Here is a 44,377-nt window from a genome sequence, read left to right on the forward strand (position 1 = left end):
GATTGATTTGAAGTCGTCGGTTGTTGTCACTTTTAGCCCGAGTACATAAATGACGAACTGGACAGCCTTGACAATCTTCACATTCATAGATTTTCAAATCTCGTGTCAATCCATATTTATCTGTTCGATGGCTCTCATATCGATAAGTCGCTTTCTGATGATTCGGGCAGATGAAGTAATCTTGTTCAGAATCATAAAACCAACTCGCTGTTTTAAAGGGATCTTTTCTAAATTTTCGTTTTTGTTCCTTTTCATAGGCATTATAGGTAATCAGAGGTGTGCGTTGATATTTATTTAAAACGGTTTGATAATTCTCTTCCCCACCATAGCCTGCATCCCTGTTATTTCTGTTATGAAAGTTGATCCGATTAAAATCATTCGTTCTAATAATTAATTTTTAGGTAACAAATGACATTGAAATAAGTAATGAAAAGTTATAGAAAATCTCGGTGGAAGCGAGATTTTTTGAGTAGGCAATTTAAATCAATGAAAATAAATAAAACAAAATGGTCGCTTGTTCTTGTCAATATTTATACAGTCTTATTATTAGGGATGTTTTTGTCTTCTAAAGTCCAAAGTAATAGTCAAATTTTTATCCTATTTATTTTATTGGTGAATATGATGATTTTTATCCTTACAATCATATCGGATATCAAGATACTTAGGATTCACTATCTTGTAGGAAAGTCTAGGTGTCGAATGATACGAGAGAATCTGATGCTTGACTTTTCTTCTCAGTTAATCGTTTTTGGCTTATTTTGCCTTGCATCATACTAAGTTTACGGGACATGTGAACGCTAACATTATGATTGGTTTATTTTTAATGGTGATTGGTTTAGGAGTGTTAAAAGCATTAGCTTTTTATTTATTGATATGGAACTTAATATGAAAAGATTGAATATTATTTTATTAAGGAAACGATTTATCTTGTTTGCGCTAGTTTGTATCACGACCTTTATGATGAATCTTTTTCTTTGGAATGAAACAACGCGGCTCATCAGAGCGATACCTGAATTGAATGTATTGCAGGCAAAAAGTACGGAAGAGGTTTATGAAATTGACTACATGCCGAAAACTGCAGTGGACGGTAGAGTTATAGATTATTCAGAAAATGAAAAAAAGATTATTTCTGACTTTTTAATCACTTGTTTTTTTGAGTCAGAAAATCACCCGATGCTTTGTAGTGGTATCCAAGATTATACAGATAGTCAGTCTAAAGCATTAATTCCTGTAAAAAAGGAAGACTTAAAGAATATGATTGAAAGTAGTCAAGTGGATTCAAGTTTTTGGCGAGAGCTTGCAGTGACACATATGACATCTTCACAAGCCACAGTTCTCAGAAAAAATGCCGAAAAATTAAATCTAAAAATAGGTTTTGTTTCTCTGAAAGAACGCTTTAAATCTAGCTTTAATTATTATGTAGGTAACTTTGTTTTTGGGATGATAGTATCAGTGATTTTTCTATCTTTTAGCGTGTTATTGATATATTTGACGATTTCCTCAAGTCTTAAAATATTGAAACAAGATATTAGGCTATTTCGTATCATTGGTGTATCTAATAAAAAAATAATAGCTAATTTTAGTACAATGTTTTTTGTCTTGATTATTGTAACAGCGCTATTGTTTTTGGTATTTATACATACTTTAGGTGTTGGTGTCATACCTGCTGATTATTTATATCTCTTTTTACTCAATTTGACTCTGATTCTTTTTGGCAGAAAGACAATAAAAAAGAAAGTTTGGTGGGCGTTAGATGCTTAAAATGACAAGAATTACCAAGAAATATAAAGATAAGTTGATTTTTAAACAAGCTGATTTTACAGCCCGGAAAGGAGAGATTATCTTACTAATGGGAAAATCAGGAAGTGGTAAATCGACATTACTTGATATGATAGCGGGAGTCAAGCGATATGACGAAGGCAATTATTTTTATAATGACCATGAAATTTTCCCTAAAAATGATGAGGAGATGAGCCGGTTTAGAAATCACTATATTGGCTATATCTTACAAGATTTTGCACTAGTAGATGAGTATACAACACTCGAAAATATTATCTTGCCAACTTTATATAATGATAAAAGAGATAAGGATTTTGCAATAGACAAGGCTAGGAAATTGGCTCAAAAGTTTGAAGTAGCAGATGTTTTAGGCACAAAAGTTAAAAATATCTCTGGTGGTCAAAAACAACGTGTTGCCATTTCTAGGAGTCTTATTTTAGAGCCACCTATTATCTTAGCAGATGAACCAACGACTAACCTAGATGTAGAAAATTTTGAACTTGTTATGGCGGTTTTCCAGAAATTGAAGAAAGAAGATAAAATTTTGATTATCGTTAGTCACGATGAACGCTTAAAAAAGATAGCAGACAAAATTTATAGAATTGAGAATTATAAATTAATAGGACAATGATAAAAAAATCCGCATCTAGCAGGATTTTTTGTGTCTACTAATAAATTTGCTTCATTTTTGTTATAATTGTTACTATACTGAGAAGCAGATGTAGAAAGGGTAGAGCATGATAAAATTCAAGCAAGTCAATTTGACCCATCAAGAAGATAAGATTTTAAATGATATATCGCTTCAAATCCAATCAGGTGCCTTTGTTTATTTGACTGGAAAAAATGGTGCTGGCAAATCTAGCTTGCTGAAGCTATTGCATGGTGAGCTAGCGTTTTCTGGTGAGTTTATTTTTCAAAATCAAAATGTTCAGTTTGATGATCCAGATTATCGCCGACAGTTTCAGCGACAGGTCAAGTATGTATCGCAAAAATTAAGTTTTGATAGTGATAAAACGGTGTTTGAAAATCTAGCAATTTACGATCATTTTAAGGGTTTACCTGAAGGATTAATCGCTGAAAAAGTTGAGAAATTATTGACAGAATTTGCCTTGTTACCTCTTTATCGACATTATCCAGATGAGCTTTCTGGTGGTGAGCGGTCACGGTTGGCATTGGCGATGGCATTGACGACTGAGCCACAGGTCTTACTTTTGGATGAACCAACTGCAAATCTTGATCCCAAAATGAGTGAACAAGTTTTGAGTTTCCTTGAGCTGCTTAATGCGCAAGGCTTAACGATTGTTTTAGTGACACATGATAGGCAGCTATTAGAGAAATTTCCGCATCGGTGTTTAGAATTATGTGAGGGCAACCTGTGTGAACTATCTCTTTAAAATGGCTTTTCGATATATGAGCCGTCATTTTAGGCAACTTCTATCAAATAATTTACCGATGTTCATCACGATGATTTTTTTGAATGGTTTGATGTCGATGATTTTTCTTTTCCCGAAAATTTTTCAACAGCTGACGACTCTTCAAGAAACGGAAATGAAGCGGGAACCTTTTTCGCAAGGTATTAAATCAATTGGGATGTTACATTTTTTTAATGGTGTTCTCCTCATCGTGTGTCTCATTCTTATTTTGTTTGCGCTGTTTTTTCTAATAAGCCATACAGCCATCTCTGTGAAACAATTTGTGGGGCTTGAAAAAGAGACCTTACAAACACGCTATCAGCTTGTTATAGATGAAAAGTATGTCTTTAAAGAATTTTTCCTGAGTCGTTTCTTTATTCTAATACTTGGTGCACCGATAAATTATGTCATATCGATTTTATTGCAACAGATGATTGTAACCAAAGTAATGGCGTTTTATGAGATGGATCATCTGAAACTGATAGAAGTTTGGTTCATTCCGCTTCTAACAGCTGGTGTTTTCGTGCTTTATCTGGATTACTTGATGCGAAAATATGCCAAAAAACTCTATCAGAACACTGTTATATCAAAGGAGTTCTAAGCAAGCTGAAGACGCTTTTTGTGTTAAAATAAAAGTAAGATATAACGAAGATGGAGGTAATATATGCTATACGGCAAAAACGATCAATCCAAGCAATCAGTTTATCTACGACCAATATATGGGTCAAGTGAATCAGAACATGATATTCCTAAGTACAAATTAGGCGCAGATCCGATAGAACCGCGTATTGCTTATCAACTGATTAAAGATGAGCTTTTAGATGAAGGAGCAGCACGACAAAATTTAGCGACTTTTTGTCAGACCTATATGGAACCAGAGGCAAGCCTTCTGATGGGGGAAATGCTAGAGAAAAATGCTATTGACAAGAGTGAATACCCTCGGACAGCAGAGCTTGAAAATCGCTGTGTGAATATGATTGCCAATCTCTGGCATGCACCCAATCAAGAAACCTATATGGGGACATCAACCGTAGGCAGCTCCGAAGCCTGTATGCTAGGTGGTATGGCCATGAAATTCCGTTGGCGAGCGCGGGCAAAAGCAGCAGGTATTGATATCTTAGGGCAGCGACCGAATCTAGTGATTTCATCCGGTTATCAGGTCTGCTGGGAGAAATTCGCCGTTTATTTCGATATTGAGCTGCGAGAAGTGCCAATGACGGCTGACAATATGAGCCTCGATATTTCTGACATTACCAGCTATTTTGATGACTACACGATTGGCATCGTGGGCATTCTGGGCATTACTTATACCGGCTGCTACGACGATATCGCAGGCCTAGATGCCGTACTAAACAACTACAATAAAACCGCAAAAATCAGTATCCCGATTCATGTTGATGCCGCATCTGGTGGTATGTACACGCCGTTTATGGCGCCGGAACTCAAGTGGGATTTCCAGCTTGATAATGTCGTTTCGATCAATACGTCTGGCCACAAGTACGGCCTTGTTTATCCGGGCATCGGTTGGGTACTTTGGCGCGATAAAGCTTATCTGCCAGAGGAATTGATTTTCAGCGTGTCTTACTTGGGAGGCAATATGCCGACTATGGCGATTAACTTTTCTCGGAGTGCCAGTCCGATTATCGGTCAGTTCTATAATTTCATGCGATTTGGCTTCAATGGTTATAAGGAAATTCATCAACGGACGCATGATGTTGCGAGATTTTTAGCTCAGACAGTTGAAGCGACTGGTCGCTTCACCCTTTACAATGCAGGTGAGCAGTTACCGATTGTTTGTTATAAGCTAAAAGATGAGGACAAACAAGAATGGACACTGTATGAATTAGCTGATATCCTGCAAATGAAAGGCTGGCAAGTCCCAGCTTATCCACTGCCGTCTGATTTATCAGATACGGTGATTCAACGCTACGTTGTCCGTGCTGATTTGAGTATGAATATGGCTGAAGAATTTGCGGAAGATTTAAAATGGGCCATTGCTAAATTAGACGACTCACGATTTTTACGAGAAAAAACTAATGATACGGGTGTGCAAGGCTTTACACACTAAAACGAGTCAGGCAACAAAATTTTAAGCAAAATAAAAAGCTACCAAGATTAGCAGACTTTTTATTTTGTGATGATTGGATAAGAAATCTCCATCAGTCTCGGCTCACTAATGATTGAAATCTGATCGTGATCAATAATGGATTGATCCAACCGTTTTTTGAGGAAAAACTTTTGAATATCTTCACGCTCATCAGGTCGAATCGCACGGTGTTTATTCGTTATAATAATTTCATAGTGCCCCGCTGCTCTCGTAAAAATAACAGTCGTGTTACCGGCAGAGTAAACCTCAACTGTCAAGGCATCGGTGTTTCTAAGTTGCTCTCGGACAAGATCTGGGTAGTTATTAGTGACATTGATGATTTTCATAGCTTTCCTCCATATTGTTCTTTAAGTCTATTATAGCACTTTTAGTTTGAAAATTTAAAATCTAGGAATAGAAAAATGTTATAATGGTAACATGAAAAAAGTAATCGGGATAACAGGTGGCATTGCTACCGGTAAGTCTGTTGTCACCTCCTATTTGCGGGCGCAAGGTTATGAGGTCATTGATGCAGATGCTGTTGTAAGAGAGTTACAGGAAGTAGATGGAGCCTTGTATAACGCCATTCGAGATACATTTGGACAAGCTTATTTTCTGGAAAATGGTGCTTTGGATCGGGCGCAGTTTGGTGCTTTGATATTCTCTGATTCAGTCGCACGTGACAAACTATCAGCAGTGCAGGATGGACTTATTCGCACAGAACTTTTCAGACGGTGTGAGCTCAGTCAATCAGAACTCATTTTTATGGACATTCCACTCTTATTTGAACGAAACTATACAGGATTTGATGAAACTTGGCTTATCTATGCCCCCCAAGATATCCAAGTCAAACGTCTTATAAAACGCAACGGTTTATCTCAATCAGAGGCCATGTTACGCATCAAAGCACAAATGCCTATTGATGAGAAACGCAGCTTGGCGACCCGAATTATCGAAAATTGTGATACAATAGAAGTACTAGAAAATCGATTAGCAAGTTTAATAAGCGAGATTTAGCGGGTACTGTCGCATGATGGTGTTCGTTTTTTCGGTGTCTGAGCTCTGAGTAGCTTATTGTTTTAAGGCTGAGCTACTCAGATTATACTTTGATTTGATGTATCAATAGGATTGACATCAATTCTAGAAGGAAGTGATGATTATAAACATCAATTGGAAACGCAATCTATTGATTGCATGGCTAGGAACATTTTTCACAGCAGCTAGTATTTCTCTTGTCATGCCATTTATGGCCTTATATGTTGAAAAATTAGGGGGAAGAGGTAGTGCAGTTGAAATATTTGCAGGTCTTTCAGTAGCAGTAAGTGCTTTGGCGAGTGGCCTCGTTGCACCATTATGGGGACGGTTGGCTGACCAACGTGGTCGCCGAGTGATGATGATACGGGCTTCTGTTGTGATGACTTTTACCATGGGAGCTTTAGCGTTTGTCCCCAATGTTTGGTGGCTCTTGATTATGCGCTTGTTGAATGGCTTATTTGCAGGTTATATTCCAAATTCAACTGCCTTGATTGCCAGTCAAGTTCCCCGAGAAAAGAGCGGCTATGCACTAGGAACTCTATCGACAGGGATGGTTGCGGGCGCTTTAATAGGTCCTTCCATCGGTGGCTTTTTCGCCCAAGCAGTTGGCATGGAAAATGTTTTCTTGATTACAGGTGCTGTATTATTACTAGTGACTTTGCTGACTATCTTTTTTGTCAAGGAAGATTTTACACCTGTTGAAAAACATGAGTTGTTACCGACCAAAGAAGTCTTTGCGCGCGTGAGCAACCGCCAGATTTTACTTGGCCTATTCATCACAAGTTTTATCTTGCAGTTGACGGTGCAATCTATCGCGCCCATTCTAACGCTCTATATTCGAGAACTTAGTGGTCACTCGGGCAACCTGATGACAATTTCAGGTTTCATCGTGTCAGCAGTTGGTCTATCAGCCATGATGTCATCTGGATTTCTAGGTAAAATCGGTGATAAAATCGGAAGTCATCGCTTGATTATCATTGGTTTGGTTTATAGCTTTCTGATTTACCTGCCTATGGCATTTGTTAAAACCCCCTTGCAACTGGGGCTTTTGCGTTTCATGCTAGGATTTGGATCAGGAGCTTTGATGCCATCGGTCAATTCATTGTTGTCAAAAATCACGCCACCAGAAGGTATTTCACGGATTTTTAGTTTTAACCAAATGTTTACAAACTTTGGGCAAGTGGCAGGTCCGCTTTTAGGGAGTGCCATTGCAGGCTATATCAGCTATCGTGCCGTTTTTTTGACGACGAGTTGTTTTGTCTTATTTAACCTCATCTGGTCGCTCTTTAATTTCAGAAAATTTCTAGGGGTGAGAAACATTGCGAATTAAAATCAACCTCAAATGTACCAAGTGTGGTCAGCAGAACTACATCTCATCCAAAAATAAGGCGACACATCCAGATAAAGTACAGGTTTTAAAGTATTGCCCGAAAGATCGTAAAGTAATCATGCACATTGAAACTTGACCGATGCGAAAGAGGAATATCGAAAATGAGCTTGAAAGAGATGTAAACCGAACATTGATAGGAAGTTGTTAGAAAATTTCAACACCTTTCTTTTTTTTATTTTAAAAAATGATATAATGTAACTTAATCACTATAAATAATCGTCTCTCCTATATTTAAGTGTGAGTTGAAAAGAGGAGAGACCTCAGCCAGTAGCGATGACCAAGTGCTGCCTAGCAGTTGTCTATGATGATGACTAACTAGCACCTAATTAAAGGAAAATAGTTGCATCACAACTGCAACGATATGACAATGAAAGAACTCAAAAAAAGACACTTTTTAAATTACTCGATACTTATCCCCTATTTAATTTTATCGGTGCTAGGCTTGATTATGGTCTTCTCAGCCACCGTTCCCCATCAGATAGAGCTTGGTTTACCACCTTATCAACTTTTCCGAAATCAGACCATTTTCTTTGCTTTTTCTTTAATCATGATTGTGATTATTTATCGTATCAAGGTTGATAAGCTGAGGAGCCGTGGTTGGTTTGGAATATTGATTCCAGTCATGCTTGTCTTGTTGTTTATTGCTAGATTTCTAGTGCCAACGGTAAATGGGGCACATGGTTGGATTATTGTACCCGGAATTGGGAGTATTCAACCAGCGGAATATTTGAAGCTAGTTGCTGTCTGGTTTTTATCGGCTACTTTTGCTAGTAAGCAAGACAAGATTCGAACCCATGATGTGAATGCTCTTTTTGACCGAAATCAATTTTGGGTTAATTTCGTCAGTGGTTGGCGATTTTGGATGGTTGCCATGATTGGTGCAGTTGTCATCATGCCTGATATGGGGAATGCCTTGCTGATTATTATTAGTTCGGCGATTGTCCTTGCAGTCAGTGGGATATCTTATCGTTGGGGAACAGGTTTTTTGAAAATCTTTGGCTCTCTGACATTAGCCATTTTAGCCCTCCTTAAACTTACTGGTGGGAATGTCATTCCTAGTTTCTTTGGCTCAATTGCCTATGTCAATAAACGTTTTATCGCCTTTGCCAATCCCTTTCAAGATACGGGGGATTCAGGTCACCAATTGATTAATGGTTATTATGCCATTTCAAATGGTGGTTGGTTCGGGCGTGGCCTAGGAAATTCAATTGAGAAGAAAGGCTACTTACCGGAAGCACATACTGACTTTATCTTTGCGATTGTGATTGAGGAGCTGGGCTTGATTGGTGGGATTATCATACTAGGGATTCTATTCTTTCTGATTATGCGTATTTTTATAGTTGGGATTAAGGCTAAAGACCCCTTTAATAGCATGATGTCAATTGGTGTTGGTGGCATTCTATTTGCACAGGTTTTGGTCAATATTGGTGGCATTTCAGGCTTGATTCCGTCTACTGGTGTGACCTTTCCCTTCCTCAGTCAGGGAGGTAATTCTCTGCTGACCTTATCAGTCGGGATAGGGTTTGTCCTCAACATCTCTGCAGATGAAAAGCGGCGAGAATTAGCGGAAATGACGGCCAAATATGATTTTTCTGAATTATCCCAAACAACATTTTCTGATGTTTGAATCGACAAGCATCAAAATGAGGTATCACTGATGCGACCGCTTTTTTAGACCCCGCAGTCTTTAAAGATAACTTTTATTTCTGTAAAAAATTGAAAGGCTTGATATATGAAAAAACTACTAGTTGCTAACCGTGGCGAAATTGCTATCCGTGTCTTCCGTGCTTGTAGCGAGTTGGGCATCTCAACCGTAGCGATTTATGCCAAAGAAGACGAGTATTCTGTACACCGTTTTAAAGCCGATGAAGCCTACCAAGTCGGCGAGGGTAAGAAACCGATTGATGCCTATCTTGATAGTGATGATATCGTGCGGATTGCACTTGAATCTGGCGCTGAAGCGATTCACCCAGGGTATGGTTTGTTGTCAGAAAACATTGATTTTGCGCGTAAGGTTGAAGCAGCTGGTTTGATTTTTGTTGGGCCAACCTTGCATCATCTGGATATTTTTGGGGATAAAATCAAGGCCAAAGAAGCTTCTATCGCAGCTGGTGTTGGCTCTATTCCGGGGACTGATGGGCCAGTTGACTTGGAAGGTGCCCTTGAGTTTGGCCGTGCTTTTGGCTATCCAGTCATGATTAAAGCTGCCCTTGGTGGTGGCGGTCGTGGGATGCGTGTTGCGCATAGTGAGGCCGAGGCGCGTGACGGTTATGCCCGCGCCGCCTCAGAAGCCAAATCAGCTTTTGGTTCTGATGAAATTTATGTCGAAAAATATATTACTAATCCGAAACATATCGAAGTTCAAATTCTAGGCGATGCCCATGGCAATGTCGTGCATTTATACGAGCGTGACTGTTCTGTTCAACGTCGGAATCAAAAGGTTATCGAAGTCGCACCAAGCGTTGGTATGGCTGATGAATTGCGCCAACGTATTTGTGATGCAGCAGTTAAACTCTGCAAACATGTCGGATATGTCAATGCCGGAACTGTTGAGTTTTTGGTGAAGGACAACGAATTTTATTTCATTGAAGTCAATCCACGTGTTCAGGTTGAGCACACGATTACAGAGGTTGTCACAGGCATCGACATCGTACAAGCTCAGATTTTAATCTCTGAGGGTGCTGACCTTCATCAAGATGTCAAGATTCCTGAGCAGGATGAAATCCCATTATTAGGCTCGGCCATCCAATGTCGAATTACAACAGAAGACCCTGAAAATAATTTCTTACCTGATACAGGTAAAATTGACACTTATCGTTCGCCGGGTGGTTTTGGTGTTCGTCTTGATGTCGGCAATGCTTATTCTGGTTATGAAGTAACGCCTTACTTTGACAGTTTGCTCGTTAAGGTCATCACCAATGCGACTGATTTCACAGAAGCCATCCGTAAGATGGATCGTTGTCTTCGTGAATTCCGTATACGTGGAGTCAAAACCAATATTCCTTTCTTGCGAAATGTCCTTAATCACTCGGAATTTGTGTCGGGAGATGCCAAGACAACCTTTATCGACAGTACACCGGAGCTTTTTAACTTCCCGCGTTTGCGAGATCGTGGTAATAAAACGATGAGATATATTGCCAATATCACAGTCAATGGTTTTCCTGGTATTGACCAAAAGACTAAGCCTTATTTCGATGAAACACGCTATCCTAAAGTGAAAAAAATCGACACGTTGACGACTAAGCATATCCTAGATACGCAAGGTGCTGAAGCAGTTGTGAATTATGTCAAATCTCGTAATGAAGTGCTGTTGACGGATACCACTTTCCGAGATGCCCATCAAAGTCTTTTGGCAACTCGTGTGCGCTTGCAAGATATGAAACAAGTCGCATCAGCAGTGGACCAAGGCTTACCAAATCTCTTTTCTGCTGAGATGTGGGGTGGGGCAACCTTTGACGTGGCTTATCGTTTTCTGAATGAAAGTCCTTGGTATCGCTTGCGTGAATTACGTAAATTAATGCCAAGTACCATGTTCCAAATGCTCTTTCGTGGGTCAAATGCGGTCGGCTACCAAAATTATCCGGATAATGTCATTCAGGAGTTTATCAAGGTTGCTGCGCAAGAAGGGATGGATGTTTTCCGTGTCTTTGATTCGCTTAACTGGCTGCCTCAGATGGAGAAATCAATTCAGGCTGTTCGTGACACTGGTAAAATTGTTGAAGCGACCATGTGTTATACGGGCGATATTTTAGACAATAATCGTCAAAAATATGATATCAAATATTATAAAGATTTAGCTAAAGAACTTGAGGCAACGGGTGCGCATATTTTAGCTATTAAAGATATGGCGGGGATTCTGAAACCGCAAGCGGCTTACCGTTTGATTTCAGAATTGAAAGAAACGGTTGATATGCCGCTCCACTTGCATACGCATGATACTTCTGGCAATGGGATTATTACTTGTTCTGCGGCGGTAACGGCAGGTGTTGATATCGTTGATGTGGCGACTTCTGCTATGTCATCAGGAACCAGTCAACCAAGTATGTCATCGCTTTATTACGCTTTGGAAAATGGTAAGCGGGCGCCTGAATTGGATATTGATAATGCGACACAAATCAATCATTATTGGGAAGATGTTCGTAAATTCTATGCGCCATTTGAAAAAGGTCTGACAAGCCCACAAACTGAAGTTTACTCGCATGAAATGCCGGGCGGGCAATACACCAATCTCCAATCACAAGCAACGGCTGTTGGTTTGGGTATGCGCTTTGATGAAGTGAAAGCCATGTATCACACAGTGAATATGATGTTTGGGGACATCATCAAAGTGACACCATCTTCTAAAGTTGTCGGTGATATGGCACTCTTCATGGTGCAAAATGACCTCACGGAAGAAGATATCTATGAAAAAGGGGATACGCTCAGTTTCCCTGAGTCAGTCATTAGTTTCTTCGCAGGCGATTTAGGTCAACCTGTAGGCGGTTTCCCAGAGAAATTACAGAAAATTATTCTGAAGGATAAACCCTCTATCACAGGTCGTCCTGGTTTACACGCAGCACCGATTAATTTCGACGATGTCGTTTCAGAATTGACTGGGAAATTAGGCTATAAGCCAGGTCAACATGAAGTCTTGAGTTATATCCTTTATCCACAAGTCTTTCTTGATTACCAAAAAATGCAAAATGAATTTGGTAGTGTGACCTTGCTTGATACACCAACCTTCTTTAATGGCATGCGTGAGGGAGAGAAGATTTCGGTGCAAATCGAAAAAGGTAAGGTTTTGCTGATTCATTTGGATAGCATCTCCGATCCTGATTGCGATGGCAATAGAACACTTTTCTTTAATCTCAACGGACAACGCCGTGAGGTGATTGTTAAAGATACCTCAATTAAATCGACAGCGATTGTCAAAGAGAAAGCAGAGCCGTCTAATCCGCACCATATCGGAGCAACCATGCCCGGATCAGTCGTGACAGTTCTTGTCAAACCTGATGAGCAAGTTGTTAAAGGTCAACCACTCATGGTTACAGAAGCCATGAAAATGGAAACAACGATTGAAGCACCATTTGATGGTGAGATTAAGAGAATTTATGCGAAGGCAGCAGAAGCAATTGGCACACAAGATTTATTGATCGAAATGAAATAAATGAATGAATTGTTAAAAACTTACGAGTCCGATTTTGAAAGGAGGCGTAAGTTTTTTGTTTAGGTAAATATATTGTAAACTTAACTGTAATTTTCAGGAAATAAGGGATGGAAATTGAATATCAGAAAATAAATCTATCAAAAGCTAGAATAATCCTTCACAAAGTGGTATAATTAATTCGTTAAATAAATTTTGGAGGAACTTAAGAAATGGCAATCGTTTCAGCAGAAAAATTCGTTGCAGCAGCTCGTGAAAATGGCTACGCAATCGGTGGATTCAATACAAACAACTTGGAGTGGACACAAGCTATCTTGCGTGCAGCAGAAGCTAAAAAAGCGCCAGTGCTTATCCAAACATCTATGGGTGCTGGTAAATACATGGGTGGCTACAAAACAGCTAAATACATCATTGAAAACCTTGTGGAATCAATGAACATCACTGTACCAGTTGCGATTCACCTTGACCATGGTCATTATGAAGATGCTAAAGAGGTTATCGAAGTTGGTTACACATCATTGATGTTTGATGGGTCTCACTTGCCAATCGCTGAAAACCTTGAAAAAACGAAAGAAATCGTTGCGCTTGCTCATGCTAAAGGTATCTCAGTCGAAGCTGAAGTTGGGACTATCGGTGGTGAAGAAGACGGTATCATCGGTTCTGGTGAATTAGCACCAATCGAAGATGCAGTTGAAATGGTTAAAACAGGTATTGACTTCCTTGCAGCTGGTATCGGTAACATCCATGGTCCTTACCCAGCTAACTGGACTGGTCTTGACTTGGATCACCTTAAAAAATTGACTGACGCTGTTCCTGGTTTCCCAATCGTCCTTCACGGTGGTTCAGGTATTCCTGATGACCAAATCCGTGCAGCAATCAAAATGGGTGTTGCCAAAGTTAACGTGAACACTGAATCACAACAAGCCTTTGCAGCAGCAACTCGTCAATTTGCACGCGACTACGATGCTAACGAAGCTGATTACGAAGCTAAAAAATTGTTTGACCCACGTAAATTCCTTAAACCAGGTATTGACGCAGTTCAAGCAGCAGTTGAAGAACGTATCGACGTTTTCGGTTCTGCTAACAAAGCTTAATTCAATCAATAAATATAACAGAAAGGCTTACCTGACTGGTAGGTCTTTTTTTGATGAGTTTGCACAGTCATCAAGCCATCAAAAAAGCTCACTCTGAAAATTTCAAAGCAAGCATTAGTTATAGTAAAATATTTGAATCAAACATCCTGACGCCAAACATCGGCATAGTCAGGTTTTGCCTTAAATTCTTTTTGAGCAAAGGGGCAGATTGGGAAGATTTTTTTATCTTCACGGCGGGCTTTTTCGACAACTTTGGCGACAAGTTGTTCAGCTAAACCATTGCCACGGTATTCAGGATTAACACCGGTATGGACGACGATGAGGGTATCCTCAGCTTCCATAAAAGCAATTTCACCAGCCTGTTGCTGTGTATCTGCGTTGATCAAAACAATTTGTTCCCCTTGATCTTCGAATGTAAAGTTTGGCATGGCAGTTTCCCTTTCAACTTGCTTATCTTGGTCATGGTAGAGCCATTTTAAGGCCCCACTTGGGCAAGAATTAACAATAGAGATACATTGTTCAGCGGATTCAGCATTACCTGTGATAATCCAAGGTTTGCGCCCAACTTCAAAAACGTTTGAATCGCCACGAACACAATTACCCACGTGCGCACAAATATCTTTATTGTAGAAAACATCTAGGTCGTCAGAGTAATACTTCCGATAGCCGAGCGCTAATAAGTCTGACTCAGTGACTGTCTTTCCGTTGATTTTATTACCTTCCATAATCGCCTCTTTTTCTAGTATTATCTAAATACAGTCTCATATTAAAGTTTGCACAAAACAATGAATTGACGTTCATACTTTTTAATTTTAGCATAGACTTTGATAAGCTTATTATATCATTTATCGCTTAACTAAGTGCTTGAAAAACATCGCATTTTGCGGTAGAATTTGTGTATGGCTTATAAAAAACAACAAAAAACAACTTTTCAAAAAGTTGTCATGCTCATTGTCTGGTTGATGCTGATTTTAACTGTTTTTGCAGCAGTTGCAGCAGCGATTTCAGTCTTCATCTAATCTCATCTTTGGATGAGTTTTTTTATTTGGTATCAATAATCTTATAAAATTAAATATGGTACAGAGGACTTGCCTCAACATGACTTGTATCTAAAACTTGCACATCGTTTTTGGCATCAATGTCATGCTGCATCAAAGTATTCTCCATCGTCATATGCGCCAATTCTTTTAGATTATTTTCTTGACTACGGTGACCAAGCAAGATTTTCTTAGTTTGCTTGCCGATGACAGAGATAGCCGTACTTGCCCCGTCCTCATTGGACAAATGGCCGTGATCAGAAAGAATCCGTTGTTTTAACCGCCAAGGGTAGTTACCCATACGCAGAATTTCGACATCGTGATTAGATTCCATCAGGTAAGCATCAGCATTTTCGATTGTTCCCCGCATCCGATCACTTACATAGCCAGTATCTGTCAACATGACAAAGCTTTTGCCATCTTTCATAAATTTGTAAAATTGAGGTGCAGCAGCATCATGACTAACACCAAAACTTTCAATGTCAATATCACCAAATGTTAGCATTTTACCCATTTCAAAAATATGTTTTTGAGTCGTATCAATCTTGCCACAAGCATCACCAATGGCTTGCCAAGTTATCTCATTAGCATAGAGATCCATTTTATACTTGCGGGCAAGCACACCTAATCCTGCCACATGATCCTTATGCTCATGTGTCACAAGTAGGCTATCGACATCGCTTAAACTCCGGCCGATTTCGTTCATGAGGCCTTCGATTTTTTTACCGGAAAGTCCAGCATCAACTAAAATTTTACGTTCAGGCGTTTCGATATAAGTAACATTACCAGTAGAACCACTGGCTAATATACTGTATTTAAATCCATTTTCTTCTGTCAATTTTGTATCCTTGCTAAAAGTAGACTACCATGATTCTTGAGAACACGCGAATCATGGTAGTTTTTCTGTTTGTTTTGTATAAGACAGACTAGTCTGTCAGTCCAGTCCAATCGTCAACCTCTGAATCAGTCTCAGCCTCAAGTGGTGCATAAGGGAGAACGACAGTGAAAGTTGTACCGGTTTCACCGTCAGACTTTGCCCAAACGAAACCATCGTGCATCTTCACGATATCACGAACGATTGCAAGACCAAGTCCTGTACCGCCTTGTTCGCGGCTACGTGCTTTATCCACACGATAGAATCGGTCGAAAATTTTAGGGAGGTCTTTTTTAGGTATGCCAAGCCCTTCATCGCTAATGCGTAAGAGGACTTGCGTATTAGTCTGCTCCAAGCTGACAGTAATCTTACCACCAGCTGGGCTGTATTTGATAGCATTATTCATCAGATTATCGATGACTTGTCCCATTTTATCGGTATCAATTTCCATCCAAATTGGTTGTAGCGGGATTTGACGGACAATCTTAAATTGCTTTTCATTCTCGTCATTATTGCCGACAATTTGGTCAAAACGGTTGAGTTGATAGTGGAGAAAAGCAACGAAGTTAATAACCTCTTTTTCGAGGGCAATGGTATCAGAATCCATACGAGATAAGGTCACCAAATCACGAATCATTCGAATCATCCGATCTGTTTCTTTCAGCGAGACTTTAATGAAGCCTGGTGCAATGTCAGGATCGTTGATTGCTCCCTCGTCAAGTGCCTCTAGATAGGATTTGACGGAGGTCAGGGGAGTCCGCAATTCATGTGAAACGTTGGAAACAAACAAACGTCTTTCACGTTCATTTTTTTCTTGTTCTGTGACGTCATGTAAAACAGCAACGACCCCAGAAATAAACCCTGACTCTCGGCGGAAAAGAGCAAATTTAATACGTAGGGTCGTAAATTCGCCCATGGCGTTTTCGGAATCAAGGATGATTTCAGGCTCGGATTCTAGTAGATCTCGGAAAGTATAGTCAGCGGCAATATCCAAGGCATCAATAATTTTTCGAGAGAGGAGGTTTTTTTCTGAGACGTTGAGATATTCTAAGGCTGCCGTGTTAGCGAGGACGATTTTACCGCGACGGTCCGTGGCGATAACGCCGTCCGTCATGTAAGTTAGGATACCATTCAGTCGGGTGCTAGAGGACTCTAGTCTTTCTTGTGCGTGCTCCGTTTTTTCACCGAGGTTGACCACCTTGTCGTAGAGTTGGTTGATTTCGGTATGACCGGGAATTTGTTTTCTGACGGTGTATTTTTGCTCGGTAAAATCATCAATTTGATCTGAAATTTGATTTAAGCCGATAGAAATCCGTGTTGTAAACCAGACTAGTAACAGGAGGGAGCAGACGTAAAAAACACTAAACCGTGTAAAAGATGCCTCACGTGTCAGGAAACCATGGGCATTCCAAGCAAATAAAGCTGAAAAAAGCAGTAAATGTGAGATTACCGCTTTAAATAAAATGGTGCTTGTAAAAGGAAATTTATTTTTCATTCGGATTACTCAAATAATAACCAACGCCACGACGTGTCGCAACGTATTCAGGACGGCTCGGTGTGTCTTCAACCTTCTCACGTAACCGACGGATTGTCACATCGACCGTGCGAACATCGCCAAAATAATCATAGCCCCAGACCGTTTCTAGTAAGTGTTCACGCGTCATGACCTCACCAACGTGTTGGGCCAAATAGTGCAAAAGCTCGAACTCGCGGTGCGTCAGGTCAATATGCTTATCGTTTTTATAAGCCGCATATTTCTCTGGCGCAATAGTGATGTCACCAATTCGGATTTCTTTTTTATCAGCATTAGCGGATGTTGCCTCAGCCGTCAGATTAGAGCGACGCAAATTAGCTTTGACACGGGCTAACAGTTCGCGATTTGAAAAAGGCTTGGTAACATAGTCGTCCGCACCTAACTCTAACCCAATGACTTTATCAAATTCACTGTCTTTGGCAGAGACCATGATAATCGGTACTTCTGAAGATTTTCGAATTTCGCGTGCCACTTCAAGACCGTCTTTTTGGGGCAACATTAAATCTAGTAAAACGAGGTCGGGCTGTTCAGCAGCGAAAATCTCAAGTGCCTCCTCGCCATCAAAAGCAGTCAGTACTTCGTAGCCTTCTTTTGTCAGATTGAATTTGACAATATCTGAAATTGGCTTTTCGTCATCAACAACAAGAATTTTTTTCATATGTAATTTCTCCATTAATAGCTTTATTATAACGTTTTTTACGCATTTCAGCAATCAAAAGTGTCTATGTACGATTGCTTTTGGAAAATTTACGAATAGAATTGTTTGACAATTCAGAAATTAAGTGGTAAAATAGGCAGATGTTAGAACTTGTGACATATCATCTCGTTGTCAATTTTATAAAATTACATCGTATAACAAAAGACGACTAAAATATAGATATAAGGAGTCTCAAATGCCGCTTATAGCGTTTAAAAATGTCCAGAAATATTACGGCGATTATCATGCTCTGAAAGATATCAATTTAGAGATTGAAGAAGGTCAAGTTGTGGTATTATTAGGTCCTTCTGGTTCAGGTAAATCGACCTTAATTCGAACAATCAATGCTTTAGAAGGGATTGAATCTGGGGAACTTATGGTAAATGGTCACCCTGTTGATCATGCGACAAAAAAAGATCTCGTTGAACTTCGAAAAGAAGTCGGCATGGTTTTCCAACATTTCAATCTTTACCCTCATAAAACTGTGCTAGAAAATGTGACATTAGCGCCAACAAAAGTTCTCAAACGTGAATTGCGTGATGCGACTGTTACTGCTGAAAAATACTTGAAGTTTGTGAATATGTGGGATAAAAAAGATGCCTTTCCGGGTCAATTGTCAGGGGGGCAAAAGCAACGGGTTGCCATTGCACGTGGTTTAGCTATGAATCCTAAGCTTTTATTATTTGATGAGCCAACATCAGCACTCGACCCGGAAACAATTGGTGATGTTTTATCTGTCATGAAAGGTCTTGCTAAAGACGGCATGAACATGATTGTTGTCACGCATGAAATGGGCTTTGCACGTTCTGTTGCTGACCGTATTATCTTCATGGATGCAGGTGAAGTGTTAGAAGATACGACAGATGTTGCTGGCTTCTTTGACAATCCACAAGAGCCACGCGCCAAGCAGTTCCTGAGCAAAATTATTAATCATTAAACTTGTCTTTTTGCAAAGTCGTATTAGGCAAGTCGTTCAATTCAATAAAAAGGGAGAATCATGATGAAAAAATCAATTAAACTATTTGCGCTACTTGTAACCGTTTTTGTTGCAGTAATATTGGCAGCCTATGGTGCCTCAAAAGATGATAGCTCTAAGTCTGCGACGGATAGCATCAAAGCAAAGGGTAAGATTGTGATTGGTGTCAAACAAGATGTGCCTAACTTTGGTTATAAAGACCCTAAGACAAATCAATTTACAGGTGTTGAAATTGATTTAGCTGAAAAAATTGCTAAAGATCTTGGTGTAAAAGCAGAATTTGTGCCTGTAACTGCCCAAACACGTGGGCCATTGCTTGATAATAAGCAAGTTGATGCTGTCATTGGCACGTTTACGATTACGCCTGAGCGTCAAAAATCATATAACTTTACCACACCCTACTTTACAGATGAAGTTGGCTTTTTGGTGAACAAAGCATCAGACTTTAAATCAGTTGATGATTTAGATGGTAAGACGATTGGTGTCGCTCAATCTGCCTCTACCAAAGATGCCCTTGAAACATTGAGTAAAGAAAAAGGACTCTCTTTCAAATATTCTGAGTTGGCTGATTACCCAACTTTGAAAACAGCTTTAACATCAGGTCGTATTGATGCGTTCTCAGTTGATAAATCAATTTTGTCAGGCTACGTTGATGCTAAAACTGAAATTATGGGTGATGGCTTTGCCAGTCAAGAATACGGGATTGCAACTAAAAAATCAAACACTGAATTAGCAGACTATCTTGATAAGGAGGTTAAGACACTAAAAGCAAACGGTGAACTTAAAAAAATGACCGATAACTATGATTTGAAAGATGCAACCGCTAAGTAAGTGCTGCTAGAAGTATGACAGCATCGCAGGTTAGAACATTGAAAAAGCATGCTTAATGCTTTTTTATTAAAGAAAGGTGTTATATGAGTCCTTTTGCTTTAGAACGTTGGCAGGCATTCTTTGCTGATTTTGACCAATTCGCCAAGGGTTTTCTCTATACGTTGGAGATTTCCGTTGGTGCTTTACTACTCGCCATGATATTAGGCGTGATGTTCGGTTCGCTTTCTGCCACACGAAATAAGATTTTACGTGGCATCAGTCGAGTCTATGTCGAGGTGTATCAAAATACACCTTTACTGATTCAATTTGTTGTGGTCTATTATGGTTTTCCACTTCTAAATAAAGATTTAGTTATTTCCGCATTTTGGACAGCCATTATTTGTGTCGGTTTATATCATGGTGCCTATATCGGAGAGGTTATCCGCTCTGGTATCGAAGGCGTTCCCAAAGGTCAGACCGAGGCTGCAGAATCACAAGGTTTCACGTATGGTGATACCATGCGCCTGATTATTTTACCCCAAGCTATTCGGATGATTTATCCACCGCTGACCAACCAAGTGGTCAACTTGATTAAAAATACGTCAACGGTTGCGATTATCTCGGGTGCAGATTTGATGTTTACGGCCAAATCATGGTCGTCAATGAATGTTAACTATATTCCAGCCTTTGTTGGGGTTGGTGTACTTTATTTCGTGCTATGTTTCCCGCTTGCAACTCTAGCGCGTCGCATGGAAGAAAAAAATAAAAATGCCTATAGTGTCGGCTAGAAAGAGAGGAGATGACACATGAGTTTAGCACAAGAAGCGGCACAAGTTTTCACGGCGACCAATATTCGATTTCTCTTTCAAGGTTTAGGCTTGACACTTTTTATCGCCTTTATTTCTATCTTTCTGTCAACGATTTTGGGGACATTACTAGCAGTCATGCGTAATGGTAAAAATCCATTTTTCAAATTGCTTGCGAGTGTTTATATTGAGGTAGTCAGAAATGTCCCCAATCTGTTATGGATTTTTGTGGTTTTCTTGATTTTTCAAGTCAAGTCAGTGCCTGCAGGGATTATCTCCTTTACGGTCTTTACGACAGCTGCCCTTGCGGAGATTATCCGTGGTGGTCTGAACGGTGTGCCAGAAGGTCAAACTGAGGCTGGTAAGTCGCAAGGGTTATCAGATGCTCAGATTTTGATGTATATCGTGTTACCTCAAGCCATTCGTAAAATGTTGCCCGCCATTATTTCACAGTTTGTGACGGTCATTAAGGATACCTCGTTTTTATATTCAGTTATCGCTTTACAAGAGTTATTTGGTAATTCACAGATTCTCATGGGGCAGTACTTTCAAGTTGGACAAGTTTTCATGCTTTACGGCTTTGTTGCTGTCGTTTATTTCGCTATCAACTTTGCGATTTCACAATTATCACGCAAGCTCCAGAAATCTTGGGCGAATTCACTAGAATAATGTTAAAATAGAGCCGAGAGGTTCTTTTTTATATGACTGAAAAACAAATGCCACAGCAACTCGATCCGACACCGAACACTTTAAATGAACAATTTATAGCAATTTATAAAAAAATAGAGGCTTTTGCCAACAAAAAATTCAACAAAACGGGCAAATATATGCCCATGTCTCAGCTGACAGATGCTATCATGGCCTATATGCCCGGTGCACGTGAGTATGCCATGGACTTTGAGTTGTTTAATAATCTACGCAATATGATGCAACATAAGCTATCTGACAACTATTTTGTCATTCAGCCAGAAGTCTTGACGCTGATTCAGCATGTTTATGAGGTACTGACCAAACCGATGACAGTCGGTCATCTCTTTGCATCAGAGGTAATTTTTGTGTCGGAATTTGCTAATTTTGAGACCGTGATGGATTTGATTAAGCGCCACCATCATACCCAGTTTCCGGTCATTCGAAATGGTAAATTTGTCATGCGAAAAGTCATCACGGCCAATGCCCTAGTTCATGCATTAACAGTATCAAAAAAACCGTCAGTGTCAGACATGTTGGCTCAGTCACAAGTGATTGTGAGGTTTATCCCAGCATCAGCCTCAATTTTTGAGGCGGAAAAAATACTGCTTGACGAGATGAAACACGGTCAAAAATCAGTCGTTCTGCTGATTACCAAAGTAAGTGATGTCAAAAAAGCACGTCCAGCAGATGTCATTGGGTTAATCAATATCGCTGATTTGCCCCAAATTTTGGCAAAAAAATGATATAATTTAAACTATGACTAAAGGAATTTTGATTACGTTGGAAGGGCCTGAAGGCGCTGGAAAAACAACGATATTACATAAAATTTTACCGTTGCTAACACAAACGGGTGCTGCTATTTTAACGACGCGTGAACCGGGTGGTATTCGGATTGCAGAGAGTATTCGTGAGATAATTCTCGCACCTGAAAATACAGCGATTGACGGAAAAACAGAATTGCTCTTATTTGCAGCAGCACGCAGACAACATCTGAATGAAAAAGTGCGCCCCGCCTTAGCTGAAGGTAAAATCGTTATCATTGATCGGTTTATCGACTCGTCAGTTGCCTATCAAGGCTATGCGCGTGGGATTGATGTGACTGATGTTGAAGCGATTAATAACTTTGCGACGGACGGTTTATTGCCAGATTTGACGCTATATTTTGATGTTGACACAGAGATTGGTCTGTCGCGGGTGATGACAGGTGACCGTGAGGTCAACCGACTTGACTTGGAAGCGCAAGAGATGCACCAAAAAGTGCGTGCTGGTTATCAAGCCATTGCTAAAGTTAATTCTGAGCGCATTGTGACGATTGATGCATCGCAAGCGATTGACCAAGTTGTGGCAGCGACTTTATTGACTTTACAGTTGCGCTTCCCGGAGATTTTTGATGGCCATTTCTGAACTACAACCTGAACTTTTTGCGCAATTTTCTCAAGTCTTGCAGCATGACAAATTACATCATGCTTTCTTATTTTCGGGTGGCTTTGGTGCTATGGAAACGGCGATTTGGCTAGCCCAGTCGCGCTTTTGTCTGGCGCAAAAAGAGGGTTTGCCTTGTGGTCAGTGTCGGGAATGTCGCTTGGTTGCGGCCAATGACTTTACTGATTTGCATATCGTCAAGCCTGATGGTCAAACGATTAAGACACAGCAGATTCGGGATTTATTACTCACTTTTTCACAATCTGGTTTTGAGACAAATCGGCAGGTGGTGATTATAGATGAGGCTGAAAAGCTTCATGTCAATGCTGCCAATGCCTTACTCAAATCCATTGAGGAACCCGAGTCTGAAATTTACATCTTTCTTTTAACTGCATCTGAAAATATGGTGCTAGAGACCATTAAATCACGTGCCCAAGTCATTACCTTTCCAAGTCAATCTCAGTTCATTCAGAATTATTTGGAGCAACACGGGTCACTTAAGACGGATGCTCGTATCATCTCGGAGATTGTCACCTCCTTGACTGAAGCTGAGTCTTTGGCAGCGGACAAGGCGTTTTTGGAGAGTGTCAAGCAGCTGGAAAAATTCGCCAAGACTTTGGCTAGTAACGTCGATGAGGCCTTGCTACAAATCATACAGTTAGCATCCTTATTTAAGGACAAGAAAATGCAAGGTTTGGCTTTTAACATCCTTGCTATCTTATTTGTAAAAAATCGTCAATCTAAATGGGCACAAAATGTGTTTACAGCACAAAAATACTGGCGTGCCAATGTGAATTTTCAGGCCAGTTTAGAAAAAATCATTTTAGGCTATAAACTTAAATGAGTATAACGCAATCGTTAGCCATGCTGTGAGGCATTAAGAAAGAAAATTATGAATTACGAAATCAAATTTACCCACGGTGAGGACAACCTCTTTGTCTCAAGTAACAGTCATTATGCGATTGCTGACACTGTGGTGATTAAAACTGAAAAATATAAGATGCTAGGGCGTGTTGTGCGCGAAGTCTCAGCAGACTTAGCAAGCGAGGGGTACATCGTTTCTCGTGCCAATATCCTAGATTTTGAATTGGCTGATAAAGTTGCTCGAGAGTCGGATGCTGCTAAACTAACGGTTAAACGTTTGGTACAAGACCATGACCTTGATATGAAAGTCATTGAAGTCAAGTATACGCTTGACTACAAAAGATTGTATATCAGCTTTACAGCAGAACATCGGGTAGATTTTAGAGCGCTTTTAAAAGATTTGGCGAGCAATTTCAAAACACGGATTGAGCTGCGGCAAATTGGATCACGAGATGTCGCTAAAACATTTGGAGGTCTTGGCCCTTGTGGTCGTCCTCTTTGCTGTTCGGAATTTATGGGTGAATTCCCCAACGTTAGCATTAAGATGGCTAAAAATCAGGCTTTATCACTAAATCAGAATAAGTTAAATGGCCTATGTGGTCGTTTAATGTGTTGCTTGAGTTATGAAGATGATTTTTATCGTCAGGCGCGCAAAAATTTCCCAGATTTTGGCGATACTGTCAAAACGATTGACGGTCAGGCTCGGGTAATCGGTCTGAATATTTTATCCAATACAGTCAAGGTTCGATTGGATAACCATGTTCAGGATTATGATATTTCAGAAATTGAGGTAATTTGATGACAGATAAAATGTCTTTCTTTGAGCATCTATCTGAGCTTGAAGAAGGTTTGGTCGCAACACTTACACAAGTCAGTGATATTAAAAGTAACTATCAAAAATTATTGACAGAGAATACCAGTCTACGCTTGGAAAATGCGCGCTTGCGCGATCGTTTGACTGAATTTTCAGAGCCGCATAGTTCAGAAAACAAGAACGAAAAATTGACTAAAAAAGTGCCGATGTCAAATTTGCAGGAAATTTACGAAGATGGCTTTCATGTCTGTCGCGATTTCTACGGTCAGCGTTTGGAGCCGGGTGAGACATGTCTGTATTGCGCGGAGATTTTGTATCGATGATGAATTTTCAGCAGAGTTTTAAGGGCGCAAAGTCGGCAGGGACGCTGTATTTAGTGCCGACACCTATCGGCAATTTGGACGATATGACCTTTCGGGCGGTCAAAGTTTTGCAAACGGTGGATTTGATTGCTTCGGAAGACACACGAAACACGCAGAAACTGCTCAATCACTTTGAGGTTGAGACACCACAAGAGAGTTTTCATGAGCATAATAGCGGTCTGAAACTCTCGAAAATGGTGCAATTTTTAGCATCGGGTAAAGCCATTGCTCAGGTTTCGGATGCGGGGTTACCGTCTATTTCTGATCCGGGACATGATTTAGTTTTAGCTTGTATCGCTGAAGGTATTGATGTTGTTGCCTTACCGGGTGCAAGTGCGGGGATTACTGGCCTGATTGCCTCTGGTATTGCGCCGCAACCACATATTTTTTACGGTTTTTTACCACGTAAAAAGTCAGAACAAGTTGCTTTTTTAACTGAAAAAATGGCTTATCCAGAAAGTCAGATTTTTTATGAGTCACCTCACCGAGTGGCTGCAACGCTGACTAATCTATTGGCTGTTTACGGTGATCGTGAGGTGGCTTTTGTGCGAGAACTAACTAAACTTTTTGAAGAATATCGCCGTGGTCGAATTTCTGAAGTTTTGGCTTCGTTAGAGACGCATCCGATTAAGGGTGAATGTTTGATTATTGTCAGTGGGGCTGATGCTGTCAAACAGGATGAGACTTCTGATTTGACAGATTTAGAAGCTGTTGAGGCCTTGATTCAGGCAGGTGAAAAGCCCAATGCAGCCATTAAAAAGGTCGCGAAAACACGAGGTTTAGTCCGTCAGGAACTCTACCAAAGTTATCATGACTTATAAAAAGAAATGATCAGAAATGGTCATTTCTTTTTTTTAAGTCGCCATATAGTTTTTAAAAGGGGGTAATCACACTTTTTATGATAAAATTGGGGTTAAGAATTTGAAAAGAGGATTTTCGATGATAGGATTTAAAAAAATTGCAACCGTCACTGCTGTAGGCCTCTTAAGTGTGACTTTTTTAGCGGCTTGTGGCAGGTCAGACAAAAAAACTGAGACAGCTCAAAAAGTTACGACGATTACCGTGGCACAAACGGCAGACTCTAAGCCTTATACCTATAAAGATGGGGGGACACTGACAGGTTTTGATATTGAAGTACTGAAAGCGATTGATAAAAAATTATCGGACTATCAATTTGACTATAAAATCGTTTCTGATGAAGCAATTTTAACAGATTTAGATGCCGGTCGAAGCCAAATTGGTGCCAATAATTTTGGCAAAACACCTGAACGGGAAAAGAAATATTTATTTACCTATCCGATTTCTGAAAATGTCAATGCCATCTTTTCAAGCACACAAAATAACTATACATCAATCAAAGATTTAATCGGTAAGAAGACAGAGATTCCTGCAGGAACTAACTATGGGGCGATTTTTGAAGCCTGGAATAAAAAATACCCAGATGAAAAAATCAACGTGACTTATTCAGAACGCTCATTAGCGGATCGTTTGGCTGCGGTCGAGTCTGGTCAGATTGACTTCTTATTTGCCTCAAAATCTGCGGCAGAAAACTTAGCCCAGACACATGGTGTTACCGTTGCTAGCAATATTCCCGATTTGAAGGATTATCCGACATTTAAAACCTATGAATATTTTATCTTAGAAGACACACAAGAAAAACTCAAAGGTGAAATGGATAAAATTCTTAAAACGTTGTCAGAGAACGGCACGTTAAAAGAACTGTCTGAGAAATTTTATGGTGGCGACTATTCACCATCGGCAGAGGCAATAAAATGATTCAATATGAAAGAACAGACGAGCATGTCCGGTACGCTGATGTTGCAAAATTGATGCAAGATGTCGGCATCTCGTCATTAGATGAGAAACGGACAAAGCAATCCTTTCAAAATTCACAAGTTCTTGCTTTTGCTTTTGAGAATGGTGCGCTTGTTGGTTGTGGTCGGGCGCTTTCGGATGGTGTCTTGCAAGCCAATCTCTACAATATTGCGGTTGCAGAACATCTACAAGGTCAAGGGATTGGTCGTCGCATTATTCAGACCTTACTGGATCAGTTAAAGGGTCAGATTGTTGGACTTTATACACATCCTAAAACGTTTACTTACTATGAAAAGATGGGTTTTTCTCATCTCAAGACTGGCTTTATCAAATTTTTACCAGATGAGCAAGAGTGGTTTATAGAGGAAGGTTTTATTGAAGGATAGTTAGAAACTTATCGCATGATGTGGTAAGTTTTCTGCATTCAGCAATAGTTATTTCTAAAGTCCGTCATAAGTTTTTTATCGTGTCACAGTTTATGATGCTATGCTAAAATAAATAGAGGATATAAAAATGGCGTTCTATTTAATACTGTCTGTACTAGATAGATTAAGCGCTTGAGCTGAAAAATAAGGATAAAAAGGTATAACAAATGACAAAAGATAAAACAAAACTTCATGATATTGATGGCAATTTTGAAACGGAGCAAAATTTTACAACGCAAAAGTCTGTTGAAGTTGCAGCAAATGGGCGTTTTGTTCGTCAAACTAATGAATTCGTTGCGACATTTGGTGAGGGTAAAGGTCAGTTACCTATTATCTCAGGCAACTATCGCTTGCTTTGGTCACCAGTCTGTCCATGGGCTCACCGCAGTGTGATTGTCCGTAAAATTTTGGGACTGGAAGAGGCCATTTCACTAGGGACAGCTGATCCGTTGCGTCCGACATTAGACCATATTGACTGGGCTTTTACACTGGATGACAATGATGTGGATCCAATTTTAGACATTCATTATGTGGGTGAGGTTTATGAAAATGCTGATGCTAACTATCTAAAAGATGGGAAACGACCAACTGTTCCAGCCTTGGTAGACATTTCAAGTAAAAAAGTCGTTGAAAATGATTATCACAATTTGACTTATTATTTTGAGAAAGACTGGCAGCTGTATCATAAAGCTGATGCACCAGATTTATTGCCAGAGGATTTAGAGGGAGATATTCGTGAGCTTAACGATATCATCTTTTTGGAAGTGAACAATGGTGTCTATCGTGCAGGCTTTGCTCGGTCTCAGGAAGCCTATGAAAAGGCTTATGACAGGCTTTTTGCCAGATTGGACTGGCTAGAAGAACGCTTGTCTAAACGTCGCTATCTACATGGTGCACGTTTAACTGATTCTGATGTGCGACTCTACACCACCTTAGTTCGTTTTGATGTGGCTTATTATTCAGCTTTTAATTGTAATCGGAATCGTTTGATTGATTTTCCAAATCTTTGGGGGTATGCGCGTGACTTGTATCAAACCTATGGTTTTGGTGATACGACAGACTTTGAAGCCATTAAGCAACATTACTTTTTATCAACACATATTGATCCGACAGAAAAACATCAGAAAATCTTACCAAAAGGTCCAGAATTAACCCAATGGACAGATTGGACGGCAGAACATGGTCGTGATCAGATTGAGTTTGAATTTAAATAGGTAACTCCTCGCATTTATCCGTGATTAGAAATTTTAATCACGGATTTTTCATTTACAAAAGGCGAGCGATAAGTATCTATGAGAAAATAAAAGAAGTTGTAGGGAAACAGAAAATAAAAGGGGCATAAAGATGGTGATTGTATTTAGCGAAGATAAAAATGAGATAACAAAAGAGGGAGCATTTGAGCGACAAAAGAATTATTTTACAGCTGAGCTTGGTGGAAAAACATTTCCTGCTGAGGCAGGACGATATCGGCTGATTTGGGGAGAAATTTGTCCTTGGAGTCATCGTGTGGCGATTTTGCGCCGACTACTGGGGTTGGAAGAGGTGATTAGTGAAGGAAAGGTTCATTCTGTAAGAACTGAACGGGGCTGGCGTTTTGCTTTGGACGCAGGTCATCAAGATCCTGTCCTTGGAATTGAATATTTAGCAGAAATTTATGCACAAACAGATCCAGATTATACTGGGCGTGCCACTATTCCAACAATCGTGGATTTGACAAGCAAACAAGTTGTGACGAATGATTACCACCAGATGACAACGCAAATCGAGACCAACTTTACAGCATTTATAAAAGAAGATGCGCCTGATCTTTATCCGGTAGCCTTACGTTCAGAAATTGATGCACTTAACGAGATGCTATTTGATGAGGTGAATAATGCAGTCTATAAAGCTGGTTTTGCTAAGTCTCAAGCCGCCTATGAAAAAAATTATCATCTACTTTTTAATCGACTGGATCAGCTCGAAGCGCGTTTAGCCAATCGTCGCTATCTGTTTGGCGATAAGCTAACAGACAGTGATATTCGACTTTATGTCACCTTGGCACGGTTTGATGTTGCTTATTATTCAATTTTTAGAACCAACCGTAATCGATTGATTGATTTTCCAAATCTCTGGCGCTATGCAAAAGCACTTTATCAAATTCCTGCTTTTCGGGAAACGACAAACTTTGAAGCCATTAAACAAGGTTATAGCTTAGGTAATCATGCTGAAAATCCCCGAAATTTACTAGCACTCGGACCGGACACTAGTCTTTGGGATAAATAACTAGAAGGGGAAATATCATGGTAGTATTCACAGTACCTAAAATCTATGAAAATCGAGTCGGTGCGATTCAAGATATCGGAAAATATGCGAGAGAATTAGGCCAAAAAATTTTAGTTATTGGTGGCGAAATAGCGCTTAAAAAAACTGAAGTGATTATTTCTAAAAGTTTAGAAAAATCAGCACTTATGGCTACTTTTGAAACATTCACAGGTTTTCCGACATTGGCAAAGGCACAAAGCTATGCAGAAAAAATAAAATCTGAACATTATGATGTGGTGATTGGTGTCGGTGGCGGTCGAGCGATTGATCAAGCGAAAGCAGCCAGTGAACTTGCGCAAGTTCCGTTGATAACGGTTCCGACAATTGCCGCAACCTGTGCAGCTTGGGCAGCAGTAGCAATTTTATATGATGATGTCGGTAGTTTCACGCAACCGCTATTCCATCAAGTAGGGCCTCGTGTTATCTTAGTTGATACGGAGATTGTCTTGTCAGCACCAGAGCGCTTTGTTTATGCGGGTGTTATTGATACCCTAGCAAAACGTTATGAAATCTCGCCTTATCTGGGACTTGATAAAGGGAATATGACATTTCAAGTAATGGTAGATCTCTCAGAACGTGCTTTTGATACCTTGCTGACTTATACACAGTCAGTGCTTACCGAGGCGAGAGCTGGAAGTTATACTGATTCTGGTAAATTAGTACTTGATGCGATTATTTATTTGGCAGGTTTAACGGGTAGCTTTCAAACAGGGCGCTTATATCAAGGGCTTGGCCATCCTTTTTACAATGCCGCAACTTACTTTCCAGCAACGCATAAGTTCTTACATGGCGAATTAGTCGGCTTTGGCTTGCTTTTACAAGATGAAGTACAAGGGCAATTAACAGAAGATAAATTGGCTTTATTCGGTCAATTCAATAATCTTTGGACCTTATCGGATTTAGGTTTTAATGACAAACAGCAAGTCGCAGCATTAGCCGAAACTGTGATTGATAAATTTGGCAGTATTTATGAAGCATTGCCCCTAACGCAGGATGCAGAAAGATTAGCGCAAGCGATGTTCACCACTAACGAGAAAATAGAGAAGACATTGCGTTCTAAAGTTTGACTGAGAAGCTTTAGAATGTTGCTCATAACTGCGTAAGTGTTAGGGAAATAGATAAATAGTCGCCGCAATATCTTAATTAAGGAGTAGATAGAATGAAGAAATTAAAAACAGTAACCCTAGGTTTAGCAATCATTGCAGTATTTGCAGTTTTTGCCACAGCTTGTACTAAAAGTAATGGTAGTAGCACCGATAAGAAGAAAGAAACAGTTGTTGTTGGGACTGGCGCTTATCCCAAACCTTATACTTATGTTGATGATGCAGATGGGAAACTCAAAGGCCTTGATATTGATTTACTTCGCGAGATTTTTAAAGGTCAGGATGCCTATCAGATAAAATTTGATAAAACGGAATTTCCTTCTGTTCTTGCGGGACTAGATTCTGATCGCTATCAAATTGGTGCCAATTCATTTGCTAAAACAGCTGATCGGGAAGCAAAATATTATTATTCAGATCCTATTTATAGAAATCCATTAGCCTTAATTGTGCCAAAAGGCTCTAATATCAAAAATTTGAATGATATTGGAGGAAAATCAACTGAAGGTGAGCCAGCTGTCAGCTATACCGTAATGATTGAAAAATATAATAAGGAACATCCTGAAACGTCTGTCAAATTAGAGTATACGGAAGCGGATCAAATTCAGCAGTTTCGTGATGTTGAGTCTGGTAAAATAGATTTCAAACTTGAAAGTGCGATTATTGCTAAGTCTCAAGTTAAAGCGCAGGGCTTAAATCTTGAGGTAATTGAAATTCCAGCTGCTGATGTCAAAGAACGTTCTGCGTTTTCTTACTACATTTTCCCTAAGACTGAAAAAGGCAAAGAAATTCGAGATCTTGTCAATGCAGGCATCAAAAAATTATATGATGATGGTACGATTGCTAAGTTAAGTAAGTCATATTTTGAAGGTGATTATGCCATCAATCCTAGTGAAAAAGAATAAATAAGAAAGCCTTTGAGCGGACTTTTGTTCGCGAATGACCCCGCTTGGACGGAGCGATTAGCGTAGGTCAAGTTTCAAGAATTCCCGAAGTGAATTCATCGAAAGCCTTTGAGCGGACTTTTGTTCGCGAATGACCCCGCTTGGACGGAGCGATTAGCGCAGGTCAAGTTTCAAGAATTCCCGGAGTGAATTCGTAGAAAGGATTGGACATGACAGAAGTTAGAATAAAGCAGACACTCGCAGCTTACGAAAGTAAGTATGTCAAACGTGAGTTACCAGTCTTGACACAAAAACAAGAGCTCATACAACTAGATCGCAATGAAAATAATTATGGGCCGTCCAGTCAAGTCGCGACAGCAATTCTTGATGAACTTTCTAACTTATCGCAATATACTGATGTTGAAGCACAGCCTTTAAGGCGTGCACTTGCGCAATATTTTGACCTTGAAAATGATCAAATCTTGGTAACGAATGGCTCATTTGACCTGATTTCCTTGATTGCTAGTGTCTATCAAAATGCAGGTCATACGGCTCTAACTTGTGCCCCGACTTTTGATTGGTATCGTGTTGCGACGGTGGTAAATGGTGGAGACTTGCTAGAATTGCCACTTACTGCTGCGCATGGTTTTGATTTGGAGGCTATCCGACAAGCGATAACACCCCAAACGGATATTATCTGGATTTGTAATCCTAATAATCCAACAGGGACATTTTTAGCGCATCAAGAACTTGAAACTTTTCTGGCACAAGTTCCGAAAAATATCTTGGTTGTTCTTGATGAAGCTTATATCGAATATGCAAATTCACATGATGCTAGCGACAGTCTTAAATTTATCAAGACCTATCCTAATGTTATCTTATTGCGAACCTTTTCTAAAGTACACGGTCTCGCATCGCTTAGAATTGGTTATGGTATGGCTAATCCTCAAATCATTCATCAATTATTTGGCTTGAAAGTACCACCTAATATGAATCGGTTGAGTTTACAAGCTGCGACTGCCAGTTTAGCTGATATCGAACATACCCAAAAAATAATCGCTTTAAATGCGGGACAGCGTGCTAACTTTTATAAAGTATTAGCTAAACATGGGCTAGAAGTGATACCATCACAAACAAATTTTATTCTTGTCAATTTTAAGACAGAGACGGCTCCAATTGTTGCGGCTTTAAAAGCTAAGGGTATCTTGGTTCGTGGTGGCGCAGAATATGGTTATCCAAACTGGATACGGCTTACCATTGGAAAAGCTGAAGAAAATGATGCTTTTTTTAGACAACTCAACCGACTGTCATCTCAAAATATGTTTTGACGTTAAAACGAAAGGCCGTGATTAGAATTTTCTATCACGACCTTTTATTATTTTTAAGGCTGAACGAGCTGTTCAGCGTTAGAATGGTAAGAGAAATATGGTAAAGTATGAAACTGAAAGCGATACGTGTCTACCAGACATTAGCTTAAACTTTAAATAAAGGAGGGGATATGGATAGTCAAATGATGCGTGAAGCTTTACCACAGTATTTACATGCTATGGGGATTACTTTAAAACTTGCAAGTGTCGGTATCCTACTTGCTTTAATCATTGGGGTGATTTCAAGTTTCGTCATCTATTTCAAACTGCCAGTTTTGAGACAAGTTGCTAGTGCTTACACCGAGTTATCACGCAATACGCCCTTGTTGATTCAGCTTTTTTTCCTCTATTATGGTTTACCGCGCATTGGAATTCATCTGGAAAAAGAAACGGTTGGGATGATGGGTCTAGCCTTTTTGGGTGGTGGCTATATGAGTGAAGCTCTCCGTGGTGGGATTGACTCAGTTGCGACAATTCAAGTGGAAAGTGGTCGTGCGCTTGGCTTGACCAGACTTCAATTAGCACGTTTCATTATTTTCCCGCAAGGTTTTGCCAATAGTGTCCCTGCAGTTGGCGCGAATGTGCTTTTCTTACTGAAAGAAACCTCCGTCTTTTCGGCCATTGCCATCATGGATTTGACCAATGTGACACGAGATTTGATCGGTATGTATTATTTGACACGAGAGTATTTGCTGATGTTGGTCATTTCTTATGCCGTCATTTTAATTCCGCTGTCGCTCATCATCACTTATATCGAAAGGAGAGTTCGCCATGGCATCTTCGGGTCTTGACATCCTTTTTGATGGGACCAACCTCTCCCGAATTTTGGGTGGTATGTGGTTGGCTGCCAAAATTTCGCTCGCATCTTTAGTGATTGGCTTACTGCTAGGCATATTGTTTGGCATCCTCAGAACATCCCATTCAAGGCTGATTCAACTGATTTTCAAGCTCTATCTGGAAATTTTCAGAATCATGCCCTTACTCGTTTTACTTTTTGTTTTTTACTACATTTTACCAGAAGCCTTGAACACTGATATCAGTCAATTTACGGTGTCAGTACTCGTCTTTGTCCTCTGGATTTCGTCTGAGATGAGTGATATCGTCAGGTCAGCTTTGATTAGCGTGCCAAAAACACAGATTGACGCTGGACGTGCGCTGGGTCTCTCTAGATGGCAACAATATCGCTATATTTACTTACCTCAAGGCCTACCACTTGTAATCCCCGCAACCCTGAATTTAGTGACGCGCGTGATTAAAACGACCTCCATTCTCTTGATCATTGGCGTACCAGAGATGATAAAGGTCGGCCAGCAAATTATCGAAAATTACACGATTAAAATCCCGACAGCCTCACTTTGGGTCTACGGCTTCATTTTCTTCCTGTATTTCATCCTCTGTTGGCCCTTATCGCTATTAGCTAAACGCCTAGAAAGGCAGGCACGCCCATGAGTGTTTTAGAAGCCCAAAAAATCCATAAAAAATTTGGCAAAAGCGAGATTCTAAAAGGCGTCTCCCTTGCTATTGATAAAGGTGAAGTACTCGTTTTACTAGGCCCATCCGGTAGCGGCAAATCCACGCTGCTTCGCACGCTCAATGGCTTAGAGACGATTGACAGCGGAGAAATTATTTTCAAGGACAACACTTTAGAACTCAGCGAACTTGCTTGGCAGAAAATTCGTCCAGAGATAGGGATGGTGTTTCAGTCCTACGATCTCTTTCCTAATCTAACGGTGCTAGATAATATTTTACTAGGCCCCTTAAAAGTTCAGAAACGTGACAAAGCAGCCGTCACATCAGAAGCTCTTGCCCTTTTAGAGCGGATTGGCTTAGCTGATAAGGCTGAAAGCTATCCCCGTGAATTATCAGGCGGGCAAAAACAACGGGTAGCCATTGTCAGAAGTCTGGTCATGCAGCCGCAAGTCTTACTTTTTGATGAAGTGACAGCCTCCCTTGACCCAGAAATGGTGAGAGAAGTCTTGAGTGTCATTCAAGATCTAGCCTCGGAAGGCATGACCATGTTGATTGTCACGCATGAGATGAATTTTGCCAGACAAGTCGCTGATCGCATTATCTTTATGGACGCAGGTCAAATTCTCGTTGAGACAGGTGCAGAAGCCTTCTTTACAACAGAAGACAACCCCCGCGTCAAACAATTTTTATCTAGTTTAGCATATTAATTAATAAATAAGATAGAGGAGAAATATATTATGAAAATTTGGAAAAAAGCAGTCGGTATTTTAGCAGTTACAGGGGTAGCCCTTTCGCTTGTAGCGTGTAGCTCATCTAAAAAAGAGGGTACTTCAGAGGATAAAAATTCATCCAGCGTTGAAGCCATCAAAAAACGAGGTGAAGTCAAAATTGCCGTATTTGGTGACTTATCGCCTTATGGTTATTTAGATGCTGACGGCAAAAATCAGGGTTATGATGTCTATCTTGGCAATCAAATTGCGAAAGATTTAGGCGTTAAAGTAAAATATGTCATTGTCAATGCAGAAGAACGTGTCGATGCTCTCAAGTCCAATAAAGTTGACCTTGTCCTTGCCAACTTTACCAAAACACCTGAGCGTGAAAAAGTGATTGACTTTGCTAATCCCTACATGAAGGTGGCCATCGGTGTGGCAAGTCTTAAAGATAAGGCTATCACAGACGTGGCACAGCTCAAAGGTAAGAAAGTCATTGTTAATAAAGGCACCACAGCAGAAGCCTACTTTATTAAGGAACAATCTGAGGTGACACTTGAAAAATACGAATCTAAAACGCAGCAATTCCAAGCCTTGAAAGACGGTCGTGCGGATGCCATTGCTGATGATAATAGCTACTTGTATGCTTGGGTGAAAGAAAATCCAGAGTTTGAAGTAGGTATTAAAGAACTTGGAGAGGTTGCAACAATTAACCCGGGCATCAAAAAAGGGAATCAATCCTTGCTTGATTGGGTTAATAAAGAGCTTGAAACACTCGGTAAAGATGGCTTTTTTGCCAAAGACTATGACGCAACCCTGAAAGATTTCTTTGGTAGTGATATTACCGCTGAAGACATTGTCCTTGAAGGTAAAAATCAGTAAAAGAAATGATAATCACGAAAACGCAAGATGAAACCACATCTCTTGCGTTTTTTTGAGTGTTCATAAAAGCTAAAATTTGCAATCTAAATGTTGGCGCTATTTCATCTTTTGAGGTAGAATGAAGGTATAATATTACTCATCACTCATCGCTTAGAGAATTAAAGAAAGAGGTACCAACATGGCACACACACTTCCAGAACTACCTTACGCATATGATGCACTCGAACCATTCTTCGATGAAGCAACAATGAAATTGCACCACGACAAACATCACGCAACTTACGTGGCGAACTTGAACGTAGCGATTGATAAACATCCTGAATTGGCTGACAAATCAGCGCTTGAACTCGTTAAAGATTTGAACGCTGTACCAACTGATATTCGGACTGTCGTTCAAAACAATGGTGGTGGTCATGTTAACCACAGCTTCTTCTGGGAAATCTTGGCACCAAATACTGGTGGTGCGCCAACTGGTGCAATTGGCGAAGCTATCGCAGCTGAATTTGGTGACTTTGACGCCTTCAAAGAAGCCTTTAAAACAGCTGCAACAGGTCGTTTCGGTAGCGGCTGGGCATGGTTGGTAGTAGATGCTAATGGTGAGCTTAAAGTGACATCAACAGCCAACCAAGACAATCCGATTTCAGATGGCGAAACACCTGTACTTGGTTTGGATGTTTGGGAACATGCCTACTACCTCAAATACCACAATGTTCGCCCTGACTATATCGCAGCATTCTTTGAACTTGTCAACTGGGCTAAAGTCAACGAACTTTACGCAGCAGCGAAATAAAGATAAGAAAGTCTTTGAATTAGACGTTTTATTAAAAACATAAGATTCAGTCCACAATTTTGGGACTGTTTTTTTGTAATATATTGTGATATTAGACTGTAAAATGGGTAAATACTGTTTTTTTCTATGATATTAATGATGAAAATGAGTTAGTGATTTTAGAACGCTCGTTGTATTTTATGGAGATGATTTGAATTAGGTAAGGATATTTTAAAAAAGACTTGACAAACGAAAATGTAAGCGCTATATTTTGTTCAGGATATAGTTTTTAAACAATATGGGAGCGGTACCATATAAAAAGGAGGGACAGTGTTAGATCCTGAAGGTAAAGTTAATTTTGAACTTTACCAAAGCCAATCTTTTGATTTTGCTGTCGTAGTTCAAGAGGCCAAAGCAGTTTTTAGCCAATTTGAAGAGATTGATAGCATCATTTGTCCAAGTGACATTCATGCGATTGCCTTACTCCATGAAGTTCAAAAAGAAATTGAAGTATTCCACAAGATATTCAGATTATTGGTTATGATGACATACCAATGAGTAAGTTTTTATCCCCACCTCTATCAACGATTAGACAGCCAGCTTATCAAATTGCCTTGAAAGCTGCCAAGTTACCTCATGCTTTAATTAATAGAGAGTCTGTCAAAAATAAAAAGATTATATTACCAGTGATATATGTAGAAAGAGAAACGACAAGGAGGTAATCAATGAAGAATGTAACAGTGATTGGAAGTCTGGCGATAGACAATATTATTAGTACTGATGTTGTGCCGAATTCAGGGGAGACCGTACTTGGGAGATCATTTGATATCACTTTTGGTGGTAAAGGAGCCAATCAAGTTGTAGCTTTGGGGAGATTAGGTGCTAGACCATTTATGGTGGGTGCAGTTGGTAAGGATAGTAATGGGACTTCGGTTATTGAAAATTTGGTCAATCATCAGGTCAATGTTGATTTTGTGGGAACGGTACCGCAACCGACTGGAACTGCTCATATTATTTTATTTGAAAATGATAATCGAATTATCGTCGTACCTAGTGCTAATCATGAGATGACAGTCAAAAATCTAAAAGATGATTTCTGGTTACTATTAAAGCATAGTGAGCTTGTTGTGTTGCAACATGAAATTCCGCAAGAGACAAACGAAGCGATTATCAAATATTGTGATGAACATCATGTTAAAGTCTTGCTCAATCCTGCTCCGGCAAGAAAAATAAGTGAAGATTTGATTGATAAAATTACTTATTTAACACCGAATGAACATGAATTGGAGATAATTTTTCCTCATTTGACGAGGGAGGCTGTATTGAAAAAATATCCCCAAAAATTGATTGTTACTTTAGGTTCAAAAGGTGTGGCTTATCATGATGGTAAAAAAGAAATTTTAGTGCCTGCGTTTAAAGTTAAACCAGTTGATACGACAGGGGCGGGAGATACTTTTAATGGTGCTTTTGCTTATGCACTTCTCAATGAGCTAGAAATTGAAAGCGCTATTAAATTTGGAAATTTAGCAGCTTCTATTTCTGTTCAATATTTTGGCGCACAAGGTGGCATGCCAACACTTGAAAAAATGAAAGGGAGTGAGTTTTATGACAAGACATGGCATATTTAATCGGCAGAGAGCCAAAGCAGTGGATAATTTAAGATATATGGACACGGCAACCATTGATAATAGGGGTTCAGTATTGCTAGTTGATAGTAGCTAAACTAGAATCGACTATCGAAATTAGATGTTATTTTATTGTAGATATGTAAGATTGGTCAGGAGGAGGTATGACAATACTAATTTAGAAAAAGCTTAAGCACTAATATCTAGATAGTGTAAGAAGAGCTAGTAAGATAGCAAGTATTTTGAAGTCAGTGACTTAGAATATTTTTTAGGTGAAAAGGTTAGCCTGCGGTGCTATTTATTAACTAAATCAATCAAAAATTAATAACTTAGTTTCGTGGATATGTGAACACATTTCGAGGAGGAAAATTATGTTGAATAAAAAATTTGTAGTCGGAAGTTTATTTGTTGCCATGCTTGGACTATCAGCTTGTACTAAACCAGAAGAATCATCAAAAGATAGTGCGGATAAGTCAGACAAAGTTGCTGCTTTTAATCCAGATACTGCTGATGGCATTTATTATGCTGACTTGGTTAAAGAATTGGGAGCGATTCCAGAATATTCTAAAACAGTTAAATTAGGTGGTGTTGCGAAATCCTTTACTAATGAATTTTGGCGCAATATTAAGGATGGCTTGGAAACAGGGGCAAGTGTCTTTAAAGATAATGGTTATGATGTTTCAATTGATGTAAAAAGCGCACAACAAGAAAGTGATGAGCAAGGTCAATTGGCTATTGTTTCGGATATGATTAATAAAAAATATACCGCATTACTTTTATCTCCTATTTCAGATAGCAACTTAGGCCCTGGGGTAACTAAAGCTGAAGAAAAAGGCATTCCAACAATTAATGTTTATGACGGACTGATTGCAGAAGCTAATAATTTTGTTGGACCAAAAGCCATCCAACAAGGTGAGTTACCTGCTGAATGGTTAGCCAAAAAATTAGATGGCAAAGGAGAGGTGGCAATCATTGTTGGGATGCCAAAAGTCTTTGCGGCAAAACAAAGAACTGCTGGTTTTGAAAACTATATAAAAGAAAATGCACCTGGAATTGATATTGTTGAAAAACAAAATGCCGATTGGGATAGAGCAAAGGCCAAAAACATTGCTGAAACTTGGATTAAAACGCATCCAAATTTAAAAGCAATTTTCGCTAATAATGATGTGATGGCTTTGGGTGTTCAGGAAGCTGTTAATTCCTCAGGCAAGGATATCATTGTCATGGGTGTTGATGGTACAAGCGAAGCGTATGAAAGTATTAAAAAAGGCGAATTGGATGCAACAGTCGATTCAGTTCAAAAATTAGGTGGTCAAATTGCTGTTGAGATGACAATGCGTAAGTTGGCAGGACAAGAAATTCCTCGTGTTGTGTGGACACCACAAGCATTAATTGATAGTGAAAATGTCAACAAGACAGTAGAAGAAATTGTTGGCTGGGAAGGTATGCAGTTTAAATAATATTTTAGAGATGACCTTATGATAATAGGAGTGTATAGATGAAAAATATTATTGAATTTAACCATATCGGCAAGACATTTCCGGGTGTCAGAGCCTTAAATGATATTTCATTTTCAGTTAAAAAAGGAGAGGTTCATGCCCTTTTAGGTGAAAATGGTGCTGGAAAATCAACATTGCTCAATATACTGCATGGCATTTATCCCGACTATGATGGCGAGTTTTCTGTTGAGGGGGAAAAGGCTCAGTTTAAAAATGCGACAGAAGCAATCAACTATGGCATTTCAAAAGTCCATCAGGAGGTTAGTTTAATTCCAGAATTGACCGTTGCTCAAAATATCGTATTGGGCTATGAGCCAAAGAAAAAATCAGGCTTGGTAGACAAAGCATTGATCAATAAAATGGCAAGAGAGCTATTAGATAAACTGAAATGTCATATCTCTGAAAAGGAACGGGCAGGTGATTTGAGTACAGGCCAAATGCAGATGGTTGCCATCGCAAAAGCCTTGTATCATAAAGCAAGGATTATTTCTTTAGATGAACCGACAGCTTCATTATCTCGCCATGAAATCAATGCTTTGTTTGATGTCTTAGCAGATTTAAAAAAAGAAGGGATTACGTTGATTTATGTGAGTCATAAATTGGATGAAATCTTTCAGATTTGTGATCAAGCTTCTATCTTCAGAGATGGTGAATTTGTAAAAACAGTTCAAATGAGTGAGATCAATGAAAAAGAGCTCATTCAGTTAATGGTTGGACGTGATGTCGCAAGTTTTGCGAAACGACAAAGACCAGCTTTTGACTATAATCAGGCTAAGAAGGTTTTAGAAGTTAAAAACATTTGTAAAAATGGCCAATTTCAGGATATTTCCTTTGTCTTACACCAAGGTGAAATCATTAGTTTATCTGGTTTAGTTGGTGCAAAGAGAACAGAAATTGTGAGGTCAATCTTTGGTGCTGAGTCTATTGATTCAGGCGAGATTCTCATCAGAGGAAAGCCAGTGAAGATTACGACACCCAAAAATGGACTTGAATTTGGCATTGGGCTCATTCCAGAGGATCGCAAACGACAGGGATTTTTAAGCAATTTTAATAATATGGATAATATTTCAATTACTAAAATGGATAAATTTTTGAATTTTGCTTTTGTCAGTAAGAACAAGAAAAAGAAAGATGCTGAAAAATACATTGAGACTTTGCATTATAATCAAAAAGACCCGTTATATTTGACTAAAAATTTAAGTGGTGGCAATCAACAAAAAGTTGTGATTTCTAAATGGTTATCATCAGATGCTGAGATTATTATTTTGGATGAACCAACTAAAGGTGTTGATATTAATGCCAAATTTGAAATTTATCGAGTGCTTGAAGAATTGGTTGCAACAGGGAAGGCCATTATTATGGTTTCCTCAGAACTTCCTGAGGTGATTGGTCTAAGTGATAAGGTGCTTGTGATTAGGGAAGGCAAAAAAGTAGCTGAAATGGAAAATAAAGCCTTAAACGAAGAAATATTATTACAATATGCGATGGGGGTTAGTTGAGATGTTAAAAAATTTTGGAAGAGAACTTAGTCTGGTTGTTGCTATCTTGATGATGTTCGTTATTTTTACAATGCTCAACCCAATCTATATCAGTTATTCTAATATATATGGATATCATTGATCAAAGCACGATAAATGGTCTATTAGCGCTCGGTGTTACTTTTGTTATTATCACAGGCGGCATTGATTTATCGATTGGTTCAATATTTGCAGTTGTGATTGTCGTCATTGGTAACTTTTTAGTTCAAGGCTTAGTGGCACCAGTAGCAATTATAGCAGGTTGTATCGTTGGCGCTGTTTTGGGAGCGATTAATGGGATAGTTATTACAAAAATGAAACTACAACCATTTATTGCAACCCTTGGGACAATGAGCGTTTACCGAGGATGTGCCTATATCATTACAGGAGGTTGGCCAGTCTTAAATATTCCGAAGTCCTTTAGGAATTTGATGGATGGTGCTGTTTTTTTAAACATTTCATCAGCAATTTTCATCTTGATAATATTTGCGGTAATTTGTTTCATCTTACTAAAATTTACAAAGTTTGGCACATTTTTATTAGCAATTGGTGGCAATGAAGAAGCAACTCGTTTATCAGGCGTAAATGTTGATAGAACTAAAATGTTAGCATATGCCTTTTGTGGGATTGCAGCAGCATTAGCAGGAATGGTGATGTTAGCACGTTTGGGGAGTGGGGAACCTACTGCAGGTCAAGCGTATGAAATGGATGCGATTGCGGCAACAGCTATTGGGGGAGCCTCATTATCTGGCGGTCGTGGCAGTGTCATTGGTACATTCTTGGGTGCCATCTTGCTAAGTACTTTAAAAGTTGGCTTGGTGGTCGTGGGCGTTGATAGTTTTTGGCAATATGTCGCAACAGGTGCCATCATAGTTGTCGCAGCCTATTTTGAAATTTTACAATCTAAACTATCAGGACTATCATTTTTGAAGAAAAAATAATTAAATTTTGATATAGCGTGATTATACCATACCTCCCCTCTCTCATGTTCTCTAAGGTACCCGATAAGCCTTTATTTCTGGAGTTGTACAACATTTAATCTCTCTCACGTTCTCCATCATTCTCCACGCTAACCACAACTTTTGGTTAGTTCTTGGTTAGTTTTTTGAGTTAAATATTTTCCAATTTATTACTGACATCTGACTTCATTTTTTCTGTCACATGAGTATAAATCTGAATGGTGGTCTTTTCATCTTTATGCCCGACACGCTCCATTATAGCCTTAATAGGGACACCTAATTCTGTGAGCAGGCTTATATGCGAATGCCTTAACATGTGACTTGAAAAGTCTTCTGGGTTTTTTTAATCAATACAAGCTATTTTTCCAATTTTTTTAAGATAGGTATTCAAACTCTTAGGAAATATCAAATTGCCTGTATTGCTTAAAAAAATGAAACGTTGGTCTAATGGTTTAATTTTTAAGTTCATCGCTTTTATCTCACTCAATATCTCAACACATCTTGTATTGATTGAAATTTTCCGATAAGAATCTTCTGTTTTAGGAGAAGTCAACTTAAATTCTTTTAACTTGGCACTATGAGAATCTAAATTATATTTAACATGGATTGTACGTTCATCTAAGTTGACATTCTCCCACATCAAAGCGATTGCCTCGCCAACACGTAAACCTGTAAAGTACATAAATTCAATTAAGAGGTTCATTCTTATCTCACTAGAGGAAACACCAAATGATTGTTTAAATAGCACCATTTCTTCCCTTGATAGGAATTTAGCCCGTTTTCTTTCAATTTCTTCAATCTTTTTTCTCTGTTTAGGTAACTCAACTCTATCAATCGGATTGTGGTCAATATAACCAATTTTTATCGCATATTTAAAAAAAGAGCTGATGATTGTTTTTTGTAATCTTTTGTAAGTAAGTGAATTTGAACTTGACATAAAGAATTTCTGAAAATATCCATTTGAAATACTTTTTATCCGTTTATCCAAAATATCTACCAGAACGCTTTTTACAGCTTTCTCTTGTGTGAAAAATGTGCTATCTTTAACTTCTTGTTTTCGAAAAAGCGTATATTCCTCGTAAACCTCTTTAACGGTTATCGTGTTAGCTTTTTGTCCTAGTCTTTTACTGACATCATCTTCAAGCAATTTCTTTTCAATCTTAGCTTCAAGTTTTCGTCTCGCTTCGCCTTGTGCCTGTCTGGTTTTGGAATTTAGCGTAATTGTCGCTTGTTTCCATTTACCCTCACTTTCGTCATAATATTTTTCGTAATAACGATACTTGCCGTTACTTGTTTTTCTGTAAAACAATATACCCACCTTTCTTGGTATATCATTAGTTGAATAAACTAATTATACCATTTTTATTGATACATCTTGCTTTCTCTATATTTGAGATATAAAAAAAAGCCTTTCGGATTGATTAGCGTTTTTCGTGTGCTTGAACGTGTTAAAATATCTTCAAATTCTGGTGTTTTTCTGATAGCTGTCAAGTATTTCTCTAACGTTTTCATTTTGAATGACGGAAAGAAATTATCAATCAAATACTCTTTATCCACCAAAATATCAGGAAAATTGTTTATATCCATAGGTCTCCCCCTTTCTTTTTTCAATTTATGTATCTCATAGGAGTTGAACCTATAATCACTTATAGTAAGTGGTTTTACCTTTAAACTAAGATACGCCACCTAGAAACTCATTCTAGGCTTTCTAATGCCCCTATTTTATGTCTAGGGTCTACTTCTTGATTTTATCCTTAACGCTTGCTAGAGCTTGGATAATGACCTTGTGCTTGTAGGCAGTGATAGATAATACAAGCAGTCCACCGACAACTGAACCGATAATCGCTGTTTGTTCGCCTGTCATGGGTAGATTGGGTTTAGCAGGTGTTTCTGGTGTTTTGGGAGGTTCAGGCTTTTTAGGTGTTTCAGGCGTTTTTTCCTTTACACCGTACCATTTGTCTTTATCACTAACGGTCTTACCGCTGTTTTTGCCTTTGGCTTTGACCGTGATTTCGTCAGCGTGAGTTTCTCCATCAGCTAGTTTTTCAAGCGTACCAGTCGCTTCAATGTAGCCATCTACTGGTAATTCAAAGACTTTACCATCAAGTTCAAGAATACCATTCTTGTTGAGTGTGAGGGCTTTGCCTTGATAGGTGTACTTGATGTCTTTAACCAGTTTATTGCCGATGATTGTTTTATCAGATGGTTCAATGTCAATCAGTGGCTCAG

Annotated in this window: 48 protein-coding genes and 2 pseudogenes; 40 read left to right on the forward strand and 10 right to left on the reverse strand. The window is 39.3% G+C overall.

Going from position 1 to position 44,377, the window contains the following annotated elements; all coding sequences use genetic code 11:
- On the reverse strand, positions 1–391 hold a 391-nt coding region (locus ACYQ21_RS04290), incomplete at its 3' end, for a transposase (RefSeq protein ID WP_460055710.1).
- A 494-nt stretch (positions 392–885) separates the two neighbouring features.
- Here ACYQ21_RS04290 and ACYQ21_RS04295 point away from each other — a divergent pair.
- The 5 genes from ACYQ21_RS04295 (at position 886) to ACYQ21_RS04315 (ending at position 5,259) form a co-directional block, all read left to right on the forward strand.
- Complete coding sequence (locus ACYQ21_RS04295) at positions 886–1,761, forward strand: hypothetical protein (protein ID WP_460055593.1); 876 nt, start codon at positions 886–888, stop codon at positions 1,759–1,761.
- Position 1,762: 1 nt separating this feature from the next.
- Complete coding sequence (locus tag ACYQ21_RS04300; RefSeq protein WP_460055596.1) at positions 1,763–2,410, forward strand: ABC transporter ATP-binding protein; 648 nt, start codon at positions 1,763–1,765, stop codon at positions 2,408–2,410.
- A gap of 106 nt (positions 2,411–2,516) precedes the next feature.
- The gene (locus tag ACYQ21_RS04305) at positions 2,517–3,173 is read left to right on the forward strand and encodes a cell division ATP-binding protein FtsE (protein WP_460055599.1); all 657 of its coding nucleotides are present in this window, start codon (positions 2,517–2,519) and stop codon (positions 3,171–3,173) included.
- A 1-nt stretch (position 3,174) separates the two neighbouring features.
- Positions 3,175–3,792 (forward strand): hypothetical protein, encoded by a 618-nt coding sequence (locus ACYQ21_RS04310; RefSeq protein WP_460055602.1) that lies wholly within the window; start codon positions 3,175–3,177, stop codon positions 3,790–3,792.
- Between the two features lie 63 nt (positions 3,793–3,855).
- A complete protein-coding gene (locus ACYQ21_RS04315; RefSeq protein ID WP_460055605.1) occupies positions 3,856–5,259 on the forward strand; it encodes a glutamate decarboxylase in 1,404 nt (467 codons plus the stop codon).
- 59 nt (positions 5,260–5,318) lie between these two features.
- Here the strand turns inward: ACYQ21_RS04315 and ACYQ21_RS04320 are convergent, their stop codons facing one another.
- Entirely contained in the window at positions 5,319–5,624 is a 306-nt protein-coding gene (locus tag ACYQ21_RS04320; RefSeq protein WP_460055608.1) for a DUF1827 family protein, read from the reverse strand.
- A gap of 91 nt (positions 5,625–5,715) precedes the next feature.
- On the opposite strand from ACYQ21_RS04320, the gene coaE reads away from it, so the two are divergent.
- From coaE to ACYQ21_RS04350, 6 genes are all read left to right on the forward strand, one after another.
- Positions 5,716–6,294, forward strand: a complete 579-nt coding sequence (gene coaE / locus ACYQ21_RS04325; RefSeq protein WP_460055611.1) for a dephospho-CoA kinase — start codon at positions 5,716–5,718, stop codon at positions 6,292–6,294.
- Between the two features lie 142 nt (positions 6,295–6,436).
- Positions 6,437–7,642, forward strand: a complete 1,206-nt coding sequence (locus tag ACYQ21_RS04330) for a multidrug efflux MFS transporter (RefSeq protein ID WP_460055712.1) — start codon at positions 6,437–6,439, stop codon at positions 7,640–7,642.
- Complete coding sequence (gene rpmG / locus ACYQ21_RS04335; protein WP_460055614.1) at positions 7,632–7,778, forward strand: 50S ribosomal protein L33; 147 nt, start codon at positions 7,632–7,634, stop codon at positions 7,776–7,778. Before ACYQ21_RS04330 ends, rpmG begins: the two co-directional genes overlap by 11 nt.
- A 291-nt stretch (positions 7,779–8,069) precedes the next feature.
- Positions 8,070–9,329: an FtsW/RodA/SpoVE family cell cycle protein gene (locus ACYQ21_RS04340; RefSeq protein ID WP_460055617.1), complete on the forward strand. Its 1,260-nt coding sequence runs from the start codon at positions 8,070–8,072 to the stop codon at positions 9,327–9,329.
- A gap of 105 nt (positions 9,330–9,434) precedes the next feature.
- Positions 9,435–12,848, forward strand: a complete 3,414-nt coding sequence (locus tag ACYQ21_RS04345; RefSeq protein ID WP_460055620.1) for a pyruvate carboxylase — start codon at positions 9,435–9,437, stop codon at positions 12,846–12,848.
- A 209-nt stretch (positions 12,849–13,057) separates the two neighbouring features.
- Complete coding sequence (locus tag ACYQ21_RS04350) at positions 13,058–13,939, forward strand: class II fructose-bisphosphate aldolase (RefSeq protein WP_460055623.1); 882 nt, start codon at positions 13,058–13,060, stop codon at positions 13,937–13,939.
- A gap of 137 nt (positions 13,940–14,076) precedes the next feature.
- On the opposite strand, the gene ACYQ21_RS04355 is transcribed toward ACYQ21_RS04350, so the two are convergent.
- Together ACYQ21_RS04355 and ACYQ21_RS04360 are read right to left on the reverse strand one after the other, a co-directional pair.
- Entirely contained in the window at positions 14,077–14,367 is a 291-nt protein-coding gene (locus ACYQ21_RS04355; protein WP_460055713.1) for a GNAT family N-acetyltransferase, read from the reverse strand.
- A gap of 39 nt (positions 14,368–14,406) precedes the next feature.
- Positions 14,407–14,664: pseudogene (locus ACYQ21_RS04360) on the reverse strand ((4Fe-4S)-binding protein); the annotation flags it as partial.
- A gap of 174 nt (positions 14,665–14,838) precedes the next feature.
- Between ACYQ21_RS04360 and ACYQ21_RS04365 the strand changes: the two are divergent.
- Positions 14,839–14,958, forward strand: a complete 120-nt coding sequence (locus tag ACYQ21_RS04365; protein WP_003137598.1) for a DUF4044 domain-containing protein — start codon at positions 14,839–14,841, stop codon at positions 14,956–14,958.
- 49 nt (positions 14,959–15,007) lie between these two features.
- On the opposite strand, the gene ACYQ21_RS04370 is transcribed toward ACYQ21_RS04365, so the two are convergent.
- From ACYQ21_RS04370 to yycF, 3 genes are all read right to left on the reverse strand, one after another.
- On the reverse strand, positions 15,008–15,814 hold the full coding sequence (locus ACYQ21_RS04370; protein WP_460055627.1) for an MBL fold metallo-hydrolase: 807 nt from the start codon (positions 15,812–15,814) through the stop codon (positions 15,008–15,010).
- An 88-nt stretch (positions 15,815–15,902) separates the two neighbouring features.
- Positions 15,903–17,345, reverse strand: a complete 1,443-nt coding sequence (locus ACYQ21_RS04375; protein WP_460055629.1) for an ATP-binding protein — start codon at positions 17,343–17,345, stop codon at positions 15,903–15,905.
- Positions 17,335–18,042 (reverse strand): response regulator YycF, encoded by a 708-nt coding sequence (yycF, locus tag ACYQ21_RS04380; RefSeq protein ID WP_460055632.1) that lies wholly within the window; start codon positions 18,040–18,042, stop codon positions 17,335–17,337. The genes ACYQ21_RS04375 and yycF overlap by 11 nt, the downstream gene beginning before the upstream one ends.
- A 235-nt stretch (positions 18,043–18,277) precedes the next feature.
- On the opposite strand from yycF, the gene ACYQ21_RS04385 reads away from it, so the two are divergent.
- The 28 genes from ACYQ21_RS04385 to ACYQ21_RS04520 all read left to right on the forward strand — a co-directional run bounded on the left by ACYQ21_RS04385 (position 18,278) and on the right by ACYQ21_RS04520 (position 42,130).
- A complete protein-coding gene (locus ACYQ21_RS04385) occupies positions 18,278–19,018 on the forward strand; it encodes an amino acid ABC transporter ATP-binding protein (RefSeq protein ID WP_460055635.1) in 741 nt (246 codons plus the stop codon).
- A 63-nt stretch (positions 19,019–19,081) separates the two neighbouring features.
- The gene (locus ACYQ21_RS04390) at positions 19,082–19,888 is read left to right on the forward strand and encodes a transporter substrate-binding domain-containing protein (RefSeq protein ID WP_460055637.1); all 807 of its coding nucleotides are present in this window, start codon (positions 19,082–19,084) and stop codon (positions 19,886–19,888) included.
- A gap of 83 nt (positions 19,889–19,971) precedes the next feature.
- A complete protein-coding gene (locus ACYQ21_RS04395) occupies positions 19,972–20,655 on the forward strand; it encodes an amino acid ABC transporter permease (RefSeq protein ID WP_460055640.1) in 684 nt (227 codons plus the stop codon).
- An 18-nt stretch (positions 20,656–20,673) separates the two neighbouring features.
- Complete coding sequence (locus ACYQ21_RS04400) at positions 20,674–21,342, forward strand: amino acid ABC transporter permease (protein WP_460055642.1); 669 nt, start codon at positions 20,674–20,676, stop codon at positions 21,340–21,342.
- A 32-nt stretch (positions 21,343–21,374) separates the two neighbouring features.
- A complete protein-coding gene (locus ACYQ21_RS04405) occupies positions 21,375–22,106 on the forward strand; it encodes a CBS domain-containing protein (RefSeq protein ID WP_460055644.1) in 732 nt (243 codons plus the stop codon).
- A gap of 13 nt (positions 22,107–22,119) precedes the next feature.
- Positions 22,120–22,767 (forward strand): dTMP kinase, encoded by a 648-nt coding sequence (tmk, locus tag ACYQ21_RS04410; RefSeq protein ID WP_460055646.1) that lies wholly within the window; start codon positions 22,120–22,122, stop codon positions 22,765–22,767.
- On the forward strand, positions 22,754–23,629 hold the full coding sequence (locus ACYQ21_RS04415) for a DNA polymerase III subunit delta' (protein ID WP_460055649.1): 876 nt from the start codon (positions 22,754–22,756) through the stop codon (positions 23,627–23,629). The genes tmk and ACYQ21_RS04415 overlap by 14 nt, the downstream gene beginning before the upstream one ends.
- A 48-nt stretch (positions 23,630–23,677) precedes the next feature.
- Complete coding sequence (ricT, locus tag ACYQ21_RS04420) at positions 23,678–24,448, forward strand: regulatory iron-sulfur-containing complex subunit RicT (RefSeq protein ID WP_460055651.1); 771 nt, start codon at positions 23,678–23,680, stop codon at positions 24,446–24,448.
- Complete coding sequence (locus ACYQ21_RS04425; protein WP_460055654.1) at positions 24,448–24,786, forward strand: initiation control protein YabA; 339 nt, start codon at positions 24,448–24,450, stop codon at positions 24,784–24,786. Before ricT ends, ACYQ21_RS04425 begins: the two co-directional genes overlap by 1 nt.
- Positions 24,783–25,646, forward strand: coding sequence for a 16S rRNA (cytidine(1402)-2'-O)-methyltransferase (gene rsmI, locus ACYQ21_RS04430; RefSeq protein ID WP_460055657.1), 864 nt, complete (start codon positions 24,783–24,785; stop codon positions 25,644–25,646). The genes ACYQ21_RS04425 and rsmI overlap by 4 nt, the downstream gene beginning before the upstream one ends.
- 118 nt (positions 25,647–25,764) lie before the next feature.
- Complete coding sequence (locus ACYQ21_RS04435; RefSeq protein WP_460055660.1) at positions 25,765–26,601, forward strand: transporter substrate-binding domain-containing protein; 837 nt, start codon at positions 25,765–25,767, stop codon at positions 26,599–26,601.
- Positions 26,598–27,026, forward strand: a complete 429-nt coding sequence (locus tag ACYQ21_RS04440) for a GNAT family N-acetyltransferase (protein WP_460055663.1) — start codon at positions 26,598–26,600, stop codon at positions 27,024–27,026. Before ACYQ21_RS04435 ends, ACYQ21_RS04440 begins: the two co-directional genes overlap by 4 nt.
- A 206-nt stretch (positions 27,027–27,232) precedes the next feature.
- Positions 27,233–28,279 carry a glutathione S-transferase C-terminal domain-containing protein gene (locus ACYQ21_RS04445; RefSeq protein WP_460055665.1) on the forward strand — a complete coding sequence of 349 codons (1,047 nt, stop codon included), beginning with the start codon at positions 27,233–27,235 and terminating at the stop codon, positions 28,277–28,279.
- A 130-nt stretch (positions 28,280–28,409) separates the two neighbouring features.
- Positions 28,410–29,327, forward strand: a complete 918-nt coding sequence (locus tag ACYQ21_RS04450; RefSeq protein ID WP_460055667.1) for a glutathione S-transferase family protein — start codon at positions 28,410–28,412, stop codon at positions 29,325–29,327.
- A gap of 17 nt (positions 29,328–29,344) precedes the next feature.
- A complete protein-coding gene (locus ACYQ21_RS04455) occupies positions 29,345–30,433 on the forward strand; it encodes an iron-containing alcohol dehydrogenase (RefSeq protein WP_460055670.1) in 1,089 nt (362 codons plus the stop codon).
- Positions 30,434–30,525: 92 nt separating this feature from the next.
- Positions 30,526–31,371 carry a transporter substrate-binding domain-containing protein gene (locus ACYQ21_RS04460; RefSeq protein ID WP_460055671.1) on the forward strand — a complete coding sequence of 282 codons (846 nt, stop codon included), beginning with the start codon at positions 30,526–30,528 and terminating at the stop codon, positions 31,369–31,371.
- A gap of 209 nt (positions 31,372–31,580) precedes the next feature.
- Positions 31,581–32,678 carry a histidinol-phosphate transaminase gene (gene hisC / locus ACYQ21_RS04465; RefSeq protein WP_460055673.1) on the forward strand — a complete coding sequence of 366 codons (1,098 nt, stop codon included), beginning with the start codon at positions 31,581–31,583 and terminating at the stop codon, positions 32,676–32,678.
- A gap of 170 nt (positions 32,679–32,848) precedes the next feature.
- On the forward strand, positions 32,849–33,508 hold the full coding sequence (locus ACYQ21_RS04470) for an amino acid ABC transporter permease (RefSeq protein ID WP_460055676.1): 660 nt from the start codon (positions 32,849–32,851) through the stop codon (positions 33,506–33,508).
- Positions 33,489–34,166 carry an amino acid ABC transporter permease gene (locus tag ACYQ21_RS04475; RefSeq protein WP_460055679.1) on the forward strand — a complete coding sequence of 226 codons (678 nt, stop codon included), beginning with the start codon at positions 33,489–33,491 and terminating at the stop codon, positions 34,164–34,166. The genes ACYQ21_RS04470 and ACYQ21_RS04475 overlap by 20 nt, the downstream gene beginning before the upstream one ends.
- Positions 34,163–34,894, forward strand: a complete 732-nt coding sequence (locus ACYQ21_RS04480; RefSeq protein ID WP_460055681.1) for an amino acid ABC transporter ATP-binding protein — start codon at positions 34,163–34,165, stop codon at positions 34,892–34,894. Before ACYQ21_RS04475 ends, ACYQ21_RS04480 begins: the two co-directional genes overlap by 4 nt.
- A 30-nt stretch (positions 34,895–34,924) precedes the next feature.
- Entirely contained in the window at positions 34,925–35,779 is an 855-nt protein-coding gene (locus ACYQ21_RS04485; protein WP_460055684.1) for a transporter substrate-binding domain-containing protein, read from the forward strand.
- A gap of 178 nt (positions 35,780–35,957) precedes the next feature.
- Positions 35,958–36,569 carry a superoxide dismutase gene (locus tag ACYQ21_RS04490; RefSeq protein ID WP_460055687.1) on the forward strand — a complete coding sequence of 204 codons (612 nt, stop codon included), beginning with the start codon at positions 35,958–35,960 and terminating at the stop codon, positions 36,567–36,569.
- A gap of 309 nt (positions 36,570–36,878) precedes the next feature.
- The gene (locus ACYQ21_RS04495; protein WP_460055689.1) at positions 36,879–37,106 is read left to right on the forward strand and encodes a hypothetical protein; all 228 of its coding nucleotides are present in this window, start codon (positions 36,879–36,881) and stop codon (positions 37,104–37,106) included.
- Complete coding sequence (locus ACYQ21_RS04500; RefSeq protein ID WP_460055691.1) at positions 37,103–37,270, forward strand: substrate-binding domain-containing protein; 168 nt, start codon at positions 37,103–37,105, stop codon at positions 37,268–37,270. Before ACYQ21_RS04495 ends, ACYQ21_RS04500 begins: the two co-directional genes overlap by 4 nt.
- Positions 37,271–37,273: 3 nt before the next feature.
- The gene (rbsK, locus tag ACYQ21_RS04505) at positions 37,274–38,176 is read left to right on the forward strand and encodes a ribokinase (RefSeq protein WP_460055695.1); all 903 of its coding nucleotides are present in this window, start codon (positions 37,274–37,276) and stop codon (positions 38,174–38,176) included.
- A 368-nt stretch (positions 38,177–38,544) separates the two neighbouring features.
- The gene (locus ACYQ21_RS04510; RefSeq protein ID WP_460055697.1) at positions 38,545–39,633 is read left to right on the forward strand and encodes a sugar ABC transporter substrate-binding protein; all 1,089 of its coding nucleotides are present in this window, start codon (positions 38,545–38,547) and stop codon (positions 39,631–39,633) included.
- A gap of 38 nt (positions 39,634–39,671) precedes the next feature.
- The gene (locus tag ACYQ21_RS04515) at positions 39,672–41,171 is read left to right on the forward strand and encodes a sugar ABC transporter ATP-binding protein (protein WP_460055700.1); all 1,500 of its coding nucleotides are present in this window, start codon (positions 39,672–39,674) and stop codon (positions 41,169–41,171) included.
- 107 nt (positions 41,172–41,278) lie between these two features.
- On the forward strand, positions 41,279–42,130 hold the full coding sequence (locus ACYQ21_RS04520; RefSeq protein WP_460055702.1) for an ABC transporter permease: 852 nt from the start codon (positions 41,279–41,281) through the stop codon (positions 42,128–42,130).
- 169 nt (positions 42,131–42,299) lie between these two features.
- Here the strand turns inward: ACYQ21_RS04520 and ACYQ21_RS04525 are convergent.
- The 3 genes and pseudogenes from ACYQ21_RS04525 to ACYQ21_RS04535 form a co-directional block, all read right to left on the reverse strand.
- Positions 42,300–43,085, reverse strand: a pseudogene (locus ACYQ21_RS04525) (tyrosine-type recombinase/integrase).
- Between the two features lie 425 nt (positions 43,086–43,510).
- Positions 43,511–43,735: an excisionase gene (locus tag ACYQ21_RS04530; protein WP_460055704.1), complete on the reverse strand. Its 225-nt coding sequence runs from the start codon at positions 43,733–43,735 to the stop codon at positions 43,511–43,513.
- 148 nt (positions 43,736–43,883) lie between these two features.
- Positions 43,884–44,377 (reverse strand): LPXTG cell wall anchor domain-containing protein (locus ACYQ21_RS04535; protein WP_460055707.1); only part of this gene is annotated, 494 nt, incomplete at its 5' end.

The sequence above is a fragment of the Pseudolactococcus yaeyamensis genome (genome assembly GCF_054658615.1).

Bases quoted from the DNA above. Each gene is read 5' to 3' on its own strand.
- ACYQ21_RS04320 (WP_460055608.1), bottom strand. From the start codon at position 5,624: ATGAAAATCATCAATGTCACTAATAACTACCCAGATCTTGTCCGAGAG.
- ACYQ21_RS04460 (WP_460055671.1), top strand. From the start codon at position 30,526: ATGAAGAAATTAAAAACAGTAACCCTAGGTTTAGCAATCATTGCAGTA.
- rsmI (WP_460055657.1), top strand. From the start codon at position 24,783: ATGATGAATTTTCAGCAGAGTTTTAAGGGCGCAAAGTCGGCAGGGACG.
- ACYQ21_RS04315 (WP_460055605.1), top strand. From the start codon at position 3,856: ATGCTATACGGCAAAAACGATCAATCCAAGCAATCAGTTTATCTACGA.
- ACYQ21_RS04440 (WP_460055663.1), top strand. From the start codon at position 26,598: ATGATTCAATATGAAAGAACAGACGAGCATGTCCGGTACGCTGATGTT.
- ACYQ21_RS04310 (WP_460055602.1), top strand. From the start codon at position 3,175: ATGGCTTTTCGATATATGAGCCGTCATTTTAGGCAACTTCTATCAAAT.
- ACYQ21_RS04515 (WP_460055700.1), top strand. From the start codon at position 39,672: ATGAAAAATATTATTGAATTTAACCATATCGGCAAGACATTTCCGGGT.
- ACYQ21_RS04355 (WP_460055713.1), bottom strand. From the start codon at position 14,367: ATGCCAAACTTTACATTCGAAGATCAAGGGGAACAAATTGTTTTGATC.
- ACYQ21_RS04485 (WP_460055684.1), top strand. From the start codon at position 34,925: ATGAAAATTTGGAAAAAAGCAGTCGGTATTTTAGCAGTTACAGGGGTA.
- ACYQ21_RS04520 (WP_460055702.1), top strand. From the start codon at position 41,279: ATGGATATCATTGATCAAAGCACGATAAATGGTCTATTAGCGCTCGGT.
- ACYQ21_RS04405 (WP_460055644.1), top strand. From the start codon at position 21,375: ATGACTGAAAAACAAATGCCACAGCAACTCGATCCGACACCGAACACT.
- ACYQ21_RS04510 (WP_460055697.1), top strand. From the start codon at position 38,545: ATGTTGAATAAAAAATTTGTAGTCGGAAGTTTATTTGTTGCCATGCTT.
- ACYQ21_RS04295 (WP_460055593.1), top strand. From the start codon at position 886: ATGAAAAGATTGAATATTATTTTATTAAGGAAACGATTTATCTTGTTT.
- ACYQ21_RS04305 (WP_460055599.1), top strand. From the start codon at position 2,517: ATGATAAAATTCAAGCAAGTCAATTTGACCCATCAAGAAGATAAGATT.
- ACYQ21_RS04415 (WP_460055649.1), top strand. From the start codon at position 22,754: ATGGCCATTTCTGAACTACAACCTGAACTTTTTGCGCAATTTTCTCAA.
- ACYQ21_RS04470 (WP_460055676.1), top strand. From the start codon at position 32,849: ATGGATAGTCAAATGATGCGTGAAGCTTTACCACAGTATTTACATGCT.
- ACYQ21_RS04425 (WP_460055654.1), top strand. From the start codon at position 24,448: ATGACAGATAAAATGTCTTTCTTTGAGCATCTATCTGAGCTTGAAGAA.
- rbsK (WP_460055695.1), top strand. From the start codon at position 37,274: ATGAAGAATGTAACAGTGATTGGAAGTCTGGCGATAGACAATATTATT.
- ACYQ21_RS04500 (WP_460055691.1), top strand. From the start codon at position 37,103: ATGAGTAAGTTTTTATCCCCACCTCTATCAACGATTAGACAGCCAGCT.
- ACYQ21_RS04530 (WP_460055704.1), bottom strand. From the start codon at position 43,735: ATGGATATAAACAATTTTCCTGATATTTTGGTGGATAAAGAGTATTTG.
- ACYQ21_RS04400 (WP_460055642.1), top strand. From the start codon at position 20,674: ATGAGTTTAGCACAAGAAGCGGCACAAGTTTTCACGGCGACCAATATT.
- ACYQ21_RS04475 (WP_460055679.1), top strand. From the start codon at position 33,489: ATGGCATCTTCGGGTCTTGACATCCTTTTTGATGGGACCAACCTCTCC.
- ACYQ21_RS04445 (WP_460055665.1), top strand. From the start codon at position 27,233: ATGACAAAAGATAAAACAAAACTTCATGATATTGATGGCAATTTTGAA.
- ACYQ21_RS04300 (WP_460055596.1), top strand. From the start codon at position 1,763: ATGACAAGAATTACCAAGAAATATAAAGATAAGTTGATTTTTAAACAA.
- ACYQ21_RS04345 (WP_460055620.1), top strand. From the start codon at position 9,435: ATGAAAAAACTACTAGTTGCTAACCGTGGCGAAATTGCTATCCGTGTC.
- ACYQ21_RS04480 (WP_460055681.1), top strand. From the start codon at position 34,163: ATGAGTGTTTTAGAAGCCCAAAAAATCCATAAAAAATTTGGCAAAAGC.
- coaE (WP_460055611.1), top strand. From the start codon at position 5,716: ATGAAAAAAGTAATCGGGATAACAGGTGGCATTGCTACCGGTAAGTCT.
- ACYQ21_RS04350 (WP_460055623.1), top strand. From the start codon at position 13,058: ATGGCAATCGTTTCAGCAGAAAAATTCGTTGCAGCAGCTCGTGAAAAT.
- ACYQ21_RS04450 (WP_460055667.1), top strand. From the start codon at position 28,410: ATGGTGATTGTATTTAGCGAAGATAAAAATGAGATAACAAAAGAGGGA.
- ACYQ21_RS04490 (WP_460055687.1), top strand. From the start codon at position 35,958: ATGGCACACACACTTCCAGAACTACCTTACGCATATGATGCACTCGAA.
- ricT (WP_460055651.1), top strand. From the start codon at position 23,678: ATGAATTACGAAATCAAATTTACCCACGGTGAGGACAACCTCTTTGTC.
- ACYQ21_RS04365 (WP_003137598.1), top strand. From the start codon at position 14,839: ATGGCTTATAAAAAACAACAAAAAACAACTTTTCAAAAAGTTGTCATG.
- ACYQ21_RS04385 (WP_460055635.1), top strand. From the start codon at position 18,278: ATGCCGCTTATAGCGTTTAAAAATGTCCAGAAATATTACGGCGATTAT.
- tmk (WP_460055646.1), top strand. From the start codon at position 22,120: ATGACTAAAGGAATTTTGATTACGTTGGAAGGGCCTGAAGGCGCTGGA.
- ACYQ21_RS04435 (WP_460055660.1), top strand. From the start codon at position 25,765: ATGATAGGATTTAAAAAAATTGCAACCGTCACTGCTGTAGGCCTCTTA.
- ACYQ21_RS04340 (WP_460055617.1), top strand. From the start codon at position 8,070: ATGAAAGAACTCAAAAAAAGACACTTTTTAAATTACTCGATACTTATC.
- ACYQ21_RS04395 (WP_460055640.1), top strand. From the start codon at position 19,972: ATGAGTCCTTTTGCTTTAGAACGTTGGCAGGCATTCTTTGCTGATTTT.
- hisC (WP_460055673.1), top strand. From the start codon at position 31,581: ATGACAGAAGTTAGAATAAAGCAGACACTCGCAGCTTACGAAAGTAAG.
- ACYQ21_RS04455 (WP_460055670.1), top strand. From the start codon at position 29,345: ATGGTAGTATTCACAGTACCTAAAATCTATGAAAATCGAGTCGGTGCG.
- ACYQ21_RS04390 (WP_460055637.1), top strand. From the start codon at position 19,082: ATGAAAAAATCAATTAAACTATTTGCGCTACTTGTAACCGTTTTTGTT.
- yycF (WP_460055632.1), bottom strand. From the start codon at position 18,042: ATGAAAAAAATTCTTGTTGTTGATGACGAAAAGCCAATTTCAGATATT.
- ACYQ21_RS04375 (WP_460055629.1), bottom strand. From the start codon at position 17,345: ATGAAAAATAAATTTCCTTTTACAAGCACCATTTTATTTAAAGCGGTA.